At 43.2% G+C, this 57671-nt stretch carries 53 protein-coding genes, 5 tRNA genes and 2 pseudogenes (1 of these 60 only partly in view); 40 read left to right on the top strand and 20 right to left on the bottom strand.

Going from position 1 to position 57671, the window contains the following annotated elements:
- Window positions 1-66: 66 nt before the first annotated feature.
- The 8 genes from btr to ACWHAR_RS16875 all read right to left on the bottom strand — a co-directional run bounded on the left by btr (window position 67) and on the right by ACWHAR_RS16875 (window position 9794).
- Window positions 67-1662 carry a bacillibactin transport transcriptional regulator Btr gene (gene btr, locus ACWHAR_RS16910; RefSeq protein WP_032872632.1) on the bottom strand — a complete coding sequence of 532 codons (1596 nt, stop codon included), beginning with the start codon at window positions 1660-1662 and terminating at the stop codon, window positions 67-69.
- Window positions 1663-1799: 137 nt separating this feature from the next.
- A complete protein-coding gene (locus ACWHAR_RS16905; RefSeq protein WP_032872634.1) occupies window positions 1800-3044 on the bottom strand; it encodes an exo-beta-N-acetylmuramidase NamZ family protein in 1245 nt (414 codons plus the stop codon).
- Between the two features lie 15 nt (window positions 3045-3059).
- A complete protein-coding gene (locus ACWHAR_RS16900; protein ID WP_032872637.1) occupies window positions 3060-4973 on the bottom strand; it encodes a glycoside hydrolase family 3 protein in 1914 nt (637 codons plus the stop codon).
- Between the two features lie 46 nt (window positions 4974-5019).
- Complete coding sequence (pbp4b, locus tag ACWHAR_RS16895; RefSeq protein WP_032872639.1) at window positions 5020-6303, bottom strand: penicillin binding protein PBP4B; 1284 nt, start codon at window positions 6301-6303, stop codon at window positions 5020-5022.
- 18 nt (window positions 6304-6321) lie between these two features.
- On the bottom strand, window positions 6322-7689 hold the full coding sequence (locus ACWHAR_RS16890) for a PTS transporter subunit EIIC (protein WP_032872641.1): 1368 nt from the start codon (window positions 7687-7689) through the stop codon (window positions 6322-6324).
- A 128-nt stretch (window positions 7690-7817) separates the two neighbouring features.
- A complete protein-coding gene (gene murQ / locus ACWHAR_RS16885) occupies window positions 7818-8747 on the bottom strand; it encodes an N-acetylmuramic acid 6-phosphate etherase (RefSeq protein ID WP_032872642.1) in 930 nt (309 codons plus the stop codon).
- Window positions 8748-8846: 99 nt separating this feature from the next.
- Complete coding sequence (locus ACWHAR_RS16880) at window positions 8847-9323, bottom strand: GNAT family N-acetyltransferase (RefSeq protein WP_032872644.1); 477 nt, start codon at window positions 9321-9323, stop codon at window positions 8847-8849.
- Between the two features lie 18 nt (window positions 9324-9341).
- The gene (locus tag ACWHAR_RS16875; protein ID WP_007408014.1) at window positions 9342-9794 is read right to left on the bottom strand and encodes a DUF523 domain-containing protein; all 453 of its coding nucleotides are present in this window, start codon (window positions 9792-9794) and stop codon (window positions 9342-9344) included.
- Between the two features lie 180 nt (window positions 9795-9974).
- On the opposite strand from ACWHAR_RS16875, the gene ACWHAR_RS16870 reads away from it, so the two are divergent.
- The 13 genes from ACWHAR_RS16870 to ACWHAR_RS16810 all read left to right on the top strand — a co-directional run bounded on the left by ACWHAR_RS16870 (window position 9975) and on the right by ACWHAR_RS16810 (window position 19720).
- Window positions 9975-10046: transfer RNA gene (locus ACWHAR_RS16870), tRNA-Glu, on the top strand.
- A gap of 3 nt (window positions 10047-10049) precedes the next feature.
- A tRNA-Val gene (locus ACWHAR_RS16865) sits at window positions 10050-10125 on the top strand.
- Window positions 10126-10130: 5 nt separating this feature from the next.
- Window positions 10131-10203, top strand: a tRNA-Thr gene (locus ACWHAR_RS16860).
- Between the two features lie 19 nt (window positions 10204-10222).
- Window positions 10223-10307: transfer RNA gene (locus tag ACWHAR_RS16855), tRNA-Tyr, on the top strand.
- Window positions 10308-10311: 4 nt separating this feature from the next.
- Window positions 10312-10383, top strand: a tRNA-Gln gene (locus ACWHAR_RS16850).
- A gap of 230 nt (window positions 10384-10613) precedes the next feature.
- Window positions 10614-11177, top strand: a complete 564-nt coding sequence (gene sigW, locus ACWHAR_RS16845) for an RNA polymerase sigma factor SigW (protein WP_003156766.1) — start codon at window positions 10614-10616, stop codon at window positions 11175-11177.
- Between the two features lie 13 nt (window positions 11178-11190).
- On the top strand, window positions 11191-11817 hold the full coding sequence (gene rsiW, locus ACWHAR_RS16840; RefSeq protein WP_003156765.1) for an anti-sigma-W factor RsiW: 627 nt from the start codon (window positions 11191-11193) through the stop codon (window positions 11815-11817).
- Window positions 11818-11983: 166 nt separating this feature from the next.
- Window positions 11984-12805 carry a diadenylate cyclase CdaA gene (gene cdaA, locus ACWHAR_RS16835; protein WP_003156763.1) on the top strand — a complete coding sequence of 274 codons (822 nt, stop codon included), beginning with the start codon at window positions 11984-11986 and terminating at the stop codon, window positions 12803-12805.
- Complete coding sequence (locus tag ACWHAR_RS16830) at window positions 12798-14237, top strand: CdaR family protein (protein WP_032872646.1); 1440 nt, start codon at window positions 12798-12800, stop codon at window positions 14235-14237. The genes cdaA and ACWHAR_RS16830 overlap by 8 nt, the downstream gene beginning before the upstream one ends.
- 17 nt (window positions 14238-14254) lie before the next feature.
- Window positions 14255-15601 (top strand): phosphoglucosamine mutase, encoded by a 1347-nt coding sequence (glmM, locus tag ACWHAR_RS16825; protein ID WP_007408011.1) that lies wholly within the window; start codon window positions 14255-14257, stop codon window positions 15599-15601.
- A gap of 431 nt (window positions 15602-16032) precedes the next feature.
- Window positions 16033-17835 carry a glutamine--fructose-6-phosphate transaminase (isomerizing) gene (glmS, locus tag ACWHAR_RS16820; protein ID WP_032872648.1) on the top strand — a complete coding sequence of 601 codons (1803 nt, stop codon included), beginning with the start codon at window positions 16033-16035 and terminating at the stop codon, window positions 17833-17835.
- A 381-nt stretch (window positions 17836-18216) separates the two neighbouring features.
- Window positions 18217-19089 (top strand): ABC transporter ATP-binding protein, encoded by an 873-nt coding sequence (locus ACWHAR_RS16815; RefSeq protein WP_029326108.1) that lies wholly within the window; start codon window positions 18217-18219, stop codon window positions 19087-19089.
- Window positions 19067-19720 carry an ABC-2 transporter permease gene (locus ACWHAR_RS16810; protein ID WP_032872650.1) on the top strand — a complete coding sequence of 218 codons (654 nt, stop codon included), beginning with the start codon at window positions 19067-19069 and terminating at the stop codon, window positions 19718-19720. Before ACWHAR_RS16815 ends, ACWHAR_RS16810 begins: the two co-directional genes overlap by 23 nt.
- Window positions 19721-19837: 117 nt before the next feature.
- Here ACWHAR_RS16810 and ACWHAR_RS16805 read toward each other — a convergent pair.
- A pseudogene (locus ACWHAR_RS16805) lies at window positions 19838-20099 on the bottom strand (hypothetical protein); the annotation flags it as partial.
- Window positions 20100-20359: 260 nt separating this feature from the next.
- On the opposite strand from ACWHAR_RS16805, the gene ACWHAR_RS16800 reads away from it, so the two are divergent.
- From ACWHAR_RS16800 to ACWHAR_RS16775, 6 genes and pseudogenes are all read left to right on the top strand, one after another.
- The gene (locus ACWHAR_RS16800; RefSeq protein ID WP_007609089.1) at window positions 20360-21043 is read left to right on the top strand and encodes a response regulator transcription factor; all 684 of its coding nucleotides are present in this window, start codon (window positions 20360-20362) and stop codon (window positions 21041-21043) included.
- Window positions 21040-22062 (top strand): sensor histidine kinase, encoded by a 1023-nt coding sequence (locus ACWHAR_RS16795; RefSeq protein ID WP_032872652.1) that lies wholly within the window; start codon window positions 21040-21042, stop codon window positions 22060-22062. Before ACWHAR_RS16800 ends, ACWHAR_RS16795 begins: the two co-directional genes overlap by 4 nt.
- An 820-nt stretch (window positions 22063-22882) precedes the next feature.
- A complete protein-coding gene (locus ACWHAR_RS16790; protein WP_007408973.1) occupies window positions 22883-23647 on the top strand; it encodes an ABC transporter ATP-binding protein in 765 nt (254 codons plus the stop codon).
- Window positions 23634-25562: an FtsX-like permease family protein gene (locus tag ACWHAR_RS16785; RefSeq protein WP_032872654.1), complete on the top strand. Its 1929-nt coding sequence runs from the start codon at window positions 23634-23636 to the stop codon at window positions 25560-25562. Before ACWHAR_RS16790 ends, ACWHAR_RS16785 begins: the two co-directional genes overlap by 14 nt.
- Before the next feature lie 51 nt (window positions 25563-25613).
- Window positions 25614-25898: a hypothetical protein gene (locus tag ACWHAR_RS16780; RefSeq protein ID WP_032872656.1), complete on the top strand. Its 285-nt coding sequence runs from the start codon at window positions 25614-25616 to the stop codon at window positions 25896-25898.
- Window positions 25899-25984: 86 nt separating this feature from the next.
- Window positions 25985-26231, top strand: a pseudogene (locus ACWHAR_RS16775) (DUF4885 family protein); the annotation flags it as partial.
- Between the two features lie 52 nt (window positions 26232-26283).
- Here the strand turns inward: ACWHAR_RS16775 and ACWHAR_RS16770 are convergent.
- The 3 genes from ACWHAR_RS16770 to ACWHAR_RS16760 form a co-directional block, all read right to left on the bottom strand.
- The gene (locus tag ACWHAR_RS16770; protein WP_007609098.1) at window positions 26284-27129 is read right to left on the bottom strand and encodes an aldo/keto reductase; all 846 of its coding nucleotides are present in this window, start codon (window positions 27127-27129) and stop codon (window positions 26284-26286) included.
- Between the two features lie 109 nt (window positions 27130-27238).
- Window positions 27239-27931, bottom strand: coding sequence for an LrgB family protein (locus tag ACWHAR_RS16765; RefSeq protein WP_032872658.1), 693 nt, complete (start codon window positions 27929-27931; stop codon window positions 27239-27241).
- The gene (locus tag ACWHAR_RS16760; protein ID WP_003156751.1) at window positions 27901-28305 is read right to left on the bottom strand and encodes a CidA/LrgA family holin-like protein; all 405 of its coding nucleotides are present in this window, start codon (window positions 28303-28305) and stop codon (window positions 27901-27903) included. The genes ACWHAR_RS16765 and ACWHAR_RS16760 overlap by 31 nt, the downstream gene beginning before the upstream one ends.
- A gap of 194 nt (window positions 28306-28499) precedes the next feature.
- Between ACWHAR_RS16760 and ACWHAR_RS16755 the strand changes: the two genes are divergently transcribed.
- The 12 genes from ACWHAR_RS16755 to ACWHAR_RS16700 all read left to right on the top strand — a co-directional run bounded on the left by ACWHAR_RS16755 (window position 28500) and on the right by ACWHAR_RS16700 (window position 38661).
- Entirely contained in the window at window positions 28500-28931 is a 432-nt protein-coding gene (locus ACWHAR_RS16755) for a MarR family winged helix-turn-helix transcriptional regulator (protein WP_003156749.1), read from the top strand.
- 425 nt (window positions 28932-29356) lie between these two features.
- A complete protein-coding gene (locus ACWHAR_RS16750; RefSeq protein ID WP_003156747.1) occupies window positions 29357-30742 on the top strand; it encodes an amino acid permease in 1386 nt (461 codons plus the stop codon).
- Between the two features lie 92 nt (window positions 30743-30834).
- On the top strand, window positions 30835-31548 hold the full coding sequence (locus tag ACWHAR_RS16745) for a YjjG family noncanonical pyrimidine nucleotidase (protein ID WP_032872660.1): 714 nt from the start codon (window positions 30835-30837) through the stop codon (window positions 31546-31548).
- Between the two features lie 10 nt (window positions 31549-31558).
- Window positions 31559-32689, top strand: coding sequence for a sensor histidine kinase (locus tag ACWHAR_RS16740; RefSeq protein ID WP_032872662.1), 1131 nt, complete (start codon window positions 31559-31561; stop codon window positions 32687-32689).
- Between the two features lie 4 nt (window positions 32690-32693).
- Window positions 32694-33338, top strand: coding sequence for a response regulator (locus ACWHAR_RS16735; protein ID WP_032872664.1), 645 nt, complete (start codon window positions 32694-32696; stop codon window positions 33336-33338).
- Between the two features lie 141 nt (window positions 33339-33479).
- Window positions 33480-34415, top strand: coding sequence for an ABC transporter ATP-binding protein (locus tag ACWHAR_RS16730; protein ID WP_032872665.1), 936 nt, complete (start codon window positions 33480-33482; stop codon window positions 34413-34415).
- A gap of 9 nt (window positions 34416-34424) precedes the next feature.
- Window positions 34425-35612: an ABC transporter permease gene (locus ACWHAR_RS16725; RefSeq protein WP_032872667.1), complete on the top strand. Its 1188-nt coding sequence runs from the start codon at window positions 34425-34427 to the stop codon at window positions 35610-35612.
- Window positions 35609-36751, top strand: a complete 1143-nt coding sequence (locus tag ACWHAR_RS16720; protein ID WP_032872669.1) for an ABC transporter permease — start codon at window positions 35609-35611, stop codon at window positions 36749-36751. The genes ACWHAR_RS16725 and ACWHAR_RS16720 overlap by 4 nt, the downstream gene beginning before the upstream one ends.
- A gap of 13 nt (window positions 36752-36764) precedes the next feature.
- Entirely contained in the window at window positions 36765-36944 is a 180-nt protein-coding gene (locus ACWHAR_RS16715; RefSeq protein ID WP_011996242.1) for a hypothetical protein, read from the top strand.
- Between the two features lie 103 nt (window positions 36945-37047).
- Entirely contained in the window at window positions 37048-37524 is a 477-nt protein-coding gene (locus ACWHAR_RS16710) for a DUF4879 domain-containing protein (RefSeq protein WP_032872671.1), read from the top strand.
- An 80-nt stretch (window positions 37525-37604) separates the two neighbouring features.
- Window positions 37605-37853 carry a sigma-G-dependent sporulation-specific acid-soluble spore protein CsgA gene (locus ACWHAR_RS16705; protein ID WP_032872819.1) on the top strand — a complete coding sequence of 83 codons (249 nt, stop codon included), beginning with the start codon at window positions 37605-37607 and terminating at the stop codon, window positions 37851-37853.
- A 109-nt stretch (window positions 37854-37962) separates the two neighbouring features.
- On the top strand, window positions 37963-38661 hold the full coding sequence (locus ACWHAR_RS16700) for a YqeB family protein (RefSeq protein WP_032872674.1): 699 nt from the start codon (window positions 37963-37965) through the stop codon (window positions 38659-38661).
- Window positions 38662-38705: 44 nt separating this feature from the next.
- On the opposite strand, the gene ACWHAR_RS16695 is transcribed toward ACWHAR_RS16700, so the two are convergent.
- A complete protein-coding gene (locus tag ACWHAR_RS16695) occupies window positions 38706-38966 on the bottom strand; it encodes a hypothetical protein (RefSeq protein WP_003156732.1) in 261 nt (86 codons plus the stop codon).
- 185 nt (window positions 38967-39151) lie between these two features.
- On the opposite strand from ACWHAR_RS16695, the gene ACWHAR_RS16690 reads away from it, so the two are divergent.
- The 4 genes from ACWHAR_RS16690 to ACWHAR_RS16675 all read left to right on the top strand — a co-directional run bounded on the left by ACWHAR_RS16690 (window position 39152) and on the right by ACWHAR_RS16675 (window position 43490).
- Window positions 39152-40771, top strand: coding sequence for an APC family permease (locus ACWHAR_RS16690; protein ID WP_007609126.1), 1620 nt, complete (start codon window positions 39152-39154; stop codon window positions 40769-40771).
- A gap of 389 nt (window positions 40772-41160) precedes the next feature.
- Window positions 41161-41901 (top strand): hypothetical protein, encoded by a 741-nt coding sequence (locus ACWHAR_RS16685; RefSeq protein WP_032872676.1) that lies wholly within the window; start codon window positions 41161-41163, stop codon window positions 41899-41901.
- Between the two features lie 64 nt (window positions 41902-41965).
- The gene (locus ACWHAR_RS16680) at window positions 41966-43174 is read left to right on the top strand and encodes a hypothetical protein (protein ID WP_032872678.1); all 1209 of its coding nucleotides are present in this window, start codon (window positions 41966-41968) and stop codon (window positions 43172-43174) included.
- Between the two features lie 67 nt (window positions 43175-43241).
- Window positions 43242-43490 carry a DUF2651 family protein gene (locus ACWHAR_RS16675; RefSeq protein WP_032872681.1) on the top strand — a complete coding sequence of 83 codons (249 nt, stop codon included), beginning with the start codon at window positions 43242-43244 and terminating at the stop codon, window positions 43488-43490.
- Window positions 43491-43671: 181 nt separating this feature from the next.
- Here the strand turns inward: ACWHAR_RS16675 and ACWHAR_RS16670 are convergent, their stop codons facing one another.
- Both ACWHAR_RS16670 and glpT read right to left on the bottom strand, forming a co-directional pair.
- Entirely contained in the window at window positions 43672-44559 is an 888-nt protein-coding gene (locus ACWHAR_RS16670; RefSeq protein ID WP_032872683.1) for a glycerophosphodiester phosphodiesterase, read from the bottom strand.
- A 95-nt stretch (window positions 44560-44654) separates the two neighbouring features.
- A complete protein-coding gene (gene glpT / locus ACWHAR_RS16665; RefSeq protein ID WP_003156725.1) occupies window positions 44655-45989 on the bottom strand; it encodes a glycerol-3-phosphate transporter in 1335 nt (444 codons plus the stop codon).
- 334 nt (window positions 45990-46323) lie between these two features.
- Between glpT and ACWHAR_RS16660 the strand changes: the two genes are divergently transcribed.
- Window positions 46324-46566 carry a DUF2651 family protein gene (locus ACWHAR_RS16660; protein ID WP_007408994.1) on the top strand — a complete coding sequence of 81 codons (243 nt, stop codon included), beginning with the start codon at window positions 46324-46326 and terminating at the stop codon, window positions 46564-46566.
- A gap of 55 nt (window positions 46567-46621) precedes the next feature.
- Here ACWHAR_RS16660 and hpaB read toward each other — a convergent pair whose 3' ends face one another.
- The 3 genes from hpaB to ACWHAR_RS16645 all read right to left on the bottom strand — a co-directional run bounded on the left by hpaB (window position 46622) and on the right by ACWHAR_RS16645 (window position 50891).
- Window positions 46622-48067 carry a 4-hydroxyphenylacetate 3-monooxygenase, oxygenase component gene (gene hpaB / locus ACWHAR_RS16655; RefSeq protein WP_032872686.1) on the bottom strand — a complete coding sequence of 482 codons (1446 nt, stop codon included), beginning with the start codon at window positions 48065-48067 and terminating at the stop codon, window positions 46622-46624.
- Between the two features lie 151 nt (window positions 48068-48218).
- Window positions 48219-48644 (bottom strand): hypothetical protein, encoded by a 426-nt coding sequence (locus ACWHAR_RS16650; RefSeq protein WP_032872688.1) that lies wholly within the window; start codon window positions 48642-48644, stop codon window positions 48219-48221.
- Window positions 48645-48716: 72 nt separating this feature from the next.
- Window positions 48717-50891: a glycoside hydrolase domain-containing protein gene (locus ACWHAR_RS16645; protein WP_032872691.1), complete on the bottom strand. Its 2175-nt coding sequence runs from the start codon at window positions 50889-50891 to the stop codon at window positions 48717-48719.
- A gap of 233 nt (window positions 50892-51124) precedes the next feature.
- On the opposite strand from ACWHAR_RS16645, the gene ACWHAR_RS16640 reads away from it, so the two are divergent.
- Entirely contained in the window at window positions 51125-52183 is a 1059-nt protein-coding gene (locus tag ACWHAR_RS16640) for a DNA sulfur modification protein DndB (RefSeq protein WP_032872692.1), read from the top strand.
- A gap of 16 nt (window positions 52184-52199) precedes the next feature.
- Window positions 52200-53261, top strand: a complete 1062-nt coding sequence (locus ACWHAR_RS16635; RefSeq protein ID WP_223204440.1) for a DNA sulfur modification protein DndB — start codon at window positions 52200-52202, stop codon at window positions 53259-53261.
- 660 nt (window positions 53262-53921) lie between these two features.
- On the opposite strand, the gene ACWHAR_RS16630 is transcribed toward ACWHAR_RS16635, so the two are convergent.
- Both ACWHAR_RS16630 and ACWHAR_RS16625 read right to left on the bottom strand, forming a co-directional pair.
- Window positions 53922-54923 carry an ADP-ribosylglycohydrolase family protein gene (locus ACWHAR_RS16630; protein ID WP_032872694.1) on the bottom strand — a complete coding sequence of 334 codons (1002 nt, stop codon included), beginning with the start codon at window positions 54921-54923 and terminating at the stop codon, window positions 53922-53924.
- A gap of 10 nt (window positions 54924-54933) precedes the next feature.
- On the bottom strand, window positions 54934-56925 hold the full coding sequence (locus tag ACWHAR_RS16625) for an ADP-ribosyltransferase (RefSeq protein WP_032872823.1): 1992 nt from the start codon (window positions 56923-56925) through the stop codon (window positions 54934-54936).
- Window positions 56926-57116: 191 nt separating this feature from the next.
- Between ACWHAR_RS16625 and ACWHAR_RS16620 the strand changes: the two genes are divergently transcribed.
- Together ACWHAR_RS16620 and ACWHAR_RS16615 are read left to right on the top strand one after the other, a co-directional pair.
- Window positions 57117-57587 (top strand): helix-turn-helix transcriptional regulator, encoded by a 471-nt coding sequence (locus ACWHAR_RS16620; protein WP_016936884.1) that lies wholly within the window; start codon window positions 57117-57119, stop codon window positions 57585-57587.
- Window positions 57588-57658: 71 nt separating this feature from the next.
- Window positions 57659-57671: the 5' portion of an iron-containing alcohol dehydrogenase family protein gene (locus ACWHAR_RS16615; RefSeq protein WP_032872696.1), read on the top strand. 1058 nt of this gene lie beyond the right edge of the window; the window shows 13 of its 1071 coding nt (coding positions 1-13); the start codon lies at window positions 57659-57661; its stop codon lies beyond the right edge, outside the window.

Below are 57671 nucleotides of genomic sequence, written 5' to 3'. Positions count from 1 at the left end.
TGATAACTATTATCAATTGGAATTATAGAGAAGGAACAGGGATAAGACCATGGATAATTTCCGGTATTACCATGGACGATCTTCGGATAAAATGGAAATGCTTTGCTCGATCATCCGCTGATGTCCGCTTGGAGAATATTCAATCCACGGGTCAGATGATATGGGAAACACGCGTTTATTGCTGACGGCTCTAAGGTTCTGCCATGTCCCGGTCTGCTGAATCCGCTGAAAATAACGAAGCGTTTCCGGTTCTTTACAAGTGAAAAGCATGATGCAGTCAGCCTGGCAATCCGCCAGCATTTCCAAGGAAATCTTTTCGTCAGGAGCAAAAGTTTCCGGTTTTGCGGAGGCAAAGCCTAAATCACCGAAGAAGACATCCTCAATACTGTTGTTATGGGCGATGTACATATTTTCTTTATATACACGGATAAATAAGAACCGCTGATGCCGCACGTGTTTAAGAGCATCTTTCGCTGAATGGGCGAGACTTTGATAAGCTTTAAGCCAGTGCCGCGCTTCCTGCTCTTCATTCAAATATGCGGCTGTGCGAAGAAACTGGTCTCTCCAATTCTCTTGAGCCGGAAGGTAAAAAACTTCAGTGATGTCATTCAGGCGCTGTTTTTCTTCTTCACTGACAGAATCAAGACTGAAAATGATGTCCGGGGCAGCTTGGGAAAGCGTGTGCAAGTTCTCTTCCCAATTTGCATTATAGCGGTAAGCACTCAGGTGAACCGGAATATCAGAAGAGAATTGTTTGTAATAATAGGCCGTCCATTTCGGGTGCAGCGCTGCAGCGTAAGGCACGTGATGCAGAGGAATCAGATGCCCCATCGTTTCTTTTCCGTAAGCGGCCATTTTTGTGCGCCTTTTTTTCATATAGCTTGTAGGTGAGCTGCCGGTATGTTTTTTAAAGATGCGGCTGAAATAAAATTCGTCCTGGTAGCCGATTTGATGAGCGATTTCCCGCAGTTTGCAGTTTGCCTTGGCCATCAGTTTTTTCGCATTGGTTATGCGGATGTCTGTGATATATTCAGTTACGCTCTGCCCGTATAGTTTTTTAAAGGTTTCACTATAATGCTTGGGACTGATTCCCGCCATATGAGCGAGCTGGGTGAGCGTGATTTTTGTGTCGGACTGAGCATGTATGAATTGTTTTGTCTGTTCGATCGCCGCTTTCGTATTATTTTGATGGCATACTTTTGCGGCATAAAGGTCGTACATCAGCTGCTGAAAGTCGGCTGTATATTTCATTTTCTGCAATGCATCCGCCGATCGCACGTTTTCAGAAAGTGACTGAAGCCGGCTTGTCAAATGATCCACCGTTTGTAAATTCATTTGCTGAAGTCCGTGGAAGATGTCTTCCCCATTATCCGGAAGCATCGCTTCATCATCTGATGAATAGGAGAAAACACGGAGTCTGACGATATACAAATGGATGCCGCCTGACGATATAGGGGCAATATTGAATGTCTCATCACAAGGACAGATGTAGAGCGTTTCCTTCTGCAGCGGAAAGCTGTCTGTTCCGATATCAATTTGTCCCTCGCCTTTCACATGAAAGATCAATACGGGGGAATCAGTGAGCTGATGCTCTGACAGAAGGTCGGCTGTTTTTTTTACGGAGATGATATCAATGGGCTGAAAGAATAATGTGTTTTTCATGAGAAACCACCTTTTAGGAAACATTCATTTAAATGATAACTGTTATCATTTAAATTGTACCAAATAAATGAATGTTTTCCTATAAAAAGCGGAAATGTGAAATGCGTCAAAATGTTACACGTGTAACACGAATGTTGTCAGTATATGAGGTATTGTTTTCTTAGAGTTTTGAATTGGTTCAGCCGGCGTTGATATGTGCTGGTGATGTCTTCAATGGAAGCGCCTTTTTCTATTTTTTTGCGTACCCAGCCGTTACCGATCAGCTTGTCAAAAGAGCCTGTCGGCAAGAAGGAAAAGTCATTTGGATATAAGTCATGCATGGTTTTCAGAATGGAAAGCCCTGTTTTTGCCGCTTCAAATGTGTTTCTGTTTGTTACGTAGACTTGAACGCCGTGGCACAGCTTGCCCTGGTGCTTGGAGAAGCTGGGGATAAATGATGCGGCTCTGAAGGCGACGCCCGGAAGCTTGAGACTGTTCAGGCGTTCTTCGAGCTTGGTGCTTTTCATATAAGGCGCGCCGATAAGTTCAAACGGCTTTGTCGTGCCCCTTCCTTCGGATACGTTTGTGCCTTCGATTAGTCCTGTCGCCGAATATGCGAATATGCTGTCCGGGGTCGGGATATTAGGCGAAGGGAGGACGAACGGCAGACCGGTATCTTCAATCGTCATCGTCCGCTTCCAGCGCTTCATTTTTACGACGGTGAGGTCGGCGCCAATATGAAACTCTTTATTGAATAAAAGAGCAAGCTCACCGATCGTCATGCCGTGCTTCAGCGGGATCGGATACAGTCCGACAAATGAAGCGTAATCCGGTTCAAGAACCGGGCCGTCCGGATTTCGTCCGCCTTGCGGATTCGGCCGGTCTAAGACATAAAAAGGAATGCCTTTTTCTTTGGCCGCTTCCATGGCATAGGCCATTGTATAAATGTAGGTGTAGTATCGTGTTCCGACATCCTGAATATCGAAAATCAGCACATCTGTATCTTTCAGCATGTCAGGCGTCGGTTTCCTCGTTTCCCCGTACAGGCTGTAGACGGGAAGCCCTGTTTTTTCGTCTATATAGGATGTGACTTTGTCTCCGGCCTGGGCATCGCCGCGGACACCGTGCTCCGGTCCGAATAATGCCGTTAAATGGATGTCTGGTGCCTCATACAGCACGTCAACGCTGCTTTTCAATGAATTGTTCACACCGGTCGGGTTGGTGATCAGCCCGACCCTTTTTCCCTTCAGTTCCTGTTTATAATCTTTCAGCAGGCGGTCGATGCCTGTTTGGATGCTTGGTTTCTTGGCGGTATGAAGGTTTCTGTCAGAAGCCGCCGAGACTGCCGTCATAGCACTGATGACGACTAATCCGGCAAGAAGCGCAGCCGTTTGTGTTTTCATGATCTGTCCTCCTGTTTAAAGCGGTTTTCCGGTCTTCAGATTGATACCGAAACCATAAGGATAGAGTGTCGTTCCCGGATGAGTGACGGAAGGAATGTCAGCGGGCAGCCTGCCTTGCGGTTTTGTCTGTCCGAATATCGCTTCAACGCCTGCCGGAATGTTTGGCTGGAGAAATTGTCCGTCTGTATATCCTTTAAAGCCGTAGACTGCGATAAGGGCTTCAGCTTCTTCAAAGTTCGCGGCGTCGTAAGGATTACGCAGGCTCATCAGCACAAAGGGTTTTTTGTTCGATTGTGCGGCTTTCATGACGGCCCGCGGAAATGCAGTCGTCCACTTGCCGGGATCTGTGACGGAATCGTCAATGACACCGTCGTTTACGACAGGATCATTTTTCACGACATATGAGCCTGTAATCACGTAATCCGCGTCGGATACCAGCTTTTTGTGCTCATCATGAAATGTGCGCTCGGCGAAGTTCATTTTACTGATGGTTACCGGCCGGATTTTTTTCTTCTTGATGAGCTGCCGAATGGTTTGTTCCATTGACGCTGTTTGATCTTCATAAGGAGCGGCAATGAGAACGCAGCTGTTCTTTTTCGGTTTGAATGGGAGCGTGCGGTTTTTGTTTTGTATGACGGTGACGGATCTTTCCGCGATTTGTTTTTCAGCTTTCAGGTGATTTTTGCTGCCGACGGTTTTCTTTGCTTTTGCAATCTTCTTTTTCAGATTTGTCTCTTTCGGTGCGGGATATATCCCTCGTTTTATTTTCAGGGAAATGATGCGTTCCGCTGATTTGTTAATTTGCTGCAGCGGAATTTCCCCTTTTTGTACCGCCTTTTTTAAAGCGGAATGAACCCGGGCAAAGCGGTTTTCCGTTTGCAGCGATGTCACTTGGGCCGGCATAAGGGCAATATCGACTCCTGCTTTTATTGCCATGACGACCGCCTCTTCCTGGCCGAAATGATCGGCAATGGCTTTCATATTTAATGCATCCGTAACGATGACGCCGTTAAATCTCATTTCCTCACGGAGAAGGTGAGTCATCACTTTTTTCGAGAGTGTGGCGGGTACGAGAATGTCTGAACCGTCCAGCTTGCTTTTATAGGTTGTATCGTCAAAAGCGGGAAATTGCACATGGGCTGTCATGATCATATCAGCTCCGGCCTGAATGGCCTTCCGGAACGGATAAAGTTCAATCTGACGCAGTCTTTCTTGATTGTGGGTGACAAGCGGAAGGCCGTAGTGGCTGTCGACATCCGTGTCACCGTGTCCCGGGAAATGTTTGACGGCGGCAGCGACATCCTGCTTTTGCTGAGCCTTCATTGAGGCAAGGCCGAGTGAAGCTGTCAGATCACGGTCTGAACTGAACGACCTGACGCCGATGACAGGGTTTCCGGGATTATTATTGATATCGAGAACGGGAGCGAAATTCGTATTAATGCCCAGTGCTTTCAGTTCTTTGCCGATAATGGCGCCGGTCTGGGACGCGTAGGCTGTTTTTCTCGCGGCTCCGAGCGCCATATTGCCTGGGAAATGAGTGCCCTCACCAAGTCTGGTTACGATGCCGCCCTCCTGATCAATGCTTAATAATAGCGGAATGTCAGGGCTCGCCTTTTGAAAGGCATTTGTCAGGCGAACCGTTTGCTCAGTGTTTTTTACATTTTCTGCAAATAAGATAACGCCGCCGAACCGGTACTTTTGAATAAGCCCTGCGACTTCGTCATTCATTTGGGTAAGAGCCTCAGGTGATGACTGCCCCTTTTTTTGCCAATTTCGAAAATCAGGCATGAGCATCTGCCCTAATTTTTCATCTAATGTCATACGGGATACCGCTTGTTCCGCCTGTGACGGAATGTCCGGTTTTGTCGATGCATGATGCGTGCCGAAAACAATGAACAACAGTAATACAGCTGAGATGACAAGTTTCATGATGGTGCCCTCCTGCCGTCATAGTTTGGACCAAAGACATGGGTTGTCATTCAATGGCTTCATAAATCGTTTTTATGACGCTGCCGTAGCTTCCGGTGGGGAAAAGATCCCCTTCAAAAACATTCGGGTTTTCACCGGGACTGACGACGGGGGAATGCTTTTTATTGGTCAAAAGTGCGATCCCCAGCTTATAAGCGGGATCAATAATCGTGATGGTGCCGGTCCATCCTGTATGGCCATATGCCTGCCTGCTTGCATAAGGGCCGAACATCCACTCCATATCCGGGCTGCCGTTTTTCCGCCAGCCGAGAGCGAAAGTCGGATCAGAGGATGCCGCCGTTGTGAACAAATCGGCCGTTCTTTTATTGAAGAGAGAAACGTGTTTATAACTGCCTCCGTTCAGCATGACTTGAAGAAGGACGGCTATGTCATCAGCTCTGGAAAACAGCCCGGCGTGACCGGACACCCCTCCCATGGAGTAAAATGCTTTTTCATCGTGAACTTCCCCCTGCAGCGTATACGTCCTGATGTGAGGGAAATGGATGACTCCGTCACGTGTGTTGCCTAAACGTTCAGTAGCTGCGAATGCTTTTTCTTTAAAGCCTTTTTGCAGCGGATTGAACAGTGTGTGCGTCAGTTTCAGCGGTTTGTACAGTTCTTGTTCCGCATAGGCATCAAGGGTTTTTCCGGTTATGCTTTCAATGATGCAGCCGAGAAGCATGTAACCGATATCGCTGTATACGTGTTTTGTTCCCGGTTTGTATTCAAGCGGGATTTGGGTGAGAAAACGGATCGTTTTCTCACGTTCTTGTGAATACAAAGGGCCTGCGGTGTCCGGCTGATAGAAATAAAAGCTTGCCGGCAGACCGGATTGATGCTGGAGCACATCGATGACGCGAATGCGGTCTTTTTCTTGAATCGGATCGCTTTTTCCGTCTTTGAAATCAGGAAGGTAAGCCGAGACTTTTTGATACACATCAAGCTTTCCCTGGCTGACGAGTCGCTGTAGTGCAAAATTGGCCGCGTACATTTTTGTATTGGAAGCTAAATCAAACATGGTTGATGTTTTCATTTTTTTCGGACGGGATAAAAGGGTAGTCCCGTCATATTTTTTGCTGTAGCCGTATGCTTTCTTTTTGATCACCCGTCCGTCCTTTACGACGACGAGGACGGCTCCGGGGAATCCTGCTGCGATGTCTTTTTCAATCATTTGATCAACCTTTCTGAGCTTTGCTGTGTCGTATAATTTGGATTGGGCTTCGGCTTTGTGCTGCGGCAGGAAGGAGAGGCTGATGACCATTGTGAGTATGGCGGCTGTCAGTGTTTTCATATTCTGATCCCTCCCGGTTTATTCAAATTCAGCAGCCATATCATCCTTAAATCCGAACGCATAAGTGAAGACAAAGCCCGCCCCGTAAGAGATGAAGAGACCGATGATATACAAAACGATTTGAGCCGGCTGTACGAGAAACGAGAGCGGAAGGCCGGAGACACCGATTGAAAAAGTAGCCACCTGAAAATGGGCTTGAAAGGCGCCGCCGATTCCCGCCCCTAAACACGCCGTCAAAAACGGCCGGCCGAGCGGGAGCGTGACGCCGAAGATGAGCGGCTCTCCGATTCCGAGCAGACCGGATGGAAGTCCGCCGCCGATCGCTCTTTTCAATGAGGCTTTTTTGGTTTTCATAAAAATGGCGAAGGCCGCCCCTACTTGACCCGCGCCTCCCATCGCGAGAATCGGAAGAAGCGGGTCATCTCCGATTGATCGGATTAATTCCAAATGTACGGGAGTCAAGCCCTGATGCAGGCCGGTGACGACAAGCGGCAGGAAGGCGGCTCCCAGCACAAACCCTGAGAGCACTCCCCCGACATTCAGCAGCGACAATAAACCAGATGTAATCAGATCAGAAATAAAACCGCCTGCAGGGATAAAAACGACATATGTTACCAGCCCGGTGATAAGTAAAGACAATGTAGGCGTGACGATAATGTCGATGGATTGATGGACGTACTTTCTGATAAACCGTTCGGTATAAGCGATAAAAACCGCAGCGAAAAGAACGCCGATTAATCCTCCCCTGCCAGGGAGCAGATTCTCTCCGAACAAACTGATATTGGCGATTTCAGGGTTAAGGATCAATATACCCGCAAGGCCGCCCATCGCGGGAGTCCCGCCGAATTCCTTCGCCGCATTGATGCCGACAAGGACGCCGAGGTATGCGAATAAGCCTGAACCGATAACCGTTAAAATAAGTGCGATTTGGGATTCTTTCGGGAGCCAGCCGGCCTGAATGACGACTTTCGTAATACCGGTAATTAAACCTGATGCAATGAGTGCGGGAATAAGGGGAATGAAGATGCTTGATATTTTTCTCAGAAACAGTTTGATGGGTGTGGTGTTTTTTCTGTTGAGATCGGCTTTTTTTCGTGAGGCGGCTTCTTTTAAATCAATGTTTTTTCCGGATGACATAAGTTTTGCGAAAGCGTCGGCGACATGATTGACGACACCCGTGCCAAGGATGATCTGCAGTGTTTCGGCTTCGACGACGCCTATGACCCCGTCAAGCTGTTTCAGCGCTTCAATATCCGTTTTGTCCTGATCTAAAGGCGTAATCCTCAGGCGTGTCATACAGTGGGTAAAGCCTGAAATATTCGATGAACCGCCGCAATTGTCCAGGATATCTTTGGCCAGTGACTGATAAAATGCCTCTTTGCTCATGGAGATCCTCCTTTTTCCGTACGATTTTTCCCGGGGAGCTGTGCCTGAAACGCGTCCTAAAAGCGCCTGCGCCGATCATGAAAACGGCGCGGGCTCGTAAAAGCACATTATGTTTCACCAAAGAACGATCAGCGTTCTTTTTCTTTTGAAAGGTGCTGTTCAATGGCTTTATCAATGAAGCCGTCTGATTCTTTGAGCAGTGCCTTCGCGTGTGTTTCGTCCGAATTCGTCTTCAGCATGACGATTGCCGTTTTGACATGGCTGCCTGCGGCCTCAAGCGTTTCTTTTGCCTTGTCGTACGGAACGCCCGTGATGCTTTGGATAATGCCGATTGCGCGTTCTTTCAATTTTTCGTTGCTGACATGAACGTCCACCATTAAATTTTCGTACACTTTGCCGCTTTTGATCATCACGGCCGTGGAAATCATGTTCAGAATCATTTTATGTGCCGTCGCCGCTTTCATTCGTGTTGACCCTGTAATCACTTCGGGGCCGACGACGACTTCAATGCTGTGATCGGCATAAGTGCTGATCAATGAGTCCTTATTGCATGTGAGTGCGACGGTTTTGGCGCCGATTGTTTTTGCGTATTTCAGCGCACCGGCCGCATACGGCGTGCGCCCGCTTGCCGCGATGGCGATCACGGTGTCTTCTGCGGTAAGCCCGATTGTTTTGAGATCGAGAGCGCCGGTTTCCTCGCTGTCTTCTATACCTTCAGCCGCTTGCAAAAAGGCGTCTGCTCCTCCGGCCATCAGACCGATGACGGAGTCGGGACTTACGCTGTATGTAGGCGGGCATTCAACCGCATCCAGTACACCGAGTCTGCCGCTTGTGCCCGCTCCCGCATAAATCAGCCTGCCGTTTCGCCGTAAGGACTGATGGGCGAATTGAACGGCAATCTGAATATCGGGCAGCACCTGCTGAACGGCTTCAGCCACTTTGAAATCCTCTTGGTTAATGATGCGGAGAATTTCCATCGTGTCTGCTTGATGGATTGAAGCGGTCTGCGGATTTCTGGTTTCTGTGGTCAATCTGTGAATGTTAAGCCGGTCTGTCATGATTGTACCCTCCCAAGTCGTTAATACTTGAAGTATATGGGCTTCTGAATATATGTTTCAAGAAAAATCGGCAGGAATGAGATAAGTAATCAAGCGCTTTCACAAAAAATGATGCAGAATGTGCTGTTCGCCGATGGGGCCGATCGTGCGACGGCCTTTATCAATAAAACCGGAAGACCGGTACAGGTTCTTTGCACGATGATTGCGATGGTTTACAGCAAGCACGATTTCATCACACCAAGGAAAGTAATTTGCGACAAAAGCGGGGAGCTGCAGCATCGCTTGTTTGGCATAACCTTTTCCCTGATGCGGCGCATGTAAGGACAGCGCACTCAGCAAAATGGCAGACACATTGTTCGAATACGGGGCAATGGTTTCTTTTGAGGTATGTAAAATGAAAAAACCGACGGGGCGGTCTTCTTTTAAAATGACTGTCGGGTAGCGATCCCGGATGACGAGAGCATGCGGCAGGACATCTATCGGCAGAGCTGTGAACTTTTTATCTTCTTCACTCAGCACAAACCCGTTCAGCCCGTCTGCATGCTCCGGTTTATAAAAGGACAGGGCCACATCCATGATATCTACTCTCCTTTTTTATAATTGATCCAATTCGTCTTCTGATAGAACACGGCAGCCTGCCCGTTTTAAAAGAGCGGAAGTGATGCCGTCTCCGATTATTTTTTTTCCTGAGAAAGTGCCGTCATAGATAAAGCTGCTGCCGCAGGACGGACTGTTTTCTTTAAGGATGACCGTTGCGGCGCCTATTTCTTTTGCGTATGCTAACGTTTTTTCCGCGCCGTCCATATATAAAGCCGTAACGTCTTCGCCTGATGCCGTTACGATTCTTGCTGTTCCGTTCAGCACGTCTTCGCCCGTACCGCCGATGATTTCCGCCGGTTCGCGGGGAGTGGTGAAGCCGCCCAAAAGTTCGGGGCAGACCATAACAGCTTTCTTTTCTTCTACGAGTCTGCGGATTTTTTCCGAAGCGGCGTGAGAGCCGTTATACCTGCATTCGATACCGCCGAGACAAGAGCTGACTAAGATCATCTGTGTCCATTCCCTTCAATATTTTGATACTTTCATCATAAATGAAATAAGAGAGGAGGGATGAGTTTTTCAGTTAAAAAACGAGTAAAAAAGTTTGAAAATAAAAAAAATAATTTTTCTCTTTACAAATGGGGTACAACCTGTATATAATAACTTTTGTCAGCTCGACGCGGACACAACGGCCCGTTGGTCAAGCGGTTAAGACACCGCCCTTTCACGGCGGTAACACGGGTTCGAATCCCGTACGGGTCATATGGAGGATTAGCTCAGCTGGGAGAGCATCTGCCTTACAAGCAGAGGGTCGGCGGTTCGAGCCCGTCATCCTCCACCATATTTGCCGGCCTAGCTCAATTGGTAGAGCAACTGACTTGTAATCAGTAGGTTGGGGGTTCAAGTCCTCTGGCCGGCACTGTTTTACAAAAAAATACGGAGGGGTAGCGAAGTGGCTAAACGCGGCGGACTGTAAATCCGCTCCCTCAGGGTTCGGCAGTTCGAATCTGCCCCCCTCCACCATTTTTGGGCTATAGCCAAGCGGTAAGGCAACGGACTTTGACTCCGTCATGCGTTGGTTCGAATCCAGCTAGCCCAGTCTCAGACACCTTTTGCATAAAGGTGTCTTTTTTTTATCAGCATTTTGCTTCAATTTCTGATTGTTCATCAGATATACTATTTTTAAGCTGCTGTTAAGGCAGTATATTCTGTATTTTTCATCTACACCCTGCCTGAAATTTGGTAAAATAAATGTAATAAAAAAATGAAACCTTTTAAAACAAACAACGTATAGATACAGACCGGTGAAGGGCAGAGGTAAGATAAAACATGGAAAACCTGATTAAAAAAAGAATCAAGCAAGTCAAAAAAGGCGATCAAAATGCGTTTGCAGAAATCGTTGACCTTTATAAAGATAAGATTTACCAGCTTTGCTACCGCATGCTCGGCAATGTTCACGAGGCGGAAGATATTGCGCAGGAAGCTTTTATCAGAGCGTATGTCAATATCGACAGTTTCGATATCAACAGAAAGTTCTCAACGTGGCTTTACAGAATTGCGACCAACCTGACCATTGACCGAATCCGCAAGAAAAAGCCTGATTACTATCTGGACGCAGAAGTAGCGGGAGCAGAAGGGCTGACGATGTATTCGCAGATCGCCGCGGACGGGGTTCTCCCTGAAGACGCCGTATTGTCATTGGAGCTGTCGGACACAATTCAGAAAAAGATTTTAAAGCTGCCTGACAAGTACAGAACGGTTATTGTATTAAAGTATATTGACGAACTCTCTTTAATTGAAATCGGGGAGATTCTGAATATCCCTGTCGGCACCGTCAAGACAAGGATACACAGAGGCAGAGAGGCTCTTAGAAAACAATTGAGGGATCTTTAAGTGGGGTGATGAAATGAGCTGTCCTGAACAGATTGTGCAGCTTATGCATAAGCATCTTGATGGAGATATCCTTCCTGAAGATGAAAACGTATTAAAACAACATTTGCAGTCATGCGGGAATTGCAAACGGCATTTTCATGAAATGGAGAAATCCGTAGCACTCGTCCGAAGCACATCGCATGTCACGGCCCCTGCTGATTTTACTGCCAAAGTTATGGCGAATCTTCCAAAAGAGAAAAAACGCGCTTCTGTAAAACGATGGATCAAAACTCATCCGATGATTGCAGCCGCAGCGGTTTTTGTGATTTTAATGGGCGGCGGTTTTTTCAACAGCTGGCATAATGACCACAATTTCAGTGTGTCCAAACAGCCGAACCTTGTCGTGCAGAATCACACGGTCACCGTCCCTGAAGGCGAGACTGTAAAGGGCGATGTCACAGTAAAAAACGGCAAGCTGTTCATTGAAGGAAAAGTCGACGGCAATGTGACCGTCGTCAACGGAGAAAAATACATGGCCTCAGCCGGACAAGTCACCGGGCAGATTGAAGAGATTAACCAATTGTTTGACTGGGTCTGGTACGAACTGAAATCGGCGGGCCAGGGCGTCGTGAGCGCTTTGGACCCGAATGAAGATGAGTAAAGCGTATAATCGCTTTACTCTTTTTTTTGTGCATCGCCGCGCTGGCTCATTTCACTTGAGAAATCAAAATGTGGTATAATGAGCACGCTATATGATGTACATATTGCTCATGCAGCACAATTCATAACAGAAAAACGAAATGACTGAATTCTTGGAGGACGAGGAAATGGCTTTTGAGGACATCCCATTTTTGCAATACCTCGGCAATGCCGTTGATATTCTCCTTGTTTGGTATGTGATATATAAATTAATCATGGTCATACGCGGGACGAAGGCGGTTCAGCTTTTAAAAGGAATCGTCGTCATCGTATTGGTCCGGATGGCCAGTTCATATTTGGGACTCAGCACGCTTCAGTGGCTGATGGACCAAGCGATAACATGGGGATTTTTAGCGATCATCATTATATTCCAGCCTGAGCTGAGACGGGCGCTTGAACAGCTCGGACGGGGCCGGTTCTTTTCCAGGAGCGGAACCCCCGTGGAGGAAGCGCAGCATAAGACAATTGAAGCGATTACAAAATCGATCAGCTACATGGCAAAACGCCGCATCGGCGCACTCATCGCGATTGAGCGCGATACGGGAATGGGTGATTATATTGAGACGGGCATCCCGCTTAATGCGCAGGTCAGCTCGGAGCTTTTGATTAATATCTTCATCCCGAATACACCGCTGCATGATGGAGCGGTCATTATGAAAAATAACGAGATTGCGGCGGCTGCCTGTTATCTGCCGCTTTCTGAAAGCCCGTTTATTTCAAAGGAGCTGGGGACGCGTCACAGAGCGGCTGTCGGCATCAGTGAAGTGACGGACAGCTTAACCATTATTGTATCTGAAGAGACGGGCGCCATCAGTGTGGCCAAAAACGGAGACCTTCACAGAGAATTGACGGAAGAAGCACTGAAAGAAATGCTTGAAGCCGAGTTTAAGAAGAACGCCAGAGATACTTCTTCTAACCGCTGGTACTGGAGGGGCAAGAAAAATGGATAAATTCTTAAACAACCGCTGGGCTGTAAAGATCATTGCATTGCTCTTTGCGCTGCTGCTTTACGTTGCGGTTAACAACAACCAGGCGCCGACTCCGAAAAAGCCGGGGGAATCCTTTTTTCCGACATCAACGACTGACGAGGCTACGCTTACTGATATTCCTGTAAAAGCATACTATGATGAAGCGAACTATGTTGTCACCGGCGTGCCCCAGACCGTAAATGTCACGATTAAAGGCTCGACAAGCGCGGTGAAAAAGGCGAGACAGACGAAGAATTTTGAGATATACGCCGATATGAATAAGCTGAAGACCGGGACTCATAAGGTCGAATTGAAGGCGAAAAACGTATCGGACGGACTGACGGTCTCCATTAACCCGTCAGTCACGACGGTTACGATTCAGGAAAAAACGGCTGAGAGTTTTCCCGTGGAAGTTGAATACTACAATAAAAGCAAAATGAAAAAGGGATACACCCCTCAGCAGCCGATTATCAGCCCGAAAAACGTGCAGATTACAGGTTCGAAAAATGTGATTGATAACATTTCACTTGTCAAAGCATCCGTGAACCTTGAAAATGCAAATGAGACCATTGAAAAGGAAGTGAAAGTGACCGTCTATGACAAAGACGGCAACGCACTTCCTGTTGATGTTGAACCGTCAGTCATTAAAGTGACGGTTCCCGTAGCCAGTCCGAGCAAAAAGCTTCCTTTCAAAATCGAAAGGAAGGGAAGTCTTCCGGACGGGGTGAGCGTTGCGAGCATTGACTCGAATCCGAGTGAGGTGACGGTTTACGGCCCGCAGGATGTGCTGGATTCACTTGAATTTATTGACGGCGTATCTCTTGATTTAGGCAAAATTGATAAAGATACCGATATCAATGCCGATATCCCGCTTCCTAAGGGTGTCACTAAGGTATCACCGGAAAAAATCACGCTTCATGTTAAAGTGGACAGTGAAGACAAAAAGGATTTTGACAATGTCGGAATCAAGACGGTCGGACTGGGAGGCTCACAGCAGATTGAGTTTCTCGATCTTGAATCGCAGGCGATAAATATTACGGCCAAAGGCTCTCCCGCCAACATTAAGGCGCTGAAAAAGTCGGACATTGAACTGTATGCCAATGTCTCGGACTTGGATGACGGAGAGCACTCTGTAAAGCTTGAAGTAAACGGCCCGCAAAACGTCACATGGTCCCTGTCAAAAGACACGGTTAAGATTAAGCTGACTTCTAAGAAAAACACAAGTTCAAATAAAAATAACGGCGGTTCCGCTGATTCCGGCAATAAGAACGGCACAAGCGGAGACGCAGACAAAGACAAGAACAAGAACCGGGAAGACGACACTGACAGCGATCAGAATAAAAGTCAAAACCAGGATCAAAATCAAGACCAGGATGAAGACGGATCAAGCGCTGATTCTTCTTCAACAGAATGAAAAAGGAGCGATACAAAATGGGCAAGTATTTTGGAACAGATGGTGTAAGAGGTGTTGCCAACAGCGAGCTTACGCCAGAGCTGGCCTTTAAAGTTGGGCGTTTTGGCGGTTATGTCCTGACCAAAGATAAGCAGCGCCCGAAAGTGCTGATCGGCCGTGATACACGTATCTCCGGACATATGCTGGAGGGAGCCCTTGTCGCCGGACTTTTATCGATCGGAGCTGAAGTGATGCGCCTCGGCGTTATTTCTACGCCGGGGGTATCCTATTTAACGAAAGCCATGGATGCTGAGGCGGGCGTCATGATCTCCGCTTCTCACAACCCCGTACAGGATAACGGAATTAAATTTTTCGGAGGGGACGGCTTTAAGCTTTCTGATGAGCAGGAGGCCGAGATTGAACGTCTCATGGATGAACCGGAAGATAAGCTGCCGAGACCGACAGGCGCGGACCTCGGGCTTGTAAACGATTATTTTGAAGGCGTTCAAAAGTATCTGCAATTTTTAAAGCAGACGGCGGACGAAGATTTCACAGGCATTCATGTAGCGCTTGACTGCGCCCATGGTGCGACCTCTTCTATTGCGACGCACCTTTTTGCCGATCTCGATGCTGACGTATCTACAATGGGGACGTCTCCGAACGGATTGAACATTAATGATGGCGTCGGTTCTACACACCCGGAAGCGCTGAGTGCTTTCGTCAAAGAAAAAAACGCCGATATCGGCCTTGCGTTTGACGGCGACGGCGACCGCCTCATTGCCGTTGATGAAAAAGGAAACATCGTCGACGGTGATCAGATTATGTACATATGCGCGAAGTATTTGAAATCAGAAGGCCGTCTGAAGGATGATACCGTCGTATCGACCGTGATGAGCAACCTCGGTTTCTACAAAGCGCTTGAAAAAGAAGAAATCAAAAGCGTTCAAACGGCAGTCGGCGACCGCTATGTCGTAGAAGCGATGAAAAAAGACGGCTATAATGTCGGCGGCGAGCAGTCGGGGCACCTTATTTTCCTTGATTACAACACTACCGGCGACGGTCTTTTGTCCGCGATCATGCTTGTGAATACGCTGAAGGCGTCCGGCAAAACCCTTTCAGAACTTGCGGATGAAATGAAAAAATTCCCGCAACTCTTAGTGAATGTGAAAGTGACGGATAAATATAAGGTAGAAGAAAACGCTAAGGTGAAGGCCGTTATTTCTGAAGTGGAAAAAGAAATGAACGGAGACGGCCGGATTTTAGTGCGCCCGTCAGGCACCGAACCGCTCGTCCGCGTGATGGCCGAAGCGAGAACAAAAGAGCTTTGTGACGAATATGTCACAAAAATCGTGGATGTCGTGCGGACAGAAATGGGAGCGGAGTAGCGAAGTTTATAAACAGAGAGCGAACAAGACAAGTGCGATCAGCATAATATGATAGTAAACATGATGCCGGGGCGGCAAAAAATAATTGACCGTCCTTGGCACATGCTGTAAAATCAAGCTTGTTCAGCCTTTGTTTTTCACTTGCAGGAAAGGCGGGATTGTTTGCATCTTTTATAATTACAGCGCCCGAACTAAGCGCCCGAAAAACGGCTTAGTTGACGAGGATGGAGGTTATCGAATTTTCGGCGGATGCCTCCCGGCTGATTCATTTAGATCACAGCCGTAAGGATTTCTTCAAACCGGAGGGGCGACTCTCCGAACAAAGAGAAATCACATGATCTTCCAAAAAAACATGTGGGAGGGGACGATTGAAAGTCCCCTTGTAATTTGACTTTCTTCGTCTCCTTTTGCACCTTTAGGAGGAAGAAAATATGTGTGGAATTGTAGGTTATATCGGTCAGCTTGATGCGAAAGAGATTTTGTTAAAAGGATTAGAGAAGCTTGAGTACCGCGGTTATGACTCTGCCGGTATTGCTGTGGCGAATGAGCAGGGCGTGCATGTGTACAAAGAAAAAGGCCGCATCGCCGACCTTCGTGAAGTGGTGGATCACACGGTTGAATCTCAAGCGGGAATCGGCCATACACGCTGGGCGACTCACGGCGAACCAAGCTTCCTGAACGCTCACCCGCATCAAAGCGCACTCGGCCGCTTTACACTTGTTCATAACGGTGTGATCGAGAACTATGTTCAGCTGAAGCGCGAATACCTTGAAAACGTTGAACTGAAAAGCGACACGGACACTGAAGTAGTCGTTCAAATGATCGAGCAATTTGTGGCGGGAGGACTTAGCACAGAAGAAGCGTTCCGCAAAACACTGACTCTGTTAAAAGGTTCTTACGCAATTGCATTATTTGACGGTGAAAACACAGACACCATTTACGTTGCAAAAAACAAAAGCCCTCTGTTAATCGGTCTTGGAGATACGTTTAACGTCGTGGCATCTGACGCGATGGCTATGCTTCAAGTAACGAATGAATACGTTGAGCTTTTGGACAAAGAAATGGTGATCGTGACAAAAGACGAAGCCGTGATTAAAAACCTTGACGGTGAAGTCATGACACGTGCGTCTTATATTGCTGAGCTTGACGCCAGTGATATCGAAAAAGGCACATACCCTCACTACATGTTAAAAGAAACGGATGAGCAGCCGCTTGTTATGCGCAAAATCATCCAAACGTATCAGGACGAAAACGGCAGACTGGCCGTGGCCGGCGATGTCGCTGACGCCGTGGCGGAAGCGGACCGCATTTATATCGTGGCTTGCGGAACGAGCTACCATGCCGGTCTTGTCGGGAAACAATATATTGAAATGTGGGCAAACGTACCGGTTGAAGTGCATGTAGCGAGTGAATTCTCTTACAACATGCCGCTTCTGTCTAAGAAGCCGCTCTTTATCTTCCTTTCTCAAAGCGGAGAAACAGCGGACAGCCGCGCCGTGCTTGTTCAAGTCAAAGCGCTGGGTCACAAAGCGCTGACAATTACAAACGTTCCGGGATCAACGCTTTCTCGTGAAGCGGATTACACATTGCTTCTGCACGCAGGCCCTGAGATCGCTGTTGCATCAACAAAAGCGTATACGGCTCAGATTGCCGTCCTCGCGATCGTTGCGTCCGTTGCAGCAGAATGCAACGGCGTTGATATCGGTTTTGATTTGGTCAAAGAATTAGGTATTGCGGCAAACGCCATGGAAGCCCTCTGCGACCAGAAGGACGAAATGGAAATGATCGCACGTGAGTACCTGACTGTTTCAAGAAACGCTTTCTTCATCGGCCGCGGCCTTGACTACTTCGTGTGTGTCGAAGGTGCCCTGAAGCTGAAAGAGATTTCTTACATCCAGGCGGAAGGCTTCGCCGGCGGCGAGCTGAAGCATGGAACAATCGCTCTGATTGAAGAAGGAACACCGGTCTTTGCGCTTGCGACACAAGAACACGTCAACCTGAGCATCCGCGGAAACGTGAAGGAAGTCGCGGCCCGCGGCGCCAACACTTGCATCATCTCGCTGAAAGGCTTAGAAGACGCAGACGACAGATTCATCCTGCCGGAAGTCAACCCTGCGCTTGCTCCGCTGGTTTCTGTTGTGCCATTGCAGCTGATCGCTTACTATGCGGCACTGCACCGCGGCTGTGACGTTGACAAACCGCGCAACCTTGCGAAGAGTGTTACGGTGGAATAATATATTTAACCCCTTTGGTTATTAGCCAGAGGGGTTTTTTAATGCGGAAATGAGAAATACATACTCTTTGCGATTGTAAAGAAATCCCCTTTTATATATTGAAAAGGATTAACACCTGCTTTATAATACGAGATGCATTCCGGTTAAAACCTCATCGGAAAGTAATCACCTCCAGCAATTTTCATCATGAATATCCATTATATAAATGTAATCAATCGATTACACATCCACATTATGCTTATGACTTTAAAATCCCTGTTGTATTTGCCGGCTCCTGCCTCTTTATGAATACCTCGACTAGATATAAAAATCACAACATTTTTGCAATAATCCGGTTCAATTCTCAAAAAAAGTCCTGACAGCAATGATAGGAGTGGAATGATGTCAAACCTTTTAGAAATCAGAAACATCAGCAAATCTTTTGGTCATAAAGCTGTTTTAAAGGATGTTACATTCAATGTGCCTGCCGGATCAATTGTCGGTTTTATCGGTGATAACGGCGCAGGCAAGTCAACAACATTTAAAACGATATTAGGATTAATCTCTCAGGATAGAGGTAAAGTGAAAATCTTTGGTAAAGAGAATTTGGATAAACATATAAAGTTCAAAGAAGATATTGGGGTCGTATTTGATGCGATGAATCTTCCTGCGCACCTTACGATAAAGCAGCTGAATCATGTATTTAAGAAACTATTCGGTGCTTGGGACCAAGATCATTTTTACCGGTTGGTTCATTCTTTCTCTTTACCTATGGACAAAAAAGTGAATACATTCTCGCGCGGCATGTCAATGAAGTTATCCGTAGCTGTTGCTTTGTCGCATAATGCAAAATTATTACTTCTGGATGAAGCAACGGGAGGACTTGATCCCTCTTCAAGAGATGACCTGTTAAATGAATTAAAAAGCTTTGTGAGTAAAAGCAACGGCGGTATTTTACTTTCATCGCACATTATGACTGATGTCGAGAAGATAGCCAGCCATATCATTATTATGAAAGATGGCGAAATTTTATTAAATGAAGAGAAAGATAAGGTTCTTGAAAGCTATACTGTTATAGACGTTGATGAGGGCCGATTGGCTGAGCTTGACGAAGATATCGTTCTAGCAAAAAGGAATCATGGATCTTATTGGAGTGTGCTTGTATCGGATCAACAGAAATTGCCGAATGGCGTAACGGCCAACACCCTTTCCATAGAAGAAATCAGCGTCTTTTTAACGAGGAGTGAAAACATTGAGAGGTCTGTTACTGACTAACTATTACTTGGTTTATCGGAGTTTCTTTGCATACACGGGGTTGGCCATATTGGTATCAGCAGTCATTTTTTATTTTGGGGATGCTTCAATGCATCGTTTTGTTGCAATGCTGATTATTTTGTTTGTCGTTATGCCCGCCCTTGAGGTTATAAAGTATGAGAGCAAGTCTGGCTATGACAGGTATGTCCTGACTTTACCGGTCAGCAGAACAAATATTGTTCAAAGTCACTATGTCTTTTATCTTTTGGTTGTTGTGATCGGAGCTGTAATATCTTATGGTATTTTCCTTGTATACAGCCTGGGTTCTGATGAACCAATTGACGGCATATTTAATATTGTCTCTTTTGGAACGTTCATCGTTCTCTTTGCCGGTGCAATCGTTTATCCTCTTCTCTACATGATAGGCCCGGAAAAGTCTGATGCTATCGTGATTGGAGGGGCAATGGGGGGACTTTTTGCTACCTTTGGATTACAAAGTGTCGTTGGGTATGTAGCAGAACAAGTACCTCTGTCATTTTTGCATATAAATCCTTCTTTATATGTTCCGATTATATATCTCTTGATCGGCGTTATCTTATATATCATTTCATTTTTCATTGCCGCAGCTATATATCATAAAAAAGAATTTTAGCAGCGTGTTTAATGATTTTATGCTGTGACAACAGGATAAGGCATGGCATGGGCTCTCATTAATTCACTTTAACTCCAAGCAGACAGCCGCCCGCACAATAGGCGGCTGTTCTTCTAATTAAAACTGCGTTGTCACATCGTACTCATAATCAATCTTTAATTTCACATTTTTCATAGTCGATTTTGCTGTTTGCGAGTGCTCGGTGCCACACTTTATTCTCTTCTGACATTATGCAATGTCTTGTGTTTCCTTGGCTTGGTGTTTGAGTCGCGGCGGTATTGATTCTTTTCACTTTGGCGTCTTTTGGAATGCTTGTTTGTTTGGTTAAGTCGAGCCTGAGAACGGTTGAATCTGATCCATTCGGACTGAGGCTTGTATTTATAATTGGGAAGACTTTACTGAGAGAGCAGTGCATTATTATAATGGATTCGGGGAACATGGTGAAATGCTTTCAAAGGGTTATTTATCAGGAAATACGGCATTAATTAATAATATATTTAAAAAACAGAAGAACATTCATTACCTTATAAAGGAATGTAACATTTAACACAGGAGGGAATTGATTTTCTCTTCCTTCCTGTTTTATTTTTAAATAATCCTTGAGAGCATGGTGAGCTATTTTTATAAGAAGGTGAGAAATTGGATAATATATATAAATTGCTGATTATAGAAGACGATAAGGATATGGCTAAGGCGTTACAAAATTTACTTGTTAAATGGAATTTTGAAACTGTTATATGCGGAGATTTTGATAATATTTTGTCAATATATGAAAAAGAAGAGCCTCACATCATATTATTGGACATCAATATTCCTTCATTTGATGGTTTTTATTGGTGTAAGAAAATAAGAGAAGTTTCAAGTGTCCCAATTATTTTTTGCTCGTCTAGAAACAGTAATATGGATATTGTCATGGCTATTAACAATGGCGGGGATGATTATATTCAAAAACCATTTGACAGCCATGTATTGGTGGCGAAATTACAAGCAATTATAAGGAGAACTTATGAGTACATAACAGCAGAATCTCATCTAATCGAATCTAATAATGTGATATTAAACCTTAACGATGCAAAAATATACTTCCAAGATCAGAGTTTAGAGCTTACAAAGAATGAATTTAAAATTCTAAAAACGTTAATGGAAAACAAAGGGAAAGTTGTTTCGCGGGATAATTTAATGAGACAGCTTTGGAATGATGATATTTACGTAAACGAAAATACGTTGACAGTAAATATAAATAGATTAAGGAATAGATTAGAGGGGATTAATGTTGATGACTTTATTTTAACAAAAAAAGGAATGGGATATATAATTCAATGAAATTAATTGATTATGTGAAAAATCATATATTATGGATTTTATGCAGTGCACTTATTCTGGTTGTAATCAATGGGATTTTGTTTGCGAGTACCTCTATTCATCAAAGTTATATAGACATTTTTTATATGGATTTGTTGATTGTCTTTATTCTACTGATCAACATTTTCTATGGATTCATCAAGGCAAAAAAGAAATACGAAGTTGTGTTTAATAGTTCTATCGAAACTTTAGAAAAAAACAAAGTTAGAAATGATTATTTTATAGATATGCTTATAAAAGTCTCCAAAAAGCAACAAAATAAATTTTTGAAAGCAGAAGAAGATTATAAAAACGGTATTAACGAAATTCAGGACTATACTACTCAATGGGTTCATGACATAAAAGTTAATATAGCTGTGTGTGAACTGCTACTGGATGAGATTAACTCAGAAAGCAGCAGAGAGCTGCGTAATCAAATTGAACGAATTAAATTTAGGATTAATCACATTTTACATGTGACAAGAGCTAATCACTACGATCAAGACATTTTAGCGGGAGTAGTAGATGTATGTCATATTTTAAGAAGTGCAATAAAAGAAAATGCTCTTTTTTTTATTAATAAAAACATTGAGATTGAGACTAATTTAAAACCATTTAGTGTTATCAGTGATGAACGTTGGATCTATTATATTTTTGGTCAAATTCTTAATAATAGCAGTAAATATACACCTGAGGGGGGAACGCTGACTATTACAACTAAAGAAGAGAAACAAGCCTATTATATAATGATTAAAGATAATGGAATTGGTATTTCAAAAGAGGGTTTATCTAGGATATTCGATAAAGGCTTTACAGGTAAAAATGGTAAGGTAGGAACGAAATCTACAGGGATGGGTTTATATTATGCTAAAAAAATGGCTGATAGACTAAGTATAGGAATTGAGGTAGACAGCGTAGAGGGTGAATATACTGAATTTCACATTATATTTTATAAACTATCCGATTATTATAAAGTGGCAAATGAAGCAATAAGTAATTAGTTAAAAACAGGGGATAATCTAATGAGAAGAAAGGCTAAAATATTTTGTATTCCATTTGCAGTGGGTCATCGATAGTTTATTCTAAGTGGAAAAAATTCATGGATCCACTTGTTGAGGTAAATGAAGTAGAGTTGGCTGGCAGAGGAAGAAGATTGAAAGACCCTCAATAGACAATATGGAAGAAATGGTTGAGGATATATATAATTCTATTAAGAATAATATAACTGAACCTTTTGCCTATTTTCGAACATAGTATGGGTGAACTGCTTACATATGAGCTTTGTCACAAATTTCGAAATGAAATCCTGCCCTCGTGCCTATTTGTCTCCGTAGAAAAGCTCCTCAATTGAAGGGAAGAAAACAACTAATACACAGCTTGCCAAAAAATGATTTTAAAATTAGATGGTACAGATAATTTATTTTTAAGAAACAAGGAGTTAGAAGATATTTTCTTGCCGATTTTGAGAACTGAGTTAAGTCAATAGAAACCTATGAATTTAATCCTAAAAACAATTTAGTGAATTATGATTTTTCTGTTTTTTATGAGTAGACGATAAGACTGTTGATTTTGAAGAATTATCTTTTTGGAGAAAAGTAATAGGGAGCGGTGCCGCTCCCTATATCTGCTTAAAAACCTCACATACTGATTATCCATGGTTTTGTACAAAAGTCCTCTAACCCATCACCAAACCTAACATGAATGTCACATTCACTTTTAGAAATGTAACCTTAATCGATAGTAGCGTTTTGTGCTCTAAATTATAATACAACTATAAGAATCAATGTCCTACGCATAATCAGATTTTATGGGGGTTTATAGATGAATAAGATCGTAGAGGTATCAAACGTAATAAAGGAGTATGGTGAAATTGGCAGTACCTTTCGAGCGCTTAAGGAGGTAAGCTTAAATATCAACAAAGGAGAATTTGTTGGTATAATGGGTCCTTCAGGCTCAGGTAAGACCACATTGTTAAATATTATGTCTACTATTGACAAAGCTACTTTAGGAGAAGTTTTAATCGATGGTAAAAGAATAGATTATTACAAGGATGAGGACCTTGCAAAATTCAGGAGAGACACAATCGGATTTGTCTTCCAAGCTTTTAATTTATTAGACAATATGACAATTAGAGATAACATTGCTCTGCCTCTTGCACTAAACAATGTAAAACACAAAATCATTCTAAAAAAAATTGATGAACTAACTGAGCTCTTAGGAATTTCAAATCAGTTAGATAAGTATCCATATGAATTGTCAGGCGGTCAAAAGCAAAGAGTAGCTATTTGTCGTGCGTTAATTACCTCTCCAAAGGTTATTTTTGCAGACGAACCAACAGGGGCTCTTGACTCTAAGTCATCCTCAGAGGTTCTAGAATGTTTTAAAAATATTAACAAAACCATAGGAACAACCATCATCATGGTAACCCATGATGCAAACGCAGCAAGTTATTGTAATAGGGTTATGTTCTTAAAGGACGGTAAATTACACGGAAGACTAGACAGCAGCGGAGATAAAAAGGAATTATTTAAGAAAGTGTTAAACATGCTTGCCGTAATGGGAGGATCGGAAAATGAACTCCTTTAAAATTGCCTTTAAGCTTTTGAAGAATAATTTAAAAATATATGGATTATATTTTGTGGTTTTAGTTGTAACTGTGGCAACTTACTACAATTTTACTGCTATACAGTACAATGAAGTGTTTGTCCAATTAACTGAAAGGTTTCAATCAGCTGTAGTGGCAAGTGCAACATCTGGCTTTGTTCTAATTTGCACAGTGGTCTTTTTTATGTGGCATGCCAATGGATTCTTTTTAAAACAACGTCAAAAAGAAACCGGGTTATACATGCTAATGGGAATAAGTACTTCTAAAATTGGAAGAGTATTCGCAATTGAAAGTATTCTAATAGGCAGTTTGTCTCTATTAATGGGTTTATTGATCGGGATATTATTCTCGAAATTGTTCTTAATGTTATTAAGTAAGTCCATGACACTGGGTGGTGAAATTCCTTTTAGTATATCTGCACAAGCCATCATTCAGCTTATTATTGTGTTCGGGACCATCTTTGTAATGCTGGGAATGAAAAACTATAGAGTTGTGAAAAAAACACAACTAATTAATATGTTGAATGCTTCGAAAGCAAAGCCCTCACCTCCAAAATATAATTATACAAAGGGTTTTACAGGTTTAGTATTAATTGCTGCAGGCTATATAGTTGCACTAAACTTTAAGCAATGGGATTTGGATTTATTGCTTTCTGCGATGGGAATCTTGGTCTTGGTCAGCACGGGGACTTATCTGTTTTTTGGAAGTTCTCTGACTATAATTTTAGGGAAGTTAACAAATTCAAAAAAAATTATTTATAAAGATGTAAGGTTAGTCAGTATAAGTAATACTTTCTTTAGACAAAAAGTTAATTATAGAAGTTTAGCGATGACGGCTATTTTAACAGCAGCTACCGTAACTGCATTCAATGTAAGCATTTCGTTCAAACAGTTTGAAGCAAATTATGACATCACAGCCTCCCCATACAGTTTAAGTTTTGAAAGCAATTCTGAAGATGTCAAAGATAAAGTCAAAGGAGTGATTCGAGAGTCAAAGCATGACTTAATCGGAATCAATAAGATTCACTTTTTTATTGGTAATGTCCAATACGACGATAATAAGCAAAATATTGATCCGAATAACAAAGCTATTATCACTAGTTACTCACAAATAAAGAAAACATTAATATTTTTGGATTATAGTAATAAAGCAAGTATTTTGAATCAAATTAAACCAGAAATTCATGAAATTTCTTTTATTCTAAATGCTGATTCGATAGCTTCACCTATTTATGTTGATGGTAATAAAGTGAGCATTAATAATAATAATTTCCTAGTTTCTAAACATACACAGCTCCCTTTTACAGGGAAAATTAAAAAATATGGTGACAAAAACATTTATGTTTTAAATGACAATGATTATAAAGAATTAAGAAAGAAAAACCAAGAGATTGTATTAAATGGTGTGCGAATTACAGATGAAAAAGAAAGTAGGGAAGTGGTTAATAGAATCAAGGAAGTTGTACCAGGTGGAGATTTGAATGTAAATGGAAAGAATCAAAGCTTTACATGGGAGTATTATGCTTTAGGTCAATTTTTCTTTTTAGGCCTGATTATGTCCCTAGTATTCATACTAGCGACCTTTAGTACAATTTACTTTAAAATTTTAAGTGATGCATTCACTGATAGGGAACAATATTCAATGTTGAAAAAAATTGGTATGAGTAAAAAGGAAGTGCAGAGGTCTGTCTATCTGCAAGTTGGAATTGCATTTTTACTGCCTGTGATTGTGGGGGCCCTTCATAGCATTGTAGCAATGAATATGCTGGAACAGATTATGAATGTAAAATTCACCATTCCAATTCTATGCGGCATCGGATTATTTGTTCTTATAATGGTTGCTTTTTATATAGGACTCTGTAAAAACTATACCAAATTGGTATATGAAGAGCAGTAAAAAAATGAGAAGGATTGTCCAGTAAATTTATAAAGAGAGAGGAGATTTCATATGTCATGGTTAACTAAATGGTCCTTTGCTAATAAAGCTGCTATTACGTTAACATCCATTATTATAATAGCCTGGGGAGTAGTCAGTTATCTTCGTATATTAGTGAAGAAATCAGAGTCGGTCAATCTTGTTTCACAAAGCTTAGCAGTTGTTGTGATTGGAGGTTTGGCAGTAGCAACCATGCTTACCTTAATAGTGATACCATGCGTATATGAAATATTTAATTTTAAAAAATCAAAAATGCAAAGGCGTGAAAAAACATTGAAAGATGATATAACAATTTAAATAAATTTATTGATGTTTTTGGAACAGGGATCAGAACACTTTTCGAAGTCAGCTGTCGGTGATATGACCGGCGGCTGGTTATTTAGTTAGACGTCTATAAGGAAGCGCTGCAGCACGATCCTTTACTGAAACATACGGCGGCAGAAGCGGCCGCCCATTACGGACAGGGGCTCACGAAGCTGCGAGAACGGTTATGATGCCATTCCTGATTTGGTGCTGTCCATTGAGTATAAAAACGGATCTCTGCGTGATGTCGGTCAAAGCAGGCAATACGGATCTGGGGATACAGATTGGCTTTCTGAATGGAAACGGGAGCTGGGTGTGCGTATATAAAATGAGAAAAAAGCTGACAAATGATGACGTCAGCTTTTCTTTATGTGTTTTCTTAAAACTCTTCATACTCCGCTGGGTCTTGGCCGTTTATGCGTCCGTCGGGGCGGGTAAGCGAATCGATAAGTTTCATATCGTTTTCATCAAGGGAGAAATCAAAAACAGAGATGTTTTCAAGCTGGCGCTCGGGCGATGCTGATTTTGGAATCGGGATGGCGCCCAGCTGGATATGCCAGCGTAAAATGACTTGAGAAATGGTTTTGCCGTATTTGTCCGCAATCCGTCCGAGTTTTTGATCGTTCAATACTTCGCCGGCGCGGGATAACGGACTCCATGATTCTGTCACGATGCCCTGTTCTTCGTGCCATTGGCGCTGCTGCTGCTGATTAAAAGCGGGATGCAGTTCAATTTGGTTGATGCCTGGCTTTACGCCGGTTTCACGTTCGAGCCGTTCGATATGCTCAGGCAGGAAATTGCAGACGCCGATGGATCGGATCAGACCCCATTTTTTCGCATCAATCAGTGCCTGCCATGCTTCCGTGTAGCGGTCTTGTTTCGGGTTCGGCCAATGGACGAGATACAGGTCATAGTAGTCCAGACCGGCGCGGTATAAAGATTCTTGGATGGTTTGTACAGCTTTGTCATAGTCATGGTAGCGCCCGGGCAGCTTGGACGTCACGTATAGCTGTTCTCTCGGAACAGAGCTTCTGCGGATGGCTTCTCCGACCGATCCTTCATTTTCATAGTTATAAGCGGTGTCAATCAGACGGTAGCCGATATCAATGGCGCTGGTAATGGCATGAACGCCGTTGTTTCCATTAAGAGCGTATGTACCGAAGCCGATCGCGGGAATGCTTGTCCCATCCAGCAGTTTCTTTTGCGGAATTGCTCCAGTCATCATTAAATCCCTCCTTGTTTTCTACTTTACCATTATTCTTACAAATGAAACGTAATAATGGAAGGAAATGAGATGATCCGCACATGAAAAAGCTGACGGAGAACCGTCAGCTTTAAATTTGAAACATCCATGCTACGACGGGGCCGAAGACCGACCCTAACACGGCGCAGAGCGTCATGGAAACAGAACTCATGGAGACCGTTAATTCTCCGTACTCCATTGCTTTTGAGGTGCCGAGCGCATGGGAAGCGCTTCCGAATGCAATTCCTTTCCCGAGTGAGCTGCGGATGCGGATCCACTTGAGAAGCAGCGGTCCTAAGATAACGCCGGAAAACCCTGCGATCATGACGAACACGACTGTCATGGAAGGGACACCGCCGATACCGGACGCAATCTGTATGGCGACAGGCGTCGTAATTGATTTTGGGATAATTGACAAAATCAAACTCCGGCTGATGCCGAACAGCTCTGCAAATAGCAGGCCGCTGACCATTCCGGAGAATAAACCGGCCAACACGCCGCCGATGATCGGAAACATATACTTGATTAACACCCGGCGCTGCTTATAAAGCGGGTATGCCAAAGCCACCACGGCGGGTCCGAGCAGTGAATTGATCCATTGTCCGCCGATCATATAGTCTTTATACGAAATATGAAAAACAAGCAGCACGGCGATAATGAAAATCGTAGTCGTCAAAACTGGTATGAGAAAGGGATATGGAAAGCGCACATATAATCTCACCATAGCCAGATAGGCGGCGGCCGTGAACAAAATTATAACGATTGCGATACATGCTTGCTGCACTTCTTTTTCTCCTTTCTCTGATTGGCTTTGTGCTCTAACAGCTGGCTGGCGTACCCTGCGGCGATCATTGTGACGATGGTGCTCAGCACGATGATCAGAAACAGAGCAGCCCCGCTGGCGGAAAACAGTGACGGGTAATTGATGACGCCCGTCATGGCCGGAATGAATAAGAGCGGAAGAAAAGACAGCAAAAATCCGGCTCCGTCTTCAATCATTTTGACGGGAATGATCTTAACCGATAAACATATGATCAGCAGGATCAAACCGATGATGCTTCCGGGAATGGGCAGGTGAAAGAACTGCTGAACGGCTCCCCCGATAAAGGAAAATGCGAATAAAATAATGATTTGCAAGATGATGCGTATGACTTTCACGACAATGCTGTTCTTTGGAGAAGAGCAGCTTCCCCCTTTCTTGATGTTTCTATAAGTTTCTTTACTTTTGGCACATATATTTGTACTATACAAATATATGTATGCAAAATATTTCTATATGTTTTCTGAGTAAATGTGCATATGTTTGTATTATACAACTAATGTTGCTGTTGTCAATGTAAGGAGTGAGGCGTTTGTCAAAACAAGATCCGATTGAATTAATTGAATATGAGCTCACCACTTTTATCAGGAGAGCTGTTTATCTTGATAACTCCGACCGTAAAATCGGACATCTGGAAAGGGCTGCGTATTTGTTATTACGGCAGCTGGATGAATTCGGGCCTGCGCGTGTGAAGGAATTGGCCGAATCATTTAAGCTGGATATTTCCACATTGTCACGCCAGGCAGCGGCCTTGGAGTCGAAAGAGCTGATCCAGCGTTTTTCCGATCCTTCTGACGGGCGGGTCAGTCTGTTTGCGATTACGAAGCTTGGCAAACAGAGGTTAAAAGCTGATAAAAAGATGCGTCTTGAGCGGTATCATCGTATGCTTGACGATTGGTCCGGCGATGAAAAAGAAATGTTCGGCCGGCTTTTGCTGCGGCTGAATGAGGCATTTATCGATTAATGCATGATTTTTGCCGGGTTAAGCAGGATTATGGCGTATACAAGGGAGAATGGAAGAGAGTAAGGCTTTACGCCATTCTGCTTAGCAAAAATAATATTGAATAGGGGGCGGAAAACGTTTCTCCTGGGAAATAATGTTTCTCGGAGGCTGCGGCATTTATTATCTCAATATTCATAATTCAATAAAAATGAAAGCGCTTTATTTTTACTCCATTGGTTCAGAGTGTAAGGTGTTTGCCTGAAAAAAACAATTGTATTTTCCACGAAAATTTATTATGATGGAATAAGGAAATTGGAGATTATATAACGATAGGAAGATAGAATATTTCTAATATTGCGGGAAATGAAGATTGAGTTAGGTTCAACAGGTGCACCTTCTGCTTCATTATTTCACATATATCAGAGCTGTTAAGAGGAGGAAGCGAAGTGGCAAACAAAGAATTAAAGAGAGGCTTAGGCGCGCGTCATATACAGATGATTGCGCTGGGCGGCACGATCGGTGTCGGTTTATTCATGGGGTCATCCAGCACGATCGGATGGACAGGGCCGTCTGTCCTGCTGGCTTATGCGATCTCGGGTATCTTTATCTTTTTTATCATGCGTGCGATGGGCGAAATGCTCTATGTAGAGCCGAGTACAGGGTCGTTTGCGACATTCGGCCATAAGTATATACATCCGTTAGCCGGCTATATGACGGCGTGGAGCAACTGGTTTCAATGGGTGATCGTCGGGATGTCTGAAATTATCGCCGTCGGTTCGTATATGAAATATTGGTTTCCTGATCTGCCGGCATGGATTCCCGGCATTATCGCCATGGCCATTCTCGGTGCGGCGAATTTAATTTCAGTAAAATCTTTCGGTGAGTTTGAATTTTGGTTTGCCATGATCAAAATCGTCACCATTATTCTGATGATTGTGGCCGGAATCGGGATTATTTTCTTCGGTTTCGGTAACGGAGGGCATGCGATCGGATTATCTAATTTATGGTCGCACGGCGGTTTCTTTACAAATGGTTTTTCAGGATTTTTCTTTGCTTTGTCTTTGGTTGTTGCGGCCTATCAAGGGGTCGAGCTGATCGGAATTACGGCAGGGGAAGCGAAGGACCCGCAAAAAACGCTGAGAAGCGCGATTCAGAGCATTATCTGGCGGATTTTAATTTTCTACATCGGTGCGATTTTCGTAATCGTTACCGTATATCCGTGGAATGAGCTTCACTCACTCGGCAGTCCGTTTGTTTCGACATTTGCGAAAGTCGGGATTACGGCGGCGGCCGGTTTGATTAACTTTGTTGTGATTACCGCTGCGATGTCCGGATGCAACAGCGGGATATTCAGTGCGGGACGTATGCTTTATACGTTAGGCGTGAACGGACAGGCGCCGAAATTCTTTAAGAAAGTTTCTTCGAGCGGTGTGCCGATATTCGGTACGCTTGCGGTATTAATCGGACTTGTGATCGGTGTCGTGCTGAACTACATCGCGCCTCCGAAAATTTTTGTTTATGTGTACAGCGCGAGTGTGCTGCCGGGAATGATTCCGTGGTTCGTCATTTTAATCAGCCATCTCGGTTTCAGAAGAGCGAAGGGCGCTGAGCTTGATAAGCATCCGTTTAAGATGCCTTTTGCGCCGTTTACAAACTATTTGACGATCGCTTTCTTACTCATGGTATTGATCGGCATGTGGTTTAACAAAGATACGCGGATTTCTTTGGTTGTCGGGGTGATTTTCCTGGCGATTGTGACGGTCAGCTATTATGCGTTCGGTATCGGCAAGCGCATGCCTGGTGAAAAATCGAAAATAGAAGACGCTGTATAATTCAAAAAGACACCTCTCTTACAGGGGTGTCTTTTTCGGCTTGTCCGCGAGTGGTATACTGGTTAAAAAAAGCAGAACCGGGGGAAACATCGATGAGTCATTACCGTACGTTATTATTTGATATAGACAATACGCTGCTGGATTTTACCGCTTCAGAAACCGATGCTCTTCAAAAATTGTTTCAAGGTTCAAAGCTGGAGCTGACGGCAGAGGTGGAAGCCCGTTATAAAGCGTTAAATCAAGGGCTGTGGCAGGCGTTTGAAGAGGGGGAAATGACCCGCGATGAAGTGGTGAATACACGGTTTGCCCTTTTATTTAAAGAATACGGCCTCGAAGCCGACGGCGTGCTGATGAATCAGGCGTACCGCCAATACTTAGAAGAAGGGCACCAGATGATAGACGGAGCTTATGAGCTGATTGAACGGCTGAGTCCTTTATTTGATTTATACATCGTGACGAACGGCGTCTCAAGATCACAATATAAGCGGCTGGGCGACTCCGGTCTGTATCCGTTTTTTAAAGATGTGTTTGTATCTGAGGACACGGGTTTTCAAAAGCCGATGAAGGAATACTTTGATTACGTGTTTGCGAGAATTCCCGGTTTTTCTGCCGGGCACGGGCTTATTATCGGCGATTCATTGAGCGCGGACATAAAAGGCGGTCAGATGGCGGGAATGGATACGTGCTGGTTTAATCCCGGAAAGAAAGCAAATGAGTCCGGGATCATCCCGACGTATGAAATTCATTCGCTTGATGAGCTGTATGATGTGCTGAACGTGGAGCGAAAAGCCGCCGCTCATCTGTAAGGAGAATACGATGAAGATTGCACATACGAAGTTACTGATCAGGGGTTTTGCATTACTATCAATCTTTCATGCGATTCTTCAGCTTCCTCCCGGCCGGGGGGAGCTGAAGGTTTTTTTGTCTGTGCTCGTGATGATGCTGACGGCTAATGACTGCCTGCGGCCGCTATATATGAAGAGAAGGCCTGCTGTATATCAAGGCTCTTTTCTCCTGAGCAACGTTATCGCGGGAGTTCTTTTGTACAATGTCTATAGTGTGGGGACACAGGCCGTAATGGTGCTTTTATTGGCGGAGGTGCTTATTACTGATCAGCAGATTTCGGCTGTTTTGTTAACGGTGAATGCCGCCGCATTTGCCGCAGCTTTATACGCCGGAGGAGCGGGTGTCAGTGATATCGTGCCTCCATACTTCATCATGTTTGCGGTGATTTATTTATATCGGAAAAACCTGCAGGAGAAGTCGAAGGTAGAATTGCTGAACCGAGAGCTGAAAACCGCTAATGACACACTGAAGGAATATTCAGACCGGATTGAGGAACTGGCCGTTACGAAAGAAAGAACAAGAATTGCGCAGGAGCTGCATGATTCGCTCGGTCATTATCTGGCTGCTCTGAAAATGAATTTAGAGTTTGCCGGGAAGACAGCCGGGCATCAGCCGGACAAAGTGAAGCAGATCATTCATAAAGCGCATGATCTTACGAAAGAATCCATTTTAAAGCTTCGCCAGGCGGTTACGCTGCTGCAGGGCTCGTTGTCCGGGCGGGCGTTTGAGCAAGAGCTCCGTGACATTTTCAGTCATTTTCAAGAGGCGGGAGGCATACGCTTCGAGCTGGAGACGGACGCGGCGATAGAAGCGGAACAGCCGGATGTGAAGCATTGTCTTTATCAATCCGTTCAGGAAACGATTACGAATGCGATAAAGCATGGACATGCTTCATATGTTTCTGTCCGGATTCAAAAAAACCGAAACATGATATTGGCGCATATTCATAATAACGGCTCAGCCTGCGGAACGATCATAAAATCAAATGGTCTGAAAGGAATTGAGAAAAGAGCGGCCGCACTTGGCGGAGAGGCTGTTTTCTCTTCCGGGAAGGAAACGGGTTTTGACGTGAAAATAAGGATTCCATGCAAGGAGGAATAATCAAGTGAATGTCATGATTGCAGACGACCAGTCCATTGTGAGAGAGGGGCTGAAAATGATTCTGAGTCTTCACGAAGGAATACAAATATCGGGAGAGGCTTCTTGCGGCGAAGAGGTTCTCCGGCTGCTTTCTCAAACCGAAACCGATGTGATTTTGATGGATATCAGAATGCCCGGTATGGACGGAATCGAAACGACAAAAGCGGTAAAAGCGCGATATCCTTCCGTAAAAGTCATCATTCTGACAACGTTTGAAGATGATCACTATATTTTTGCCGGGCTGAAAAGCGGAGCCGACGGCTATCTCTTGAAGGATGCTGATTCAGATGAAATTACCGCCTCTCTTCAAGCCGTTTATGAAGGGCAGATGATGCTGAATCCCAAAATCACGGTTTCCGTCGTAAAAGCGCTGAACAACATGGAGATCCCTGCGGTGCAGAAAGAGCCGCGGTCAAAGCTGAAGGAGATTCTCACGCCGAGAGAGCTTGATGTGGCGAAACACATTATGGAAGGCAAAAGCAATAAACGCATTGCCGCAGACTTATTTCTGACTGAAGGCACTGTGAAAAACTATGTATCCAGAATCCTCGATAAACTTGAAGTGTCAAACAGAACCGAGCTTACCTTATATTTGCAAAAATTGCTATAACCCCGCTTCACCCTCCTCTCTCCCTTTTTATCACTAAACACATGACGAAAGTAATACCCATATCGAGTACGAAAGTGAATAGAAAACAAGGATTGCCGAGAGTAGAATAAGTGCAGACATGACACAAGGAGTGCTGCACGAATGCTCGAATTAACGGATTTGACAAAGAAGTACGGCGATTTTACCGCTGTCAATCATATATCACTGCGCGTCGAAAAAGGAGAGATATTCGGTCTGCTGGGACCAAACGGCGCCGGTAAATCAACAACGGTGTCGATGATCAGCACCGTGCTCTCACCGACGGGCGGAACAATCTGCATTGACGGAACCTCATTACAGGAGCAGCCTGCGGCCATAAAAAAAGTGATGGGAGTCGTCCCGCAGGAAATCGCTTTATATCAAGCGTTAAGCGCAAAGGATAATCTGGCTTTTTTCGGGAGTCTGTACGGACTGTCCGGTAAGGAACTTTGTAAACGGGTTGATGAAGTGCTGGATATCATCCAATTAAAGGAACAGCGAAACCAAAGGGTATCTGAATTTTCAGGCGGCATGAAAAGACGGGTGAATATCGGGGCCGCGCTAATGAATGAACCGAAACTATTCATTTTAGATGAACCGACCGTCGGAATTGATCCGCAATCCAGACACCACATTCTTGAAACCGTGAAGACGTTAAATCAAGAAAAAGGGATGACCGTCATTTACACGAGTCATTACATGGAAGAGGTCGAATACCTCTGTGAAAAAGCGGCGATCATGGATCACGGCTCAATCATTGCCTGCGGGACGAAAGACGAATTGAAGCAGTCAGCCAAAGCTTCTGATACCCTGATCGTGAATGCAGAGGGGCTGAATGATGATGCCGTTAAAAAAATCCGCCGCATTCCCGGTGTTGCCGAGGCTGCTGTCAGCCAGCAGACCATTACGATGCTCGTCTCTGCGGCAGATCGCAATATCCTTGATATTGCGGATGATATCAGGAAAACCGGTATCACCATTAAGGGCATTCATTTCGAGGAAGCCAATCTGGAAAGCATTTTCCTCCGGCTCACCGGCAAAACGCTGCGGGATTCATAGGGGGGCGTCATGAAAATATTATTCAGGCTGATCTTATTAGATTTTCGGTTATTGGCCGGAGCAAAGTCTTTCTATATAAAACTGATTCTGTTTCCGGCACTGATGATTTTTATTTTAGGAACGGTTTTTCACGGCGATTCGAAAGTGAAGCCATTTCAGACCGCGTTTTATAATGCGGATCACGCGGAGAGTTCTTTGGGCGACGTATTAAAGAATGACGTGCTGAAACAAACTGATCTCATCCGTGTAAAAGACATAGGCAGTTACCAAGAAGGGAAACAGCTTGTCGAAAGCGGCAAAGTCTCCGTTTTTGTATACGTACCGAAAGGCTTTGCAAAAGCGGCAGAACACAATGAAAAAACAAGTATCAAAGTCATCTCGGACCAACAGGGCTCTGTAAACGGAGACATTGTGGAAATGATGGCCGATTCGTTTGTCACCAGAGTAAAAGCGGAGATCAGTGAAGAAAAAGCGGTGCTGAAGAAGTCGGGACATCTGTCAAAGGGAGATGTCAGCAAAATCATCAGCGGCCTTTCGGGTGAACGTGAACAGGCTGTCACCATTCCGAAACAGTCAGCCGGCAATCACGCGGCTCCGATTGATGCGATGCAGTATTATTCAATCGCAATGGTCGTCATGTTTTCCATTATGACCGCGTTTGCGCTCATTCACGGGATAGTGGAAGAGAGACAGCAGCACACGTTATTCAGAATCAAATCAATGTCTGTTTTACGTATCCAGTATGTGGCGGGTAAGCTTTTGGGAATCATGCTTGCCATCCTTATGCAAATGGCTGCCGTCATCATCGCAAGCAGCATCTTGTATCAGGTAAAATGGGGCAATTTGTTTGAAATATTGCTGGTTACGATTGTTTATTCATTTGCGATCGGCAGTATCGTGCTTCTTTGGGGGTTTACTGCAAAAAACCACGAGACCGTCTCAAGCATGGCGGCTCCTATTCTGTATGGCTTCAGTTTTTTAGGCGGAAGCTTTATCGCAAAAGACGGCTTGCCTGACAGTTTGAAAATCGTGCAGGAGCTGATACCGAACGGCAAAGCGATCAACAGCTATGTCAGTGTCACGCAGCATGCCGATCTGAGCGGTATTGCGGCGGATTTGGCAGAGCTTGCCGCCATCGGCGCCGTGTTTTTATGTTTGACCATCTGGGTGTTTAAACGGAAGGAGGCTGTTTCATGACGCAGCTGTTATTCATGATCAGACATCAGCTGAAACTGATGCTGCAAAATAGGGCTGCCATCTTTGCGACGATTTCCGCCCCGCTCCTTCTCACATATTTCTTTTCCTTTTCTGCGGATGGCAGTCAGCAGAAGGAAGTATATGTAGCTGATGAGGATCAGAGCGCCTATTCAGCGCAATTTATGAAAATGATTCAGACAGCCGGCCATATAAAAGTCACGAAGGTCACGGAGGACGTATTAAAAACAAAGGTTAATCATCAGGATATATCCTTTGGATTGCTGATCGGCTCTTATTTTGAAGAGACATTATTTTCCGGAGATGAATTGAACGTTTCATTTATTCAGAATGAAGAAAAGGGTGATGCTGTTTTGACAGAGCAGCTGATTGCGCAGCAGGCGGGCGCGCTGAAAAAAATAGTCCGCGATGCAAAAGTGATATCTCGCACGCTGCACACCGACGGAAAGCAGGCCGCAGCTGATCTCTTGAAGGATATTCAGGGGCATTCCGCCGTCAATGTTGACCGCCATCACGTTTATGAAGGCGGACAGGCAGCCGACAGACTTATCGGATTTTTAGTGATGTTTATCTGGTTCGTTGCAGTCCAAAGCCTGCGATCATTTATAAATGAACAAGAAAATCATACATATGACAGATTGCTGAGCACGCCCGTTTCCTATACGGCATATGCAATCTCTAAGTTTGCGGCGGCGTATCTTTTCGGACTTCTCCATATTATCGTGATCCTCGCTGCCGGAACATTCATGCTGCATATCCGTTTTGCTGATCATGTTTTTGCTGCGGGAGCGGTGCTTGCGGCCTGCTCGTTTGCGCTGACTGCTGTAACGATGGCTGTGATACCGTTCATGAAGAGCCAAAAGCAATTCACGTCGCTTGCTTCCGTTTTTATAGCTGTCACGGGTTTATTGGGAGGGGCTTTCTTCACATTAGACACGGCTCCGGAGTACATGCGGATGCTGTCGTTGTTTACCCCTGAAAAATGGGCGATCGGCGCATTTCAAAACAATGGCGGAGGCAGCATGCAGATAGTGCCGCTGAGCCTGTTTCTTGCTGCCGGTGCAGCGTCATTGGTCTTATCACTTTATATGATAAGCCGTCATATGAAAAAAAACGGTTAGAAGGGTGGCTGCTTTGTATATGGCAGAAATGATCGGAATCATAGAATTGCTCGCGGGAGCCGCAATGAACGTATGGATCGGGAGGCTCGGAAAAACCTTTTTCGGTAAAGATGACAGAAGTTCGAGAGTCGTGTTAAGAATCTGCGGCATCTTTCTCATGATCAACGGCGTTTCAAGAGCGTTTCATATCTAGTTCACAAAGTGTTCCGGACTCTTTTATAAAATGTAATCTTTTTCCTTGTAAATCGTGTAAAATAGTATAGGATTCTACGAAAAGAATAAGAGGGGGAAGAAACATGAAAAAGAGACTCGTTACGCTATTCGCGGCGGCCGTTGCTGTTTTGTTGCTTGTGAGCGGGTTGTGGGCTCCATCAGCGTCTGCGGCGCCGGCTCCTGCTTTAACACAAATCCGTATTATCGGTGTGACGTCTGACGGTCAGAGTTACCAATGGGAAAATATCGGGCCGAACCAAATCAGCGCATCAAAACCGATGAAGGGTACAACGGGTTATTTAGCCGTATATTTCCAAGGGTATCCGAACAATAACACGATCCAGGCGTTTAACAACGGAACGAATATTACAAGTCTTACGTCAAAAGCGCTGGAAGATGAATATACGAAAAACGGCAATATCGTTACAGGCTATATTAAATATTACAGTGTTCCTCTTTCTTATGTCAGTTCAGGAACGTTCTCTTTCTCCGCAACGGGGCTGAACGGGCCGTACACGCCGTTAAGCAGCGGGTTTTTCTCCATTCAGGTACAGAGTTAAAACAGTCGCCCGGTGCTTTCATGTATAGTTTTTCTCTCTTTCCGGGAAGCTATTCCTATAGAAAAGGGAGGGCTTACATGATGGACAGGACACTCGGATATTTGCGCGAGTCGCTTTCGAACCACTTGGAGCATGACGTGTGCCGAGGGATTTATAAAAAGCTTCAGGTGAAGCATTATGCAAATGAGGGCGAGTTTGTGAAAGATCTAAATGATTTGGAAATGGATGTGCTGAATCAGGTGCTTGAAAAGGAAATCAAATATGCTGAGAACGAGCAGGATGAGAAGCGCACGATGGAATTGAATGAAGTATATGAGCTCCTGTTTTAAAAAGCCTCCCGGCGGCCGGGAGGCTTTTTATTGTTTCGGAAACAGTTTACATAATCATCCAAACCTTTGTATAATGGATAGTTGTGAAAAAAACAGACGGAGGAGAAACATGAACGAAATAAAAAAACAGACGGTTCTTGAGTTATCATCGGTTGAAAAAGCTTTAGTTTTTCTGGTGCCGCCATTATTGGGGCTGATCATCGGATGGTTTCTGCCGGTCATTGCGAAATGGGCCGTAACATTGGATTGGCTGCCTGTTATCGGGCCGCTGGAAATGATCGCTTCTTTTCACGGATGGAAGGCTGCGGCTGTCATCGCCGTTATCGGCTTAATCGGGGGATTGTGGCTGACGCGGACTGTTTTTAAAGAATGTCTTACGGCGGTCGTGACGGACAGCGAGGTGTCCTTAACCATATATAATGAAGAAAGCGTGTACTCGAAAGACAGCATTTCCGGTGTGTTTACGGATGAAAAGCATCTTGTCTTATTGGGGACTGAAGGGCAGGAGCTTTTTCGGGAGAAGCTTGAGCCGGCGGTTGAAAAAGCGGCTGATGCGTTTCGCGCGCATGGGTATGTCTGGCTGGGGACGGAAGATCCTTTTAAAGAAGAATATAAACGGTGGGTGCCGGACACGCCGGATTTGGAGCCGGGGGCTAATGCTCTTTTAAAAGCGAGAGAAAAGGCGCTGAAAGAGGAAGAAAAGGCTGACGCGAAAGAGCTGAAAGCGGAAATAACCAAGCTGGGCATTACCGTTCGGGATAAAGGCTCGCGCCAATATTGGCGGTTCTATCAAACGCCGTCTGCATAAAAAAGCTGCCGCCGTTTGATACGGCCGGGCAGCCCGGGAACAGATTATTTCTTCTTGTCATCATAATATTGAACCGGGTACATGGAGCCTTCGGATACCATTTTGTTATCTTCAATATCTTCGGGGTGCGGGTTGCCTGCTTTGTTGACGGGGAATGATTCAATATCCTGCTTCCCGGAGAGCGATGTTTTCATATTGCGGATAAAGTTCATCACCTTTTGGCGGTTTGATTTATCTTTGAGCAGGTAGGAAGTCACTCCGACAGTCGACACGGCAAGTCCTGAAATGAGCAGTTTTTGTTTCACGATAAAAACTCCTTTCTATTTCTGGCTTGCAGTAGTTATTCCCGCTTAACGGCTGTTTAAACATCTGAAGGGTAATTTTGGCTTTCTGCTTTAATGCGATAAAGATTGACAAAACTATTTTCAGAATAATATTATAAATATATGATAGCGCTGGAGTCATATTTTAATTGAAAGGTGTTAACTTTATGAATCAATTACATCGCAGAATGGGAACGTTTGCACTCATGATGGTCGGACTTGGGTCGATGATTGGCTCCGGCTGGTTATTCGGAGCGTGGCGGGCGGCTCAGATTGCGGGACCTGCCGCAATTATTTCCTGGATTATCGGTATGATCGTTATTTTATTTATCGCACTTTCTTACAGTGAATTGGGTTCAATGTTCCCGGAAGCCGGGGGAATGGTAAAATATACTCAATATTCTCATGGATCATTTATTGGATTTATCGCAGGATGGGCAAACTGGATCGCGATTGTTTCCGTTATTCCGGTGGAAGCGGTTGCGTCTGTTCAATATATGAGCTCATGGCCGTGGGAATGGGCAAAATGGACAAGCAATCTCGTTCACAACGGCACTCTTACGGGAGAGGGGCTCGGCTTCGCATCCGTATTACTGATTATTTACTTTTTACTGAATTATTGGACAGTTAACTTGTTTTCAAAAGCGAATTCATTGATTACCATCTTTAAAATTATTATTCCGGGGCTGACAATCGGAGCGCTGCTGTTTACCGGCTTTCACGGCGGAAACTTCACATCCGGTTCAAGCATTGCGCCGAACGGCTGGGCGAGCGTGCTGACGGCGGTGGCCACATCAGGTATCGTATTTGCGTTTAACGGGTTTCAAAGCCCGATTAACATGGCCGGAGAAGCGAAAAATCCCGGCAAATCGATTCCGATTGCGGTTGTCGGTTCGCTGCTGGTCGCAACCGTCATTTACGTCCTATTGCAAATCGCATTTATCGGTGCGGTTGAACCTTCCATGATCGTTCACGGCTGGAGTCACCTGAACTTCAACTCTCCATTTGCCGATTTGGCGATCGCATTGAATATCAACTGGCTTGTCATTATTCTTTATGCGGATGCGTTCGTATCTCCGTCAGGAACGGGTATCACATATACCGCTACGACGTCACGCATGATTTACGGCATGGAAAAAAATAAATATATGCCGAGCATTTTCGGAAAGCTTCATCCGCTGTACGGCGTGCCGCGCCAAGCGATGATTTTCAATCTGATCGTATCGTTTATCTTTCTGTTTTTATTCAGAGGATGGGGCGTGCTTGCTGAAATCATTTCCGTTGCGACGCTGATTTCTTATATCACGGGTCCCGTGACGGTGATGACGCTGCGGCGGACGGCGGGGGATTTATACCGGCCTCTCCGTCTGAAAGGCCTCAGCGTGGTTGCACCGCTCGGCTTCGTGTTCGCGTCTCTCGTGCTGTATTGGGCGCGCTGGCCGTTAACAGGGCAGGTGCTGTTTATCATTTTGATCGGCCTTCCGATTTATTTCTACTACCAAGCGAAAGCGAAGTGGAAAGGATTCCGCAGAAACTTTAAAGGCGGCGTCTGGATGGTTTTCTATCTGCTCAGCATGATGGTCATTTCATGGCTCGGAAGTGAAAAATTCGGCGGTCTGAACATCATTCCGTACGGGTGGGATATGGGGCTGATCGCAATCGTTGCCCTTGCCTTCTATGCGTGGGCGCTGAAGAGCGGCTTCAAGACTGAGTATTTGAAAGACGCCAAAGCAATCAATGATCAATTAAAAGGCGGACAGGCGGAAGCCGCTGCCGGAAAAGAATAGTGATTGATAAAAACCTTGCGGTAAGTTCCCGCAAGGTTTTTTTATCGGGCAAAAAAACATGGGTTCGATACAGACGTGACGATGAATGAGAAAGCCTAACGACAGGCAACCAAGGACAGTATTCTTTTTTTTCTCATGATTTCTCCGTCTTATCAATAACTGTCTTCCATACTAAAGAATGAATGTAAAAGATATGTTGGGCGGCTATTAATCTTTTATGTTTCTTTCTTCTCCGTAACTTCATCCGTTTTCCTGTACTTCAAGTCAAAGCTTTAGAGACAAAACAAATAATTAACCACAGAAAAAATACAGTACGTAAGTCGGGATTACAATAATTGTATAATAAATTAAAATATAGGAGATTAAATAAATAGTTGGAGGTAATAAGTATGAAAACGCGAAAATTTTTTGCAACATTATGCATCATTACTCCCTTAGTATTTGGAGGTTTTACGAGTGTTAAGGCTGTAGACTCGTATAATTCAGAAACAGTAAACTACATATTGAAAATGAATCCGAATCTGTCGAAAAAAGAATTAATTGAATCTGTTAATGATCTAGTTAAACAAGATAATAAAACATCTAATGAGATCTTAGAGGAAATTAAAACTGAATTAAAGAAGCAAGAAAAGCTAGATAAAGAAGAAGGTAAAAGTAATAGAATGAGCACAATGGGCAAGAATAGCGGGCCAAAAATTATAGGATCAAGCTCTAAAGGTAATGTTTACTATACACCTGCATCTACTTTTGGGCTTCCGCATGGACATGTCGGTATGTACTATAAGGGAAATCAAATTGTCGAATCGGTCCCTAAAAAAGGTGTTCGTGCAATAGCTTCCTCGAAACGTAAGGTCGAAAAAAATGCTGTAATTCAAAATGTGAAAGTTTCTAGTTCTAAAAAAAATAATTCAGTAAATTGGGGTTACAGCAGGGTTGGGAAGGATGGTTATTCATATAATTTTGCAACAAATAGAAAATCGAGTCATTATGGTGATAAAAACTGTTCAAAACTATTATGGTCAGCTTTTAAGCTAAAGGCTGGTATAGATATGGATAAAGATAAAGGTCTGGGTGTCTATCCAAGAGACATCAGAGATTCCAATTATACAAAAACTATTAAAACATTTTGATGAATTATGTTCACTCCCTAAGTTTATTTAGGGAGTCATATTATTTTAAGGAGTGAGATTATATTTGAACAAGATTAAGTGGCTTATTATAATTGGGGTCATAGTATTAATAGGTATATTTATATGTATTGGAACATTTAAATATACTAATTCAGCTTCTGATGTTAAACAAACTGAAACAGAAAAAGAAAAGAATTTCTTGAATGATAAAATTGCAGCTATATATTATTCAGCAACAATAGATTACCCTAAAGATGGGAGTTACACTGTATATATTGATGAAAAAGGAGCAGCAACAGCTGTAAAAGGAGATGCTATTGAGGTTGGAACCATTGCACAAGATGAAAAAAACATAGTTAGACAGGACAAAAAAGAAGTTTATATGATAGGCGATAACTTCAAAAAATTCCCGATGCAACATCAAGTACATACAAGTTATGGGCAGTCATCGGGTCATTTAATAAAAGGAAATATCTTTTATTTTTTGAATAATCAAGAAGTCGGTAAAAACCATTATAATAGCTTAATCAGATGGGGTAACAGCAATGGATTTCATGAAAAGATTATTCCGGGTTTCTATACAAGTACTGGTAATGACGGTGAATATATTTACGTGATAAATGAAGATTCTTCAATCAAAACACCGACTTTTCAGGGTATTAAAATAGATAAAGATAAAGTTACAGTTACAGTAGGGAAAGGAACAACAATTCCTATATTAAATGAAGAAAATTGGAGTGTTTATTCACAGATAATAGTTAAAAAAAGCTCAGCCTTTTTTATACTATATAACCAAACGGATAAATCAAACAAAGTAAAATTCAAAGTAGCAGAAATTGATTTAAAGCATAATAAGTTTAAAGGGGCATATCCTTTAGGCAGTTATAATATCCCTGATGAAATTTCTCAACTGGCAATTCCTCTTTCCACTAATAACTTTTTTGTGAAAAATGACACTTTATATCATTTGGCAGCTAATTCAATACTTTATACTTTTGATCTGAAAAGTATGGAGCCGAAGAAAAAACTCCCATTACATAGATCAACAAAATTTGAAAACCAAGCAAAATTCACTTATTTTGATGAGTCTGAAATTTTCTTGTTAGAAATAAGCAAGGGTGGGAAATATGTGATTAATTCTTACTCTTATAAAAACGGAAAAAAATTAAAATCTACTCCTATCAGAGGACTTGAAAAAATTATTAACAATACCCATGTTTCTGAATATGACTTTTTTATGATTAAGAAAAACAAAGAAGTATGGGGTGATTAGATATAAATGGCTAGACAGCTGAGTGAGTATACTTAAGGGGAAATTAAATTCACAAAGGAGAATAATAATGGATGAGCTAGATCTTGCTTTTGGTATTTTACCACTTTCTATTATCGTCTTATCGATTATATTCACTTATATTTTCAAAAAAGTGTATATAATGCCGCTTGTCAGTATAGTTATTTCTGTCATACTAATGTTTACTGTTTTTAATCTATCCTTTTGGGGATGGGTTGTTGTCTATGGTTTAGTATCACTAATATTATCATATATTACAAATAGTGTAAGAACGAAAATAGATAATAGAAATAAATAATTATATCCTTTTGTTTGTAAGGTATCATAGGTAATTCAAAATTACAGTGATACCTTTAATTAATATAAAGGTGAATGTAAGCTTTAATAACATGCTCCGCCCGCTACATAACCCATGATGGCGTTTGCATTATCGGGCAAAAAAACATGGGTTCGGCATCATCTCCGAACCCATGCTGGCTTTATGATTTGTATTCTTTTTTAACCTTTTGGAATATATCCGCATAGTTGGTAAACACACCTGTTACGCCCCAATTCAGCAGACGGCGCATGTCCGCCTCGCTGTTTACGGTATAAGGGTGAAGCAGAAGGCCGTGGCTGCGAATGTTTCGGACATTTTGAGCGTTCAGCGCTTTGTAATCCGGTCCGATTCCGACGGCATATGTTTTTATGTCCGTTAAATCTGCGTCAGTCATTGACATCATCTGTTCCGCTTCAAGCAATTGGACGGCGGGAAGTTTCGGATCGAGCTGTTTGATTTTCAGAAGGCTGTCCCTGCTGAAAGACTGAATGATAACTTGTCCAAGTTTCGCATGCTTGCCTGCCAATTTGTATTTTTTCAGTGAAGCGATCAGTTTTTCTTCCATACCCGGATATGTTTCGGGCGCCTTTGTTTCAATATAATAGTTTGCATGTCTGCCGAACCGTTTTAACACGTCATCAAGTGTGGGAACGTGGAGTCCGGCGTATTGCGGTTTTGCTTTTTCCGGATAGGCCTTATTGAACCAAGAGCCGGCGTCGAGCTTTTGAATCTCGGCTAATGTATGATCCTTCACCCAGCCTTGTCCGTTTGTGGTGCGGTCCAGTTTTTCATCATGCATGACGATCAGCTTGCCGTCTTTTGTCATTTGTAAATCCAGCTCAATATAGTCAGCCTTCATTTTTTGCGCAGTTTCATAAGAAAGGATCGTGTGCTCCGGGACATACCCCGAAGCACCGCGATGGGCAATGGTCAAAATTCTGTCAGGAGACAAAAGGTTTCCTTTTCCCGCCGCCGATACAGGCGTGACGATGAATGACAATAAACCGAATAAAAGCAATACCAAAGCAAACAACTTATGTTTCCGCATGTTTTCTTCCCCCTTAAAAATCAATATCTGTCTCTAGTGTAGAAAATCGTTGTAAATGCTGTACTGCAAAAATATTAATCTTTTATGTTGTTTTCTTACACATGCTCCGCCCGCTTGCCCGTATTCCACGTCATAGCCAAGAAGACGATGGACAGCACGCATGAGGAGATAAGCATGATAAAGCCGCCGTTCCAGTCAAAGCGGTCTACGACATAACCCATGATGGCGTTGGCGAAAGCGGAGCCTCCGATGTAGCCGAAAAACCCGGTTAAGCCGGCTGCCGTTCCCGCCGCTTTTTTAGGCGCAAGGTCAATGGCCTGAAGCCCGATCAGCATGACAGGTCCATAGATTAAGAAGCCGATGCTGATCAGCGCGATATTATCGATGAGCGGATGACCGGCAGGGTTAAGCCAGTAGACCAATACAGCGATAAATACGCCGGCCATGAACAGTACGCCTGCCGGCGCGCGGCGGCTTTTGAAAAAACGATCGCTGATCCAGCCGCACAAAATCGTTCCCGGAATTCCCGCATATTCATAAAGGAAATAAGACCATCTGGAATCTTCAGGAGAGAATCCTTTCGCTTCCGTCAAATAAGTCGGCGCCCAGTCAACGACACCGTACCGCACGAAGTAAACAAAGACATTGGCAAATGCGATATACCACAGAAATTTATTATTCAGCACGTATTTAAAAAGAATTTCTTTGGTGGTCATCTCTTTTTCCTGGTCTTTGAACGCATGTTTCGGATAGTCATTCCGGTATTCTTCAATCGGCGGAAGCCCGCAGGATTGCGGCGTGTCCCGAACGAGAAGAACAATCACAAATGAAATAACGATGGCGATAATCGCCGGAAAGAAAAATACGCTTTTCCAAGTGACAAACATGGCGATGCCGAGAGTCACGAGCGGGGCGAGAATACCTCCGCCTATGTTATGGGCGACATTCCATATCGACATTTTCGTTCCGCGTTCACTGATGGAAAACCAATGAGCCATCGTCCGTCCGCAAGGCGGCCAGCCCATTCCTTGAAACCATCCGTTAATAAACATAAAAATGAACATAATCGTCACGCTTGACGTGACCCACGGCATGGAAACAAATAAAATGTTTACGACACCTGACAAAAACAGACCTGTCGCAAGGAAATACCTCGGGTTGCAGCGGTCAGACACCATCCCCATAATAAATTTACTGAAGCCGTAAGCGATTGATACGGCCGCAAGCACCAAGCCAAGTTCCCCTTTTGAAAACCCTTGTTCCTGAAAATAAGGAATAGCGAAGGCAAAGTTTTTGCGAAGCAAATAATACCCGGCATACCCGATGAAAATCCCCAAAAATACTTGCAGCCTGAGCCGTTTATAGGCCGCATCCGTCTTTGAATCATCCAATCTCTCAATATGCGGAGCCGGCTTAAACAATTGAAACATCATATCCTCCCCTTTGCTGAACGTCTATCATGATGTATGTATGACTCCTTTCCTTGAAAATGACAAAAAGAACCAGAAATCACCCTTGTGAAAGGGCGGGGTTTCCTGGTTCTCCTCATCTCCATCCAAAAATCATTAACTTGTGTATGATAGCGCTTTCTTAAATTATCACAGTCTGACGTGAATGTAAACGCTTTAAGGAAAGTTTTCATTTTTTTGAATAAATAACCGGAGGGAATATCAGCCGGAGCGCGAAAGATTTGAAGTACTCGATTTTGTACTCAGGCATAAGATGTGTTAGGCCGAACTAAGAAAAGCGAAGGGAGTGCATCTGTTGATTGATGAATTGGATTTTGCGTTCGGTGTTCTGCCGCTTTGTATCATCATCTTGTCAGTCGCCGGAACATATTTGTTTAAAAACGCGTTCATTATGCCGGCTGCCGCTTTGGCCGTTTGCCTTATATGCACCTTTACCGTATTGAATTTCTCGTTTATCGGGTGGGCCGTCGTGTACACGCTTGTCTCTTTCGCGTTATCTCATATTACGATGGTGGTGATCAGCCAAAATAAAAAATAGGATCGGCGGCAGCCGATCCAGCTATCAAAAGCAGAGATGCGCTCTCTGCTTTGTTTTATTTATGAATGTGCAGGAATTCCTTGATGACCGCGGTCTGTTCTTCTTTCGGGTAGCTTCTGTACAGATGGCTGGTTAAGCGGACGGGATCACCGAAGAAGTACCGCTCATATTGTGTCTGTCTTGTTCCAAAGGGGCTCATGGTCAAATCCCATGCGAGGCGGAACACTTTTACCCGGTCCTCAGCGTTCAATTCGGCCGCCTGCAAATATTGGTCAAGGTCTCCTCTGATGTCAGAACGGAACGCTTTTTCAGTCGGCAAAGTCACCATTCCGCTTGCCCCGATCAGCTGAATGATTTCCGTGAAGCGCGGGTAGATGTCAGGAAAAATCGCGCTGACCACACGAAGCGGAGTGACACTCGGACGCATATAACCCCATTCATCTGTTTCCGCATCATTCTCCGACTTTTCCAAAAGGGCTTTCATCGTTTCCAGACCGGTGATGATTTCAGCCATCTTAGCCTGAATATGCTGATATTCGCCCACATCTATCGCTTCGACAAGCGTTTGGGCGAGGCCCAGGAGAAACTCCGTTTTTACAATTTGTCTCGTGATAACTTGATGAAATGCGAAGGCGTTAAAAGAGCTTTTCATATTAAAATCAAAAGCCGCCTCATAATTATTATAAAAGAATACGCGTTCCCAAGGGACCAAAACGTGATCAAATACAACGATAGAATCCATTTCTTCATATCTTGAGCTGAGCGGATAATCAAACGCTGATTTTCCGAGTACGAAAGATTCCCTGCAGATGAATTTTACTCCTTTTGTATTGGAAGGGATTGAAAAAGCGAACGCTTCATCCGATTCAAAATACATTTTAGGCAGAGAAACCACGAGCACTTCATCCGTCAGGCCGCCTTGTGTGGCTAAAATCCGGGCGCCGTGTATGATGAGGCCTTTTTCATTTTTATCGACGACTTTTGCCGAGATAGGTGTCGGCGATACGTTTACACCCATTTGTGAACGATTCACCTGAGGGGTGATAAACGTGTGCGTAAAAGAAAGATCCTGTGCAGCAGCGCGTTCGTACAGCGCTTGAACATGTTCCGGAAAACAATGCTCGCGGTCTTTCAAAAGCGCGGCGGAGGAGGCGAAGCTCATCAGCACGGTATTCATATAATCTGGGCTTCGACCCATCATTCCGTGCGTGTGTCTGGCCCAATGTTCGAACATGTTTCTTCTTCTTTTTACGTCATCTTTCGTTTTCGGCTGCAGGTATGAAAGCCCGGCCCGTTCTTTTTTACCGGGAAGACTGTAAGTCATTTGATCTTTCATGTCCGGTTTCGTTTGCAAATCATAAAGAGAGCGCTTCGTTTCCAGAAGGCCCTTAAATGCGGGATGTTCAGAAATCTGTCCCTCGATCTTTTCACCATCGAGCCAAATCTCATTTCCAAGCTGATTTAATCGGTCAATGAACATTTTTCCATTAATGATACCCATCATGTCGCCCTTCTTTCTTTGCAGATCCACTACCTCATTATATTGAAAACGAAATTGGGTGTTCCGGTTATTTCCAAAGGGGAAGAGCCTTTTCTGATAAGGGGGGTGAAGGGTTTGCATAATAAAAAAACCCCTTAAGCAGAGGGGGTTTTTAACTGATCATGTCTTTGTATCGTTGTTCGAGGACGAAGTCTATCATTCCGGTGATACGGGTGTTTTCAGATTTTTGTCTGAAACGGTCAGACACTTGGATTTTTCTTGAAAACGGAAATACAGCAATAATCCAAACAAGGCCGGCCAGACCGAAAACCATCTGCAGAGCCATTTCAATCAAATCATTAAAATGAGTGCTGAAAAAAAAGATATATAACGTGATGAATGTGACTGTACATACAATTTTGACAGTATGTTGAAAGGTGAGGGGCGGTTCAGTGAAACACATTTTCATTTGATTCAGTGTGAGCGAATCTTGTTTCATTAAGTATGTAAGCAGTTCTTCGTCATTTTGACTTCGCGGAATCAAATCGGTTTCTATTTTTTGAACGGTTTCCTTGTATATCTGCATATCAATCTTCATGCGAATCCTCCTTTAGAAATAACTCCAAGAATACTCATTGAGCATTCCTGGAGCAAGGAGCTGCCTGTTCAATTATAGAAATAGTGATAAAACCGTGCTGAACAAGGCTGCAGCTCCTCCTAATTCAGGTGCTAAAACGACTAAAGCACCGATCCCTACAATAACAATAATTCCTGCGCCTGCAATAGCCATGGTATTCACGACAGAATCCCAATCCGGGGAGTACACCTCTTCGGAATCCGGCAACCTGAAGCTCTTTTGTTTTATTTTAAATGTAATGGTAGTTGTTAGTCCAGTTGTAGCACTGTCACCGACCGGAATATCAGGTGTATAAATTTTAAATTGAATATTCAGCGATCCCGCAGCCGGATTGACATACACTTCTAAATAACCGTTGCGGACTGACAAGCTCAGACTGTTAAGCAGGTTTTGATAGGAATCAATTTGTGATGCTGTAAAAGAGACTTGTGAATCTCCCATCAGACCGGTAATATAAGCTCCCGGTTTGCCATTTGTAATGGTAACTGTGTTGGGAGAACCTTCGCTTGGCACTGTTGCCAAAAGTGAAGTAGATAAAAGAATATCCATTTCAGGTGATGTATAAATGGTTTCTGTCTTGTCGAATTCAAACATGGCATTCGCAAGATTCGATATATTTTCTAAAGCAGGAATGGTTGTTAAAATGTCCGTCAGTGTGCGCAGTCTTGCATCATACACAGGATCAGAAGGCGGATGGACGCTGCTTGCACCCGAGTCTTTTCCGGAGTATCCGTCTTTGTCAATGGCGACTTTTCCCGCTCCGCTTCCGATCGTTCCTTCATAAAATTGATCAAAAGCCCAGTTTTTCGGCATCGGGTATCCGAGGTTGCCGCTGAATCCGGTCGACATGTTAGCCGTAAAACTATATTTGGTCAGACCTGCTTCTGACGTCCGGATACAAATGTTTCTCGGTCCGTATACCCCGATTTCATATTTCGGCGCAGTTGAGAACGCCTGCATTTTCATAAAAGCTGACTTGATTTCTTGAAAGTAAGGGATGATTTTATCCGTGACTTCATAATCATACGCATCGAAATCGACGGCAAAGTAAATGGTCGTTCCTGACGGAAAGCCTAATCTTCGGGCGGCTGATGCAGCGCTGTACGCATCTCTCGTTCCTTGGTCTTTTACAAAATAAGAAGATTCATAGCCGCCGTCCTGATAAATCGGAAACACGCTTAAGCCGGCATTGAAAATAGTGGAGAGTTCTTTTGACGTTAATGCTTTCGATGTCAGTCCGCTGCTTGTCCGCACATTCCCGGTCAGATATCTTCCCACGATCTTATAGCCATTCTCACGCAAAGTTTTGGCCGTATCTGCCGTCAAAATGGAAGCGGTGTCACAAGCTGAAGCAGCACGGGTTGTGTCGCCTGAGCTTGATAATAAAGCTTTAATCGTCGGCATGTCCGCATAACCAGTCTGCGGCAGGCACATAAACTTTTGGAAAGCTTTCACTGCCGATACAACGCCGACGCCGTATTTTCCGTCGAATTCACCGGGGTCAAATGATTTCCCATTACAGTAAAGCGCGTATTGAACAATCAAAACAAAGCCTGTCCGTGAATCGCCGGGAGTCAAGGTAGGACATAAGCTGGTCGTTCCGTTTCCGAAAAATCCATTGGCGACGCTTGTGCTCATGCCTTCTTCTTTTTGCAGGGCATAAATGAGAGCCTTGTTTGTATCGCGGGCATATAAGCCGTCACAAGGCATCAAGCCGATGTAGTCATTGTAATCCCGGTTCAGGTTCTGCTGGATTTGGCGGATTTTTTTGTCGCCTCCCGCTACTAACCGAAAAGCGCTCATATCCAGCAAGGCCTTCATAATGAGTGCCGTGACGATGCCGTCTTGCTTAGTGAGCCCGGCCGCTTTTTGAAACTCTTTTACAGCATTTTCGGTATTTTCATAGAAAACGCCTGAAAATCCGCCGGGGTTAAAACCTTTACACCACAGCGCCCCTTGCAGAATGTAATTCATGTTTGTCGGCTTAGAATCGGGAGCCTGCTTTTTCAACGGCTTAAACAATCTTTGTGTCGTTGGGCCGAAGTTATCGGCAGGTTCTGAAATACCAAGCTCAATTTGAAGCGCCCGTGTCAGACCGTAAATGGTATCCCAGCCCGTTTTTCCGTTTTCCGGCACTTTGTTGTACCCGTGTCTGCCTTTGTACGTTTCATTCAGCCATTGTTGTGTTTCCAGGACCATTTCGTCCATTGCAATCCCTCCATTAGGTGTAGTGTGCGTTCATTCATAGGTGGCAAACGTATGACGAGAAAAAGTGATTGTAAAGGTATAAAGATGAGTAATTTATATAGGAATAGGAAGGTTATCAGGTATATAGGGTAATTAAAGTAAAAAACATATAAATATCCCTTTATTTATCTGAATGTTTAATCTATAATAAATTTAAACACATAGATAACATTGAAATACAAAGGAGTGACGGCATGAGTCTAAGAATATTGGTTGAACCTGAAAGTAACTTTATAACAATGTTTGGATTAAAAGGAAAGCAATTTGGTTACGATGTGATTTCATGTCAATGTACAGTTGATTACATACTTAAATTTTTGGATGTAGATAAAAGTGTTCAAAGAGAAATAGCAGAAAAACAGGTTTCTAATATAAGTAAATATATACAATACGGAATGGAGGGCAATGATATCTATTTTCCTCCACTGATTTTTTCTGCGAGAGGTAAAGGGAAGTTTGAACATGATAAAAGCCAGTTTCATTTACATAATGGTGAGAAAATGGTGATACTGGATGGTCAGCACAGAATTGAAGCGTTCAAAACGTTGAAAAAGAGGATAGAAGTTAATGGTGCTGATCCAAAAAAGCTTGAGTATATAAACGAATTCCCATTAACAATTCAGATTTATTCAGACTTAAATAAAAAACAAGAAAGGCAACTGTTTACTGATGTTAATACTAAATCTTCGAAAGTAAGTAACACCTTGTTAATAATGTATAAAGATAATGATTTAAATGGAAAAATTGTTAAAGAAATAATTAATGATCATCCATCTATTTCTCCTGATAAATTTGAAATACGTGCTCAAAGAACAACTACTAAACTTATGACCGCATCTACTCTATACAATATTGGTTTAGCTTTAAATGACGGTACCCTACAAGTGAAAAATAATACCTCAAAGATAAATAAAGAAAACTTTCCTGAATATAAAAAAAGGTTAGAGGACTTCTTAACGCTTTTGCTTAAGTATGCACCCTCACAGGCTTTAGATAGAGACAAATATTTCATCTTGAATCCTTATGTGCTACAGGGTATTGCAAGATGTATATACTCCCTGAGAGAAAACAATAATGACTTTAATATGGAAACTTTCTTTTTAAGTATTTTTTCAAATGTTGACTGGACACATAAAAATAAAGAACTCAAACAATTAGGAATCCCTTTTAATCCAAAAACAAATAAATACAGATTCACGGTTGGAACAAGAACAGCAATTCGAATTACCAATATGTTGCTACAAAAAGTGTAGGGAGAAAGGGGCTTTGATGGTGTTCGAAAAAAGGTTAAAAGGTCTTATTAATTTAATAAATGGAAAAAATAAAGGCATTATGACTACCCAGCTATCAGTTAGAGATTTGTTGGACATTTACGAGATTGATAATAGAGTCAATAGAGACATTAATTATTCTCGGCTAAGCTCACTTGCCAAATATATTGATTCGTATGACTCTGGTATTGGAATATTTTTGCCTTCTTTTGTCCTGGTGTTTAAAGGAGACCCTATTAATTTTTATGATAGAAGCACTAAAGAATTAGTATTGCCACAAGGTTTTAAGTTAAGAGTCATTGATGGACAACATAGAATAAAAGGAATGGAATATCTTTTAAAAACTATAGTTGATACTGAAAGGAAAGAACAAGTATTAAACAGTATAGTTAGTGCTCAGATCTACTTTGGTTTATCTGATAAAGATCAAAAGAATGTTTTTGTAGACATAAATTCAAACGCAAAAAGAGTTTCTATGTCATTAATCTCGAAATATGATACAAGAGAGGTTATGAGAGTACTTATTAGAGACATATATCAAATTAACAAATCCCTACAAGTTGCTGGTGTAGAATTCGAAAAAAGTAGAATAGTGAGACCAGGGAGTAAGTTATTTAGCACGAGTGCACGTTTGAATACTTTTCTGACTTTACTTTTATTTGGTAAGGCTAAGTTGAGTAAAACAAACGAACAGATCTTAAAAGATAATTATGATGATGTATTAAGCTTCTTAAATAAATTTTTCGATGTTTTTTTTGAGATATTACCTGATCAGTTAGGAGATGTAACTAAATATACATTGGGACATGAAGCTTTGCAAAATGCAATAGCGCTATATTTACATGAATTAATTATGATTGAATCAATAAACGTTATAGGGTGGAAGGATTGTTGGGAACAGGAAGTTGAAAAATTGGGGGAATTTGATTGGACCATAAAAAATACTCATTTCACGGAATTCATGATTGACAGCAGATCTGGAAATAAAAAAGGGTTTAAGACTTTTATTGATAGGCAATATGATGGTATATTAGAAATTCTAAAAACACAACTAGACTAATTTAATTGTAAGATATACAAGTTTTTTTACACTTAGCCATACTTTATTTTAATAACCTTTTACATTTTTGTTTTGCATATATGGTTTCAATTAGTTCGGGTTGTTAATGTCCTGTAATTTTCTTTCTATCAATATCATCACAACGGGATAATGTAGAGTATTCCTTAAGTTGTTGCTGTTACAGTCATGCAAGCATGAAAGCATAGAGCCCGGGTGAAGAATAAAAAACAGATCGTCAATAGGAGACTGATCCCTGTTTTTGTGACGGGGATCAAAATGCTTTTAAGCAGCCAGCTGTCGGTATATGACCGGCAGCTAGTTGTTTAGTTTAGATAAAGATTTTCTGTCTGTAGTTTCTCTGATTCGGAGGAATACGCTGGACCTTTTTTGTAAGTGTATTGCTTTCGAAACAGGCTGTGTGAATCTGTGTGTATTTTAGCTTTATTATTTGACCCATGTTGAACCTGCTTATCAATACTCAATTCTGCATAATCTTTTTCATAAGCCCGCCCTTAGTCTCCTCTCGTCAGCCTTTTGTTTGACTTCAACTCCATAGAAAAAATAGCTCCACAATTTATTGATCCGTTTTCAAATTTGAAAGTGTTTTTGTTTGTCTCATAGTAGGGGGCAGTTTCACCACGATCTGTTTATTGCTTAAATCTATTGAGCCGCTCTCTTATAACAATATTGAAAAAATCTTTCACATAGGTCTAAAATATCTTGTTTTCTTGTCAGTCTATTAATCCACTCTTCTGGAATACTATTGATCTCATAGCACATGCCGGCTAACGTACCTGTAAGAAAAGCGATAGTATCTGTATCTCCTCCCAGGTTAACTGCTTCTAAGACTGCATCCCTATAGTTTGTATGTTTAAAGAAACACCACAATGCAGCCTCAAGAGAATGCACAACATAGCCGTCAGAGATAATATCTTCTTTTTTCGCATCTAAAATAGATTGATCAAACACGCGTCTGTAACATACCAATTCATCTCTATATTTTATATCCTTGGATAGTTCTGACCTGCAGGTTTCTGTTGCTCGTTCAAAAGCCCGAGCTGGAGTATTATTATTAAATAAATGGATGAGAAATTGTATATAAACAATACAGGCTAGTGTAGATCTTGGATGCGCATGTGTTAATTCCGCCCACCGTTCAATTTCCCTTTTTCTTGTCGTGAAGTCTTTTTCATTGCATAAGATAAAAACTAAAGGAGAAATGCGCATTAACGCGCCGTTGCCGTTATCAAACTCAGTGATTCCGCCGCATTGACGAACGTTTTTCTCTTTTAAAAAGCGCTCAATGGCTTCATCAGTTGTTCGACCGATATCAAACATATGGCCGTGCGGTGTCCAATAACCATCTTCCCGGTATGAGGTGAATTTTTCCATCAATTCAATTTCGCCATTTTCCTCAATTAAATTTTCTATCAAGCATAATGTCAATGATGAATCATCTGACCACGTCCCCGGGGGCTGATTGTAAGTACCGTATCCGGTCATGCCGTTTACTTCTAAATTCCTGTCCTTGAATTCCACGGGTACACCCAGTGCATCCCCGACAATACCTCCCAATATCGTTGGGAAAAGTTTCTCTTTTATAGATAAGCCTAGGTAAATACGGTCATCGTCGTTCCATCTGTCTTTCATTTTTCTTCTCATTGGTTTGCACCTACTTTTTAATTAAATCTAATACTAAATGTATTTTTTCATCTGCATCGAGTTTAGCATCTCTAATAATCATCTCATGTCCGGAGTTTAAAAGAATCTCTGCCTCTTCTGGAAAGTGGCTTACTTTCGCAATATAGGCTCCGTTAGTTCCTTTAGGAACATTGATGGAATAGGAAACTTTCTTATAATCAAAAGCTGATTCCTTAAGGAGGGCAGTGCTCATGAAAGCATCGTCTTTTATTCTCTGCCCAACTAAATTATTTATGAGCCCTTCTGTCAGCACTTCGTCTCTAGGCAGGATCTTTCTTAAAGCAATTAAGTCTGTACCGCGATAAACAACAATGTCTTCGGGGATTTTTGCCTTTTCCAGCGCACTATGAATATCAGTAATTTTTGTAGGATTAATTCCATTTAATGAGCTATTAACGCCCCGCAAATACGCATTGATATCTTCATAATAGTCTCCGGTATAATCAATTAGAGCTTGTTTTTCTTCCGCAGTAAGAGAATTTATCCATTTGTCATAATGTTTTTCTCCCCAAATATGTGCCTGTTCTAGATTATCTATTTTTCGAGGACTTGTTTCACTTATATCCAGATCCCTTTTGTCCCTGAAGGACCCGTTAAAATTTAATAAGGTCTCCTGCTTCACATCAATTGCTTTCCCCGCCGGAGAAGGTGATTTTCCAATTCCGGCAAGCGCAGGCTTCCAGGGTTGAGAAATCGAGCTTTTTCCTTTTGTGTAAATTCCAGCTGCTACTTTTTTCTGATCCGCAATAAAGGTCTTTGCTTCCTTCGTCACAAATCTCCCGACCCTTGTCACTCCGGTAACTTCTCCGGCGCCTTTTGCTCCTAAGAGGGAGACAGCAGCGTAAGCGATATAGTGGGTGCGGCTGTAGGTGTCACCGTGAATGATGTTTTCATTCCATGAAGTTTTGAAGGATTGAACCATATAATCGAATGTTTCCGGTGCATTGTAAATGGCGCCGATGAGTTCTTGTCCGGCTTTGGCCTGTTCTATTGTTCCTGCGTGTCCTTGTGCTCTTTGCAGCCAGATTGCGAAATCGTAAGCGCCAATGACGGTGTCTTTTCCTGCATCCCATATCCCAAGCGTAATGCCTTTTGCCCCGTCGACGAGCATTTGTCCGGCTTGGCGCATGGCTTTTAGCTGGACGAGGCTTGAGTAATATTGTAATTGTTCGGCGCTCATGTTGTCAGCCCCGAGTTTTTCTGCAATGTTTATATATTCATCCGGGTCAGAAATGCGGTCCAGTTTTTTCTGTAAAAAGGCGGTTTCTTCCTGCTGTTTCATTTTGATGTATTGATGGGCTTGTTTTTGTATGCTGTCTTTTCTTTTATATACGTCAGTATCGTGAAATGCTTTGGCGTTAAAAGATTGCGGACCGCCTGCTTTACTTGTTAAGTCGGCCAGCGTCCGGAAGAAGGCTTCAACTTCGTGTTCAAGCGCTTCAGATTGAGCGTACTCGTGAACCAGTTTTGCGTCGAGTTTATGTAAGTGTTCTGCTGTTTGCCGTTTTTTGTGATCGGAGGCATCAAGTTTGCCGGTAACCGAAGATTTGTCAAACGGTGATAAGGACAAAATGTCGTCAATTGATCCTAAAATTCGGCTGATCTCATCATGCTGGCCATCAATGATATGGTAAGCTCTTTGCCCGGCATGCTTAAGCTCACTATCAAGAAACGATTCTTCCAGCAAGTCATGCCGGCCGAAGCCCGCCTGTTCTATTTCTCTTGGGATGCTTTTGAAAAAAGTAATTTTCATGTCGCAGAGATCAAGCCAAAGCTCTGCTCCGGCGGCCTGTTCAGTATAGAAGGCTTTAATGGCGTCCGCGCCTTTTCCTGACATGGCGTCCGTATTTGCAATGCCGTGAAACTGCTGTTTTAAAGCAATCATGTCATCTTTCGTTTTTTGATAAGCTTTCAGACGGCTGTTTGCTGATTGAATGAGAGTATTGGTTTCGAGTAATTTCATATACAGTGTCCTTTCGCCTGATTTTCTCCGACCGTATTTTACCATGAAGATGCCAATTTCTGTTCGTAAATTGAGAAAAAGAGGAAAAGGGTACTTTTTTACCGATTCTTTTGATTCATTTAAAAATGTACCGATATAAAAAAGGCGTGCCCCGGTGTAAAATGGCTATATTGATAAATATGGAGGTTGAGATGGATCAAGATTATATGACTGAGCTTGTCTCAGTCCAGCTGAAGAAAATCCGGTCGGAGAGAGGCTACACACAGGAGAAAATGGCGGATGTGATCGGTCTTTCCAAAAAGGCGCTGGTGCAGATTGAGAAAGGGCGGGCGCTTGCGGAATGGCCGCACGTTGTGGCGGTTTGCGCGCTTTTCAGATCAAGTGAAACACTGCAATCCGTATTAGGAGATGATCCGCTGGAGGTCATTGAAGCGGTTGCCCATCGCACAATTGACAGGCCGAAGGGGAAGACGATGGGCGGCAAGGTGTGGTGGAAAACCATCGAGAAAAAAGGCGAGTTCCGCTTGCAGCAGCATTTGATTTCCCACCATTACCGCATCCTTGATTCCTATGATGATCTGTGGTTCAGCAGTTTTGAAAAGGCAGAGGCTTTGGAGCGGCTTGATGAGCTGTTTTTGGAGGCGGAAGAAGCGAAGCGCTGAGCACCTCCGGTTGATGTATTTTCTGACAAGTGGGAAAATATATATAAATTTCAGCCAAAGGAGAGATTCGAATGAAGCCTGAAG

It is taken from the genome of Bacillus sp. LR--39 (assembly GCF_053613335.1).
The sequence above is the reverse complement of the archived record's forward strand: the minus strand, read 5'-3'. Positions and strand labels throughout refer to the sequence as shown.

Bases quoted from the DNA above. Each gene is read 5' to 3' on its own strand.
- glmM (WP_007408011.1), top strand. From the start codon at position 14,255: ATGGGCAAGTATTTTGGAACAGATGGTGTAAGAGGTGTTGCCAACAGC.
- ACWHAR_RS16730 (WP_032872665.1), top strand. From the start codon at position 33,480: ATGCTCGAATTAACGGATTTGACAAAGAAGTACGGCGATTTTACCGCT.
- cdaA (WP_003156763.1), top strand. From the start codon at position 11,984: ATGGCTTTTGAGGACATCCCATTTTTGCAATACCTCGGCAATGCCGTT.
- ACWHAR_RS16630 (WP_032872694.1), bottom strand. From the start codon at position 54,923: ATGAGAAGAAAAATGAAAGACAGATGGAACGACGATGACCGTATTTAC.
- ACWHAR_RS16880 (WP_032872644.1), bottom strand. From the start codon at position 9,323: ATGGATGTGGCCCTGTCCTTTTATAAACCGGAGCATGCAGACGGGCTG.
- ACWHAR_RS16645 (WP_032872691.1), bottom strand. From the start codon at position 50,891: ATGGACGAAATGGTCCTGGAAACACAACAATGGCTGAATGAAACGTAC.
- ACWHAR_RS16625 (WP_032872823.1), bottom strand. From the start codon at position 56,925: ATGAAATTACTCGAAACCAATACTCTCATTCAATCAGCAAACAGCCGT.
- sigW (WP_003156766.1), top strand. From the start codon at position 10,614: ATGGAAAACCTGATTAAAAAAAGAATCAAGCAAGTCAAAAAAGGCGAT.
- ACWHAR_RS16720 (WP_032872669.1), top strand. From the start codon at position 35,609: ATGACGCAGCTGTTATTCATGATCAGACATCAGCTGAAACTGATGCTG.
- ACWHAR_RS16650 (WP_032872688.1), bottom strand. From the start codon at position 48,644: ATGAAGATTGATATGCAGATATACAAGGAAACCGTTCAAAAAATAGAA.
- ACWHAR_RS16675 (WP_032872681.1), top strand. From the start codon at position 43,242: ATGGATGAGCTAGATCTTGCTTTTGGTATTTTACCACTTTCTATTATC.
- ACWHAR_RS16640 (WP_032872692.1), top strand. From the start codon at position 51,125: ATGAGTCTAAGAATATTGGTTGAACCTGAAAGTAACTTTATAACAATG.
- btr (WP_032872632.1), bottom strand. From the start codon at position 1,662: ATGAAAAACACATTATTCTTTCAGCCCATTGATATCATCTCCGTAAAA.
- ACWHAR_RS16725 (WP_032872667.1), top strand. From the start codon at position 34,425: ATGAAAATATTATTCAGGCTGATCTTATTAGATTTTCGGTTATTGGCC.
- ACWHAR_RS16740 (WP_032872662.1), top strand. From the start codon at position 31,559: ATGAAGATTGCACATACGAAGTTACTGATCAGGGGTTTTGCATTACTA.
- ACWHAR_RS16690 (WP_007609126.1), top strand. From the start codon at position 39,152: ATGAATCAATTACATCGCAGAATGGGAACGTTTGCACTCATGATGGTC.
- ACWHAR_RS16795 (WP_032872652.1), top strand. From the start codon at position 21,040: ATGAAATTAATTGATTATGTGAAAAATCATATATTATGGATTTTATGC.
- murQ (WP_032872642.1), bottom strand. From the start codon at position 8,747: ATGACAGACCGGCTTAACATTCACAGATTGACCACAGAAACCAGAAAT.
- pbp4b (WP_032872639.1), bottom strand. From the start codon at position 6,303: ATGAAAACACTGACAGCCGCCATACTCACAATGGTCATCAGCCTCTCC.
- ACWHAR_RS16875 (WP_007408014.1), bottom strand. From the start codon at position 9,794: ATGATCTTAGTCAGCTCTTGTCTCGGCGGTATCGAATGCAGGTATAAC.
- ACWHAR_RS16710 (WP_032872671.1), top strand. From the start codon at position 37,048: ATGAAAAAGAGACTCGTTACGCTATTCGCGGCGGCCGTTGCTGTTTTG.
- ACWHAR_RS16670 (WP_032872683.1), bottom strand. From the start codon at position 44,559: ATGCGGAAACATAAGTTGTTTGCTTTGGTATTGCTTTTATTCGGTTTA.
- ACWHAR_RS16815 (WP_029326108.1), top strand. From the start codon at position 18,217: ATGTCAAACCTTTTAGAAATCAGAAACATCAGCAAATCTTTTGGTCAT.
- ACWHAR_RS16705 (WP_032872819.1), top strand. From the start codon at position 37,605: ATGGACAGGACACTCGGATATTTGCGCGAGTCGCTTTCGAACCACTTG.
- ACWHAR_RS16890 (WP_032872641.1), bottom strand. From the start codon at position 7,689: ATGAGCAAAGAGGCATTTTATCAGTCACTGGCCAAAGATATCCTGGAC.
- ACWHAR_RS16700 (WP_032872674.1), top strand. From the start codon at position 37,963: ATGAACGAAATAAAAAAACAGACGGTTCTTGAGTTATCATCGGTTGAA.
- hpaB (WP_032872686.1), bottom strand. From the start codon at position 48,067: ATGGGTATCATTAATGGAAAAATGTTCATTGACCGATTAAATCAGCTT.
- ACWHAR_RS16900 (WP_032872637.1), bottom strand. From the start codon at position 4,973: ATGAAACTTGTCATCTCAGCTGTATTACTGTTGTTCATTGTTTTCGGC.
- ACWHAR_RS16635 (WP_223204440.1), top strand. From the start codon at position 52,200: ATGGTGTTCGAAAAAAGGTTAAAAGGTCTTATTAATTTAATAAATGGA.
- ACWHAR_RS16780 (WP_032872656.1), top strand. From the start codon at position 25,614: ATGTCATGGTTAACTAAATGGTCCTTTGCTAATAAAGCTGCTATTACG.
- ACWHAR_RS16905 (WP_032872634.1), bottom strand. From the start codon at position 3,044: ATGAAAACACAAACGGCTGCGCTTCTTGCCGGATTAGTCGTCATCAGT.
- ACWHAR_RS16785 (WP_032872654.1), top strand. From the start codon at position 23,634: ATGAACTCCTTTAAAATTGCCTTTAAGCTTTTGAAGAATAATTTAAAA.
- rsiW (WP_003156765.1), top strand. From the start codon at position 11,191: ATGAGCTGTCCTGAACAGATTGTGCAGCTTATGCATAAGCATCTTGAT.
- ACWHAR_RS16790 (WP_007408973.1), top strand. From the start codon at position 22,883: ATGAATAAGATCGTAGAGGTATCAAACGTAATAAAGGAGTATGGTGAA.
- glmS (WP_032872648.1), top strand. From the start codon at position 16,033: ATGTGTGGAATTGTAGGTTATATCGGTCAGCTTGATGCGAAAGAGATT.
- ACWHAR_RS16685 (WP_032872676.1), top strand. From the start codon at position 41,161: ATGAAAACGCGAAAATTTTTTGCAACATTATGCATCATTACTCCCTTA.
- ACWHAR_RS16745 (WP_032872660.1), top strand. From the start codon at position 30,835: ATGAGTCATTACCGTACGTTATTATTTGATATAGACAATACGCTGCTG.
- ACWHAR_RS16620 (WP_016936884.1), top strand. From the start codon at position 57,117: ATGGATCAAGATTATATGACTGAGCTTGTCTCAGTCCAGCTGAAGAAA.
- glpT (WP_003156725.1), bottom strand. From the start codon at position 45,989: ATGTTTCAATTGTTTAAGCCGGCTCCGCATATTGAGAGATTGGATGAT.
- ACWHAR_RS16770 (WP_007609098.1), bottom strand. From the start codon at position 27,129: ATGATGACTGGAGCAATTCCGCAAAAGAAACTGCTGGATGGGACAAGC.
- ACWHAR_RS16830 (WP_032872646.1), top strand. From the start codon at position 12,798: ATGGATAAATTCTTAAACAACCGCTGGGCTGTAAAGATCATTGCATTG.